Source organism: Ruegeria sp. CH6 (assembly GCF_056537005.1).
Genome location: NZ_JBQFQS010000011.1, coordinates 55324 through 109795, shown reverse-complemented (window position 1 = coordinate 109795; position 54472 = coordinate 55324). Strand labels below are relative to the sequence as shown.

At 55.9% G+C, this 54472-nt stretch carries 61 protein-coding genes (2 of these 61 running past the window's edge); 27 read left to right on the top strand and 34 right to left on the bottom strand.

Annotated elements, in window-relative coordinates:
- On the bottom strand, positions 1-333 hold the 5' portion of the coding sequence (locus ACR0CW_RS18410) for a helix-turn-helix domain-containing protein (RefSeq protein ID WP_480788892.1). Its footprint begins 237 nt before the window's first position; 333 of the gene's 570 nt are visible here — the first part of the coding sequence; the start codon lies at positions 331-333; its stop codon lies off the left edge, out of view.
- Positions 334-389: 56 nt separating this feature from the next.
- Between ACR0CW_RS18410 and ACR0CW_RS18405 the strand changes: the two genes are divergently transcribed.
- Positions 390-512, top strand: coding sequence for a hypothetical protein (locus ACR0CW_RS18405; protein ID WP_480788891.1), 123 nt, complete (start codon positions 390-392; stop codon positions 510-512).
- A 6-nt stretch (positions 513-518) separates the two neighbouring features.
- On the top strand, positions 519-731 hold the full coding sequence (locus ACR0CW_RS18400; protein WP_480788914.1) for a DUF1294 domain-containing protein: 213 nt from the start codon (positions 519-521) through the stop codon (positions 729-731).
- Between the two features lie 21 nt (positions 732-752).
- Here the strand turns inward: ACR0CW_RS18400 and ACR0CW_RS18395 are convergent, their stop codons facing one another.
- The 3 genes from ACR0CW_RS18395 to ACR0CW_RS18385 form a co-directional block, all read right to left on the bottom strand.
- Entirely contained in the window at positions 753-1031 is a 279-nt protein-coding gene (locus tag ACR0CW_RS18395; protein WP_170336804.1) for a DUF3303 family protein, read from the bottom strand.
- A 108-nt stretch (positions 1032-1139) separates the two neighbouring features.
- Positions 1140-1589 (bottom strand): GAF domain-containing protein, encoded by a 450-nt coding sequence (locus ACR0CW_RS18390; protein WP_170336806.1) that lies wholly within the window; start codon positions 1587-1589, stop codon positions 1140-1142.
- Between the two features lie 89 nt (positions 1590-1678).
- Entirely contained in the window at positions 1679-2851 is a 1173-nt protein-coding gene (locus tag ACR0CW_RS18385; RefSeq protein ID WP_480788890.1) for a thiolase family protein, read from the bottom strand.
- Positions 2852-2949: 98 nt separating this feature from the next.
- On the opposite strand from ACR0CW_RS18385, the gene ACR0CW_RS18380 reads away from it, so the two are divergent.
- The 3 genes from ACR0CW_RS18380 to ACR0CW_RS18370 all read left to right on the top strand — a co-directional run bounded on the left by ACR0CW_RS18380 (position 2950) and on the right by ACR0CW_RS18370 (position 5539).
- On the top strand, positions 2950-3291 hold the full coding sequence (locus ACR0CW_RS18380) for an STAS domain-containing protein (RefSeq protein WP_155145788.1): 342 nt from the start codon (positions 2950-2952) through the stop codon (positions 3289-3291).
- Between the two features lie 19 nt (positions 3292-3310).
- Complete coding sequence (locus ACR0CW_RS18375) at positions 3311-3748, top strand: ATP-binding protein (protein WP_480788889.1); 438 nt, start codon at positions 3311-3313, stop codon at positions 3746-3748.
- A gap of 213 nt (positions 3749-3961) precedes the next feature.
- Positions 3962-5539, top strand: coding sequence for a gamma-glutamyltransferase family protein (locus ACR0CW_RS18370; protein WP_480788888.1), 1578 nt, complete (start codon positions 3962-3964; stop codon positions 5537-5539).
- Positions 5540-5574: 35 nt separating this feature from the next.
- On the opposite strand, the gene hspQ is transcribed toward ACR0CW_RS18370, so the two are convergent.
- Positions 5575-5901 carry a heat shock protein HspQ gene (gene hspQ, locus ACR0CW_RS18365; RefSeq protein ID WP_155145794.1) on the bottom strand — a complete coding sequence of 109 codons (327 nt, stop codon included), beginning with the start codon at positions 5899-5901 and terminating at the stop codon, positions 5575-5577.
- A gap of 80 nt (positions 5902-5981) precedes the next feature.
- Here hspQ and ACR0CW_RS18360 point away from each other — a divergent pair, with 80 nt between their 5' ends.
- Positions 5982-6863: an AEC family transporter gene (locus ACR0CW_RS18360; protein WP_480788887.1), complete on the top strand. Its 882-nt coding sequence runs from the start codon at positions 5982-5984 to the stop codon at positions 6861-6863.
- A gap of 60 nt (positions 6864-6923) precedes the next feature.
- Entirely contained in the window at positions 6924-7505 is a 582-nt protein-coding gene (locus ACR0CW_RS18355; RefSeq protein WP_155145795.1) for a transglycosylase SLT domain-containing protein, read from the top strand.
- Positions 7506-7521: 16 nt separating this feature from the next.
- On the opposite strand, the gene ACR0CW_RS18350 is transcribed toward ACR0CW_RS18355, so the two are convergent.
- The 4 genes from ACR0CW_RS18350 to ACR0CW_RS18335 all read right to left on the bottom strand — a co-directional run bounded on the left by ACR0CW_RS18350 (position 7522) and on the right by ACR0CW_RS18335 (position 13738).
- Positions 7522-8118, bottom strand: coding sequence for a LolA family protein (locus tag ACR0CW_RS18350; RefSeq protein WP_480788886.1), 597 nt, complete (start codon positions 8116-8118; stop codon positions 7522-7524).
- A 40-nt stretch (positions 8119-8158) separates the two neighbouring features.
- Positions 8159-11104 carry a DNA translocase FtsK 4TM domain-containing protein gene (locus ACR0CW_RS18345; RefSeq protein WP_480788885.1) on the bottom strand — a complete coding sequence of 982 codons (2946 nt, stop codon included), beginning with the start codon at positions 11102-11104 and terminating at the stop codon, positions 8159-8161.
- Between the two features lie 14 nt (positions 11105-11118).
- Positions 11119-12300: an aminotransferase class I/II-fold pyridoxal phosphate-dependent enzyme gene (locus tag ACR0CW_RS18340; protein WP_480788884.1), complete on the bottom strand. Its 1182-nt coding sequence runs from the start codon at positions 12298-12300 to the stop codon at positions 11119-11121.
- A gap of 109 nt (positions 12301-12409) precedes the next feature.
- Entirely contained in the window at positions 12410-13738 is a 1329-nt protein-coding gene (locus tag ACR0CW_RS18335) for an amidase (RefSeq protein ID WP_480788883.1), read from the bottom strand.
- 52 nt (positions 13739-13790) lie between these two features.
- On the opposite strand from ACR0CW_RS18335, the gene ACR0CW_RS18330 reads away from it, so the two are divergent.
- A complete protein-coding gene (locus ACR0CW_RS18330; RefSeq protein WP_480788882.1) occupies positions 13791-15053 on the top strand; it encodes an FAD-dependent monooxygenase in 1263 nt (420 codons plus the stop codon).
- Here ACR0CW_RS18330 and ACR0CW_RS18325 read toward each other — a convergent pair.
- The 6 genes from ACR0CW_RS18325 to ACR0CW_RS18300 all read right to left on the bottom strand — a co-directional run bounded on the left by ACR0CW_RS18325 (position 15050) and on the right by ACR0CW_RS18300 (position 19099).
- Entirely contained in the window at positions 15050-15235 is a 186-nt protein-coding gene (locus ACR0CW_RS18325; RefSeq protein WP_155145805.1) for a Trm112 family protein, read from the bottom strand. The two genes, ACR0CW_RS18330 and ACR0CW_RS18325, sit on opposite strands and share 4 nt — an antisense overlap.
- On the bottom strand, positions 15232-15873 hold the full coding sequence (locus tag ACR0CW_RS18320; RefSeq protein ID WP_155145807.1) for an LON peptidase substrate-binding domain-containing protein: 642 nt from the start codon (positions 15871-15873) through the stop codon (positions 15232-15234). Before ACR0CW_RS18320 ends, ACR0CW_RS18325 begins: the two co-directional genes overlap by 4 nt.
- Positions 15874-15900: 27 nt before the next feature.
- Positions 15901-16818: a thioredoxin gene (gene trxA, locus ACR0CW_RS18315; protein ID WP_155145809.1), complete on the bottom strand. Its 918-nt coding sequence runs from the start codon at positions 16816-16818 to the stop codon at positions 15901-15903.
- A gap of 88 nt (positions 16819-16906) precedes the next feature.
- Complete coding sequence (locus ACR0CW_RS18310; protein ID WP_155145811.1) at positions 16907-17695, bottom strand: exodeoxyribonuclease III; 789 nt, start codon at positions 17693-17695, stop codon at positions 16907-16909.
- A gap of 145 nt (positions 17696-17840) precedes the next feature.
- The gene (locus ACR0CW_RS18305) at positions 17841-18137 is read right to left on the bottom strand and encodes a hypothetical protein (protein ID WP_480788881.1); all 297 of its coding nucleotides are present in this window, start codon (positions 18135-18137) and stop codon (positions 17841-17843) included.
- A gap of 275 nt (positions 18138-18412) precedes the next feature.
- Positions 18413-19099, bottom strand: coding sequence for a response regulator transcription factor (locus ACR0CW_RS18300; RefSeq protein WP_120634046.1), 687 nt, complete (start codon positions 19097-19099; stop codon positions 18413-18415).
- A 162-nt stretch (positions 19100-19261) separates the two neighbouring features.
- On the opposite strand from ACR0CW_RS18300, the gene ribA reads away from it, so the two are divergent.
- Together ribA and ACR0CW_RS18290 are read left to right on the top strand one after the other, a co-directional pair.
- Positions 19262-20356, top strand: coding sequence for a GTP cyclohydrolase II (ribA, locus tag ACR0CW_RS18295; protein WP_480788880.1), 1095 nt, complete (start codon positions 19262-19264; stop codon positions 20354-20356).
- Entirely contained in the window at positions 20353-20853 is a 501-nt protein-coding gene (locus ACR0CW_RS18290; RefSeq protein ID WP_480788879.1) for a L,D-transpeptidase family protein, read from the top strand. Before ribA ends, ACR0CW_RS18290 begins: the two co-directional genes overlap by 4 nt.
- Here ACR0CW_RS18290 and ACR0CW_RS18285 read toward each other — a convergent pair.
- The gene (locus ACR0CW_RS18285; protein WP_480788878.1) at positions 20837-21496 is read right to left on the bottom strand and encodes a YggS family pyridoxal phosphate-dependent enzyme; all 660 of its coding nucleotides are present in this window, start codon (positions 21494-21496) and stop codon (positions 20837-20839) included. The genes ACR0CW_RS18290 and ACR0CW_RS18285 overlap by 17 nt on opposite strands.
- Before the next feature lie 103 nt (positions 21497-21599).
- Positions 21600-22619: a porin gene (locus tag ACR0CW_RS18280; protein WP_155145821.1), complete on the bottom strand. Its 1020-nt coding sequence runs from the start codon at positions 22617-22619 to the stop codon at positions 21600-21602.
- A gap of 314 nt (positions 22620-22933) precedes the next feature.
- Between ACR0CW_RS18280 and ACR0CW_RS18275 the strand changes: the two genes are divergently transcribed.
- The 5 genes from ACR0CW_RS18275 (at position 22934) to ACR0CW_RS18255 (ending at position 28225) form a co-directional block, all read left to right on the top strand.
- The gene (locus ACR0CW_RS18275; protein ID WP_155145823.1) at positions 22934-23422 is read left to right on the top strand and encodes a DUF3576 domain-containing protein; all 489 of its coding nucleotides are present in this window, start codon (positions 22934-22936) and stop codon (positions 23420-23422) included.
- Positions 23423-23493: 71 nt separating this feature from the next.
- Positions 23494-26049 (top strand): leucine--tRNA ligase, encoded by a 2556-nt coding sequence (gene leuS / locus ACR0CW_RS18270; protein ID WP_480788877.1) that lies wholly within the window; start codon positions 23494-23496, stop codon positions 26047-26049.
- The gene (gene lptE, locus ACR0CW_RS18265) at positions 26036-26527 is read left to right on the top strand and encodes an LPS assembly lipoprotein LptE (RefSeq protein ID WP_170336839.1); all 492 of its coding nucleotides are present in this window, start codon (positions 26036-26038) and stop codon (positions 26525-26527) included. The genes leuS and lptE overlap by 14 nt, the downstream gene beginning before the upstream one ends.
- On the top strand, positions 26524-27552 hold the full coding sequence (gene holA / locus ACR0CW_RS18260; protein ID WP_480788876.1) for a DNA polymerase III subunit delta: 1029 nt from the start codon (positions 26524-26526) through the stop codon (positions 27550-27552). The genes lptE and holA overlap by 4 nt, the downstream gene beginning before the upstream one ends.
- 76 nt (positions 27553-27628) lie before the next feature.
- A complete protein-coding gene (locus ACR0CW_RS18255) occupies positions 27629-28225 on the top strand; it encodes a glutathione S-transferase family protein (RefSeq protein ID WP_480788875.1) in 597 nt (198 codons plus the stop codon).
- Here ACR0CW_RS18255 and ACR0CW_RS18250 read toward each other — a convergent pair.
- Positions 28222-29412, bottom strand: a complete 1191-nt coding sequence (locus tag ACR0CW_RS18250) for a TIGR03862 family flavoprotein (protein WP_480788874.1) — start codon at positions 29410-29412, stop codon at positions 28222-28224. The genes ACR0CW_RS18255 and ACR0CW_RS18250 overlap by 4 nt on opposite strands.
- 48 nt (positions 29413-29460) lie before the next feature.
- Between ACR0CW_RS18250 and ACR0CW_RS18245 the strand changes: the two genes are divergently transcribed.
- The gene (locus ACR0CW_RS18245) at positions 29461-29757 is read left to right on the top strand and encodes an HNH endonuclease (protein WP_170336846.1); all 297 of its coding nucleotides are present in this window, start codon (positions 29461-29463) and stop codon (positions 29755-29757) included.
- Here the strand turns inward: ACR0CW_RS18245 and ACR0CW_RS18240 are convergent, their stop codons facing one another.
- Genes ACR0CW_RS18240 through ACR0CW_RS18230 form a run of 3 tightly spaced genes read right to left on the bottom strand, consistent with a single transcriptional unit; the run spans position 29758 to position 31846 of the window.
- Positions 29758-30495 (bottom strand): VOC family protein, encoded by a 738-nt coding sequence (locus ACR0CW_RS18240; protein WP_480788873.1) that lies wholly within the window; start codon positions 30493-30495, stop codon positions 29758-29760.
- Positions 30492-31100, bottom strand: coding sequence for an enoyl-CoA hydratase/isomerase family protein (locus tag ACR0CW_RS18235; protein WP_480788872.1), 609 nt, complete (start codon positions 31098-31100; stop codon positions 30492-30494). Before ACR0CW_RS18235 ends, ACR0CW_RS18240 begins: the two co-directional genes overlap by 4 nt.
- Positions 31097-31846 carry an SDR family oxidoreductase gene (locus ACR0CW_RS18230; RefSeq protein WP_170336852.1) on the bottom strand — a complete coding sequence of 250 codons (750 nt, stop codon included), beginning with the start codon at positions 31844-31846 and terminating at the stop codon, positions 31097-31099. Before ACR0CW_RS18230 ends, ACR0CW_RS18235 begins: the two co-directional genes overlap by 4 nt.
- Before the next feature lie 134 nt (positions 31847-31980).
- Here ACR0CW_RS18230 and ACR0CW_RS18225 point away from each other — a divergent pair, with 134 nt between their 5' ends.
- From ACR0CW_RS18225 to lpxK, 5 genes are all read left to right on the top strand, one after another.
- Complete coding sequence (locus ACR0CW_RS18225; RefSeq protein WP_480788871.1) at positions 31981-33504, top strand: DUF2125 domain-containing protein; 1524 nt, start codon at positions 31981-31983, stop codon at positions 33502-33504.
- A 231-nt stretch (positions 33505-33735) separates the two neighbouring features.
- Positions 33736-35082 carry a TldD/PmbA family protein gene (locus tag ACR0CW_RS18220; RefSeq protein ID WP_480788870.1) on the top strand — a complete coding sequence of 449 codons (1347 nt, stop codon included), beginning with the start codon at positions 33736-33738 and terminating at the stop codon, positions 35080-35082.
- The gene (locus ACR0CW_RS18215) at positions 35069-35869 is read left to right on the top strand and encodes a 3'(2'),5'-bisphosphate nucleotidase CysQ (RefSeq protein ID WP_480788869.1); all 801 of its coding nucleotides are present in this window, start codon (positions 35069-35071) and stop codon (positions 35867-35869) included. Before ACR0CW_RS18220 ends, ACR0CW_RS18215 begins: the two co-directional genes overlap by 14 nt.
- Complete coding sequence (locus tag ACR0CW_RS18210) at positions 35866-37101, top strand: 3-deoxy-D-manno-octulosonic acid transferase (RefSeq protein ID WP_480788868.1); 1236 nt, start codon at positions 35866-35868, stop codon at positions 37099-37101. The genes ACR0CW_RS18215 and ACR0CW_RS18210 overlap by 4 nt, the downstream gene beginning before the upstream one ends.
- Positions 37088-38086, top strand: a complete 999-nt coding sequence (gene lpxK / locus ACR0CW_RS18205; RefSeq protein WP_480788867.1) for a tetraacyldisaccharide 4'-kinase — start codon at positions 37088-37090, stop codon at positions 38084-38086. The genes ACR0CW_RS18210 and lpxK overlap by 14 nt, the downstream gene beginning before the upstream one ends.
- Here the strand turns inward: lpxK and ACR0CW_RS18200 are convergent, their stop codons facing one another.
- The 3 genes from ACR0CW_RS18200 to ACR0CW_RS18190 are packed head-to-tail and all read right to left on the bottom strand — an operon-like array spanning position 38087 to position 40384.
- On the bottom strand, positions 38087-39199 hold the full coding sequence (locus tag ACR0CW_RS18200) for a CaiB/BaiF CoA transferase family protein (RefSeq protein WP_480788866.1): 1113 nt from the start codon (positions 39197-39199) through the stop codon (positions 38087-38089).
- A complete protein-coding gene (locus ACR0CW_RS18195; protein WP_155145849.1) occupies positions 39199-39864 on the bottom strand; it encodes a DsbA family protein in 666 nt (221 codons plus the stop codon). The genes ACR0CW_RS18200 and ACR0CW_RS18195 overlap by 1 nt, the downstream gene beginning before the upstream one ends.
- A 13-nt stretch (positions 39865-39877) precedes the next feature.
- Positions 39878-40384, bottom strand: coding sequence for a DUF721 domain-containing protein (locus tag ACR0CW_RS18190; RefSeq protein ID WP_170336866.1), 507 nt, complete (start codon positions 40382-40384; stop codon positions 39878-39880).
- Positions 40385-40465: 81 nt separating this feature from the next.
- Here ACR0CW_RS18190 and mutY point away from each other — a divergent pair, with 81 nt between their 5' ends.
- Together mutY and ACR0CW_RS18180 are read left to right on the top strand one after the other, a co-directional pair.
- Positions 40466-41521 (top strand): A/G-specific adenine glycosylase, encoded by a 1056-nt coding sequence (gene mutY, locus ACR0CW_RS18185; protein WP_480788865.1) that lies wholly within the window; start codon positions 40466-40468, stop codon positions 41519-41521.
- Positions 41522-41580: 59 nt separating this feature from the next.
- Positions 41581-42717, top strand: a complete 1137-nt coding sequence (locus tag ACR0CW_RS18180; protein ID WP_480788864.1) for an alkane 1-monooxygenase — start codon at positions 41581-41583, stop codon at positions 42715-42717.
- Between the two features lie 56 nt (positions 42718-42773).
- Here ACR0CW_RS18180 and ACR0CW_RS18175 read toward each other — a convergent pair whose 3' ends face one another.
- From ACR0CW_RS18175 to ACR0CW_RS18160, 4 genes are all read right to left on the bottom strand, one after another.
- Positions 42774-44156, bottom strand: coding sequence for an adenylate/guanylate cyclase domain-containing protein (locus ACR0CW_RS18175; protein ID WP_480788863.1), 1383 nt, complete (start codon positions 44154-44156; stop codon positions 42774-42776).
- A 149-nt stretch (positions 44157-44305) separates the two neighbouring features.
- Complete coding sequence (locus tag ACR0CW_RS18170) at positions 44306-45409, bottom strand: site-specific DNA-methyltransferase (RefSeq protein ID WP_170336873.1); 1104 nt, start codon at positions 45407-45409, stop codon at positions 44306-44308.
- 106 nt (positions 45410-45515) lie between these two features.
- Complete coding sequence (locus ACR0CW_RS18165) at positions 45516-46133, bottom strand: ribonuclease HII (protein ID WP_170336875.1); 618 nt, start codon at positions 46131-46133, stop codon at positions 45516-45518.
- 110 nt (positions 46134-46243) lie between these two features.
- A complete protein-coding gene (locus ACR0CW_RS18160) occupies positions 46244-46711 on the bottom strand; it encodes a hypothetical protein (RefSeq protein ID WP_480788862.1) in 468 nt (155 codons plus the stop codon).
- A 176-nt stretch (positions 46712-46887) separates the two neighbouring features.
- Here ACR0CW_RS18160 and ACR0CW_RS18155 point away from each other — a divergent pair, with 176 nt between their 5' ends.
- The 3 genes from ACR0CW_RS18155 (at position 46888) to ACR0CW_RS18145 (ending at position 49538) form a co-directional block, all read left to right on the top strand.
- Positions 46888-47175: a hypothetical protein gene (locus ACR0CW_RS18155; RefSeq protein ID WP_155145865.1), complete on the top strand. Its 288-nt coding sequence runs from the start codon at positions 46888-46890 to the stop codon at positions 47173-47175.
- On the top strand, positions 47147-47848 hold the full coding sequence (locus ACR0CW_RS18150) for a winged helix-turn-helix domain-containing protein (protein ID WP_155145867.1): 702 nt from the start codon (positions 47147-47149) through the stop codon (positions 47846-47848). The genes ACR0CW_RS18155 and ACR0CW_RS18150 overlap by 29 nt, the downstream gene beginning before the upstream one ends.
- Positions 47849-47966: 118 nt before the next feature.
- Positions 47967-49538, top strand: a complete 1572-nt coding sequence (locus ACR0CW_RS18145) for a DUF427 domain-containing protein (protein ID WP_480788861.1) — start codon at positions 47967-47969, stop codon at positions 49536-49538.
- A gap of 49 nt (positions 49539-49587) precedes the next feature.
- Here ACR0CW_RS18145 and ACR0CW_RS18140 read toward each other — a convergent pair whose 3' ends face one another.
- The 6 genes from ACR0CW_RS18140 to ACR0CW_RS18115 form a co-directional block, all read right to left on the bottom strand.
- Entirely contained in the window at positions 49588-50379 is a 792-nt protein-coding gene (locus tag ACR0CW_RS18140; RefSeq protein ID WP_480788860.1) for a DUF1217 domain-containing protein, read from the bottom strand.
- On the bottom strand, positions 50376-50777 hold the full coding sequence (gene flbT, locus ACR0CW_RS18135; RefSeq protein WP_155145873.1) for a flagellar biosynthesis repressor FlbT: 402 nt from the start codon (positions 50775-50777) through the stop codon (positions 50376-50378). Before flbT ends, ACR0CW_RS18140 begins: the two co-directional genes overlap by 4 nt.
- Positions 50774-51151: a flagellar biosynthesis regulator FlaF gene (gene flaF / locus ACR0CW_RS18130; protein WP_170336883.1), complete on the bottom strand. Its 378-nt coding sequence runs from the start codon at positions 51149-51151 to the stop codon at positions 50774-50776. The genes flbT and flaF overlap by 4 nt, the downstream gene beginning before the upstream one ends.
- Before the next feature lie 77 nt (positions 51152-51228).
- A complete protein-coding gene (locus tag ACR0CW_RS18125) occupies positions 51229-52440 on the bottom strand; it encodes a flagellin N-terminal helical domain-containing protein (RefSeq protein ID WP_155145877.1) in 1212 nt (403 codons plus the stop codon).
- 208 nt (positions 52441-52648) lie between these two features.
- Entirely contained in the window at positions 52649-53008 is a 360-nt protein-coding gene (locus tag ACR0CW_RS18120) for a flagellar biosynthesis protein FlgN (RefSeq protein WP_480788859.1), read from the bottom strand.
- Positions 52992-53273 (bottom strand): rod-binding protein, encoded by a 282-nt coding sequence (locus ACR0CW_RS18115; RefSeq protein WP_480788858.1) that lies wholly within the window; start codon positions 53271-53273, stop codon positions 52992-52994. The genes ACR0CW_RS18120 and ACR0CW_RS18115 overlap by 17 nt, the downstream gene beginning before the upstream one ends.
- A gap of 111 nt (positions 53274-53384) precedes the next feature.
- Here ACR0CW_RS18115 and fliK point away from each other — a divergent pair, with 111 nt between their 5' ends.
- Positions 53385-54472: the 5' portion of a flagellar hook-length control protein FliK gene (fliK, locus tag ACR0CW_RS18110; RefSeq protein ID WP_480788857.1), read on the top strand. 157 nt of this gene lie beyond the right edge of the window; only the first 1088 of its 1245 coding nucleotides appear in the window; its start codon is at positions 53385-53387; its stop codon lies beyond the right edge, outside the window.

Below are 54472 nucleotides of genomic sequence, written 5' to 3'. Positions count from 1 at the left end.
ATCGTCGGTCAGATCGGGTGAAAGCAGCTCTTCGATCAGCCCTTCTTCGCCCGAACCCATCGGACGGCGTGATCCCGCGCGAACAATATGACCCTGTTCGTCAGCAGGTGCAGCCGAATGTGCGAACAACATCGACATCGGTACACCCAGACATTGAGCAATCTGCCGCAGATCAGAGATCGAGGGCTCTGACATGTCGCGTTCAACCTGACTGAACCAACCGACTGATCGATCAAGCTTGGCAGCTATCTCGGCAAGTGTCAGTCCGCGCGCCTTTCTCAAGGCACGGATATCGGCACCAAGTGTCGCGCTATGAGGGGCTTGGTCGTTCAAGAACCGCTCCGAATCTCGTGAAATTTTCTCCTCGTTTTTCACGATGCCTCGAATCGGTGAAAAAACCAAGCGTTTTTTCATTTGCTGCGATCATAGGCATTGGCTATGCCCGGCGCATGTGGATCGCGATCATGTATCTTTGGGCCATCAACGGGCTGACACTATTGGCATTTGGCTAGGACAAGCTGCGTGCTCGTCGCAAGAAGCGACGGATACCGGAACGCAGGCTGTTGTGGCTGGCCGCTTTGGGCGGTAGCCCCGGCGCTCTGGTCGGGCGCTGGATTTTTCAGCACAAGACCCGCAAGCGCAGCTTTTCTGTCTGGTTATTCGCGATCACGGCTATTCAGTTGGCGACTTACTATCTGATAGCGTCAGGCGCTTTATCGTTACAATCGTGATCAAAGGCGAGCAGCCATGCCTTACAAGGCACGCTGCAAATCATCCGCTGTAAGTACTGGCTGAATTTCAATTGATGCGTTGAGCGCTGCAAACAGCGGTTCGTTGAGCTTAGGCATCCGGGCCTGATCTGTTTCTTCAAAGATGATGATACCCATGCGCTTACCATCTTCGAGCGCGAAGTAAGACGCCTCGGCCTTGACCTCTTCGATCAGCCCGGCAATCGCCTTACCCAATGTACCGTCGCGCTCGGCCTCGTTTCCTTTTTCAACCGGAATTGTGAATTTCATCATCAAACGCATTGTGTTCTCCAATACTTGAAACTGCAGCGCTTGTATCAGAAACCGCTCAATCGCTCACGCGGTTTCCACGCGCAGCGTTTTCTCAGGCCTTTGAATTATCGCCTAAGACTAGGCAAATACAGTCGACAAAATCGCACCAATCGCGTCTGCGTCAGCTTGGGTAAAGGCATCAGGCAGATCACTGTCGATATCAAAGACCGCTATGATTTCACCCGCGGCATTCCGAACCGGCAGCACCAATTCTGAACGTGTCGATGACGCGCAGGCAATGTGCCCCGGGAATGCATCCACATCCGGCACCAGCTGCGTTTCACCTGTGCGAGCAGCCGCACCGCAAACACCGCGCTCGAATGGAATGACAAGACAGCCGTGCCCGCCTTGATAAGGTCCAATCTTCAATAGACCCGGCTCAGTCACGCGGTAGAAACCTGTCCAGTCAAACCGATCATCGGAATGGTGCACTTCGCAGGTAACTGTCGCCATGAGTGCGACCTCATCGGTTTCACCTTCAGTCAGTGCAGCGATTGTCTTTGCAAGCGTGTCGTAATCGGCAGTCATGGCAATGCTCTTGATAGATTTGGGAAAGGACTTCCCTTTCCCAAACCCGGTTTCATTCGATCCGGAAGTATTTGGAAATGGCCGAGGCGTCAAACACGTTCGATCGCGATGGCCGTACCTTCACCACCCCCGATGCAAATGGCAGCCACACCTCGTTTGAGTCCGCGTTTCTCAAGCGCGTTCAGCAGTGTCACCATGATGCGAGCACCGGACGCACCGATTGGATGGCCCAGTGCACACGCACCACCGTTTACGTTTACCTTATCGCGCGGAAGATCCATTTCATGCATGAACGCCATCGGAACAACGGCGAAGGCTTCGTTGACTTCCCAGAGATCAACCTCATCAGCACTCCAACCGATCCGATCAAGAAGTTTCCGGGCTGCAGGAACGGGGGCCGTTGTGAAAAGACCCGGGGCTTGTGCATGGCTGGCATGCCCGACGATCCTTGCACGCACCGTCAGCCCCTTTGCCTCGGCCGCGTCTGCGGAAGCCAATACCAGTGCAGCTGCACCATCTGAGATTGACGAGGAATTGGCAGCCGTCACGGTGCCATCCTTACGGAAGGCTGGCTTCAGCGTCGGAATTTTCTCAGGGCGGGCAGATTTGGGCTGTTCATCTGCATCGTGAGAAGTTTCACCTTTACGAGTTTTGACGAGAACCGAGGCAATTTCACCATCGAAAGCTTCACTCTCCTGCGCAGCCAGTGCATTCGACAACGACCGAAGCGCATACTCATCCTGCGCCTCGCGTGTGAATTGATAGGCCTCAGCGCAGTCTTCCGCGAACGTCCCCATCAAACGGCCTTTGTCATAGGCATCTTCCAGACCATCCAGAAACATATGGTCTACGACCTGGCCATGGCCGATCCGGGCACCGCCGCGCATTTTGGGCAGAAGATACGGGGCGTTGGTCATGCTCTCCATTCCGCCAGCAACCATCGTGTCCGCATGGCCTAGCGAAATCTGGTCAAAGGCCATCATCGCCGCCTTCATGCCCGATCCGCACATCTTGTTCAGCGTGGTGGCCGGCACCTCTTCGCCAAGTCCTGCTGCGAACCCGGCCTGCCGAGCCGGAGCCTGCCCCTGTCCCGCCGGAAGAACGCAGCCCATCAGCACTTCGTCTACTGTCGATGTACCCGCACCTTCGAGAGCTGCGCGGATAGCGGCCCCACCCAGATCAGCAGCGGCAACCCCATCAAACATACCCTGGAACCCACCCATCGGCGTCCGGGTAGCACCGGCGATCACGACCTCTTTCATCTCAACTCCTCCTCTTTTGATGAGTTGAATACCGAATGGTAAGAAATGCCGTCTAGCGTATTTCTACGAGGTTTTTTCAGTTTTGGAGAGTGGCGCCAATGGCTCTGACCAGCAGCACGACCGGCACGACGCAGGTTATTACAGTTCGCGCGGATCGGATTGATGCCGCCATGGCCATCCAATTCAAAGAGGACATGCGATGCCAGACCGAAGGCGGGCCCACTCGTGTCATACTGGACCTGAGCTCCGTCGAATTCATCGATTCCAGCGGTCTGGGAGCGATAGTCGCCTCGATGAAGCAACTCGGCAACGGTCGCACTCTGGATCTGGCCGGACTTCATCCGGTTGTTGAAAAGGTATTTCGATTAACGCGCATGGACACCGTTTTCAGATTGTACCCAACCATGGACAGCGCCCTTTCGACGGCGGTGGAACAATAGTCGGCGGGAGTTGACGAGTGTGAACCGCAAGTGTGACAAGAAATGCCTTGAGCTGAGCTTTCCGGCAGTCGAAGCGGAGGCAAGCATTGGGATTGCGACGCTTAGCGCGCGATTGACCCAAAATGGCTTGCCTGAACACAAAACCGATGACGTCAAGATTGCCCTTGCAGAGGCCATCAATAACGTTGTCGAGCATGCCTATTCGGGAATAGCCTCGGCAAATGTGCAGGTGAATTGCCGCCTTTGCAAAGAACGTTTGGAAATCGTGATCTCGGATAGCGGTGCTCCGTTGCCCGGCCTGCGCATTCCTGACGGCAAACCCGCACAGTTGGGATCTAGTATTCAGAACCTGCCAGAAGGCGGATTTGGTTGGTTCCTGATCCACCAGCTTACAAGCGAAATTCGCTACGAACGGCATGACGGGAACAACCATTTATGCTTGCGATTTGACTTATAAGAACGGCATTGAATGGCCACAATAACGCCGTTTTCGCACCATTGTCGCGCCGCAAACAAATGTGAAAAACAGAACGTAGCTCAGATAGCTTCCCTCGGCGCCTTGTGTCACAGCCCCCACCCAGTGAACGGCGCCGAGGAACTTCTCCTTGAAATGACTGGACAAACTTTAAGCGCGTTCTAGTGTCGGCGTGTTCAAAGGGAGAGCGGTATCATGCGTGATTTGCACATGCCGGGCCGATCCGAGGTTCTGGCGACTGAGGGGATGTGTGCAACATCTCATCCACTGGCGGCTAAGGTAGCTCTGGATATTCTGGCCCAGGGTGGCAATGCGATGGATGCCGCAATTGCAGGCGCGGTGTTGCTGGGTATTTGCGAACCACAGATGACCGGACTCGGCGGTGATTGCTTTGTGCTCTATAAACGCCCCGGTGAAAATAGCATCCGCGCTCTGAACGGATCAGGCCGAGCCGCGTCCGCCGCGACAGCGCAATCGCTGCGTGCTCAAGGTCTGTCTGCTGTGCCGCTGAACAGCCCTGATGCAGTCACCATACCCGGCGCGGTGGATGCATTTTGTCATTTGGCAGAAACAGAAGGACGTCTGGGTCTCGATACCATTCTGCAACCAGCTATTCAGTACGCTGAGATTGGCGTGCCCGTCGCCCCGCGCGTGGCGTTTGACTGGGCAACCGGCGCCTCAACCTTGCAAGGTGCGGCGCGAGACCACTATCTGATCAACGGCACAGCGCCCAAAATCGGGCAAGTTTTCCGCTCACCCGGGCAGGCAGAAGTCTTACGGCGAATTGCCACAGAAGGTCGGGATGCATTTTATTCAGGGGAAGTTGCTGATGACATGATCGCCACCCTGACAGCCAAAGGTGGCGTACACACGGCCAAGGATTTCGCAGATACAAAATGCAGTGAAACCCAGCCGGTCAGTGGCGAGTATGGCGGCACAGAACTCGTCGAGCACCCACCAAACGGTCAAGGCGCAACTGCAATCCTTCTACTGAATATCCTGAAGCATTTCGATTTGGCCGGGATGGATCCATGGGGCGCAGAGCGCGTTCATATCGAGGCCGAAGCAACCAAGCTTGCCTATGATGCAAGGGACCGATTCATCGCGGATCCGAACTACACCACCCGAATGGAGCATTTTCTGGCGCCAGAAACCGCCGCAGAACTGGCTGCATTGATCAATCCACAAAAAGCGATGGCAGCCGCAGCGCCATTGACCGAGGCGGTTCACAAAGACACGGTTTACATCACGGTCGTGGACCGGGACCGTATGGCCGTATCACTCATCTATTCCATCTTTCACAGCTTCGGGTCGGGAATTGCTTCTGACAAGTTCGGGATTTTGCTGCAAAATCGGGGGGCCGGTTTCACACTCGAGGCGGGGCACCCTAACGAACTTGGTGGCGGTAAACGTCCAATGCACACCATCATTCCCGGCATGTTGCGTCAGAACGGCAAGGTTACGATGCCATTTGGTGTAATGGGCGGCGCGTATCAGCCAACTGGCCATGCGCGCTTCTTGTCAAACCTCACCGATTTTGGCCTTGAACTGCAACAAGCAGTGGATGCGCCACGCGCCTTTGTCGAAGATGGCGCTTTGAAACTGGAACGAGGCTATTCAGATCAAGTTTCGAGACAATTATCCGACTTTGGCCACAATGTTGTGATCAGGGAAACGCCATTGGGCGGAGCTCAGGCCATACGAATCCGTGAAGACGGAGTTCTGGAAGGTGCAAGTGACCCACGAAAAGATGGTTGCGCCCTAGGCTATTGATGAAAACCCAAAGGCGTCAATCTCAACCGGTCAAATCAGTTCAACTGGAAGTGCAGCGGGTACGACCCGTCTTCGAATGGTCCAAACATATCTGGGATATCCGGATGGTCCACCGGCTCACCGGATTGGTCCTCAACCAGATTTTGTTCAGAAACATAAGCCACATAGAAGGATTGATCGTTCTCAGCCAACAGGTGGTAGAACGGTTGATCCTTGATCGGACGGCTGTCTTCCGGGATCGCCTGATACCATTCTTCGGTATTTGCAAATTCCGGATCCACGTCAAAAATCACCCCTCGGAAGGGATGTTTTTTGTGTCGAACCACCTGACCCAGGCGGTACTTGGCATGTGTCTTCAGCATTGTTTCAGCCCCCAAACACGTTACTACATCTTTCCGGGCCGGATTGCCAATCATTGATCTGAAATTCAGGGAAACAGTCTGTGAACCTCATACTGACAGTGTTCGAAATCGTGGCCCCAGTATTCCTGTTGTCAGGGATTGGATTCACGTGGGTTAAGCTGGGATTCGAGTATCGGCTTCAGTTCGTTACACGTTTTGCGATGACATTGGCGGTGCCAAGCCTGATCTTCGTCGCCCTGATGCAGACCGAAATCCCGGGTGGGGATCTATCCCGGTTCACGCTCGCAACGATTGCAGCCAATCTTATTCTGGCTGTCGTTTTCTGGGTACTGGTTCGCGTGCTGAGACTGGAGCAACGCACATATCTTTCCCCGCTTATATTTGGGAATACCGGCAATCTGGGCCTACCATTGTGCATCTTTGCATTTGGTCAGGCCGGACTTGGGTATGCGGTGATTTTCCTGGCCGTTACGGCTTTGTTTTCATTCACTTACGGCATCTACCTGGTCGCGGGAAAAGGTGCATTTGGCAAAGTTGTACGTGAACCCATGGTCTGGGCGACATTGCTGGGTGCCCTGTTTCTGTGGCGCGGATGGGAAACACCTTTATTCCTGACAAATACGCTGGATTTGCTGGGACAAATGGCGGTTCCGATGATGCTGATTACTGTTGGGGTCGCGATCGCACGCCTGACAACCCACAGCCTGAGCCAAGCAGTCTGGTTATCGATGCTCAAGCTGGCAGTGTGCTTTGCCTTGGGGTGGGGAATCGCCGTTGCCTTTGAACTCGAAGCGATCGCGTTCGGTGTACTTGTCGTACAGATGTGTACACCGGTTGCGGTGACCTCATATCTGTTGGCTGAGCGGTTCAATGCCAACTCGGATGCGGTTGCCGGAATGGTTATGGTCTCGACACTGCTTTCAGTGGCCGCATTACCTGTCGTTCTGGCTATGGTTTTGTAACGATTGTGATTTCCTAAGCGGTCAATTTGCGCTAGAATGCCGAAAAAAGGCACGAGGCACATGAGCAGAATTCTTTTCGTACTCTTCGGGGTGCTTCTTTTGGCATCCTGCGGGGGCGGGTCTCAACGACCCCCCAGCAATCTGAATGACGCCTGCAGCATTGCGCGCGAGCGTCCGGACTTCATCAAGGCCTTCAAAAGCACCGAACGCAAATGGGGTGTTCCCGTGCATGTTCAGATGGCCACGATCTATCAGGAAAGCCGTTATCGGCATGATGCACGCACCCCACATAAATATGTACTGGGCGTGATCCCCATGGGACGTCAAAGCAGTGCCTATGGGTTCAGTCAGGCACTGGACGGAACATGGGATGAGTATCAGCGCGAAACCGGGAAACGCCGCGCGAAGCGGGATCGGATTCGTGACGCATCTGACTTTGTCGGCTGGTACATGAACAAAAGCTATGAGCGGAACGGTATCCACCCCAGCGATACGCGCAATCAGTATCTGGCCTATCACGAAGGGCACACCGGCTTCTCACGCGGTACCTACAACAACAAGTCGTGGCTGCTGCGGGTAGCCAACGATGTTGACGCCCGCGCGCAGCTTTATCAGGCCCAGTTGGCCAGCTGCAGATACTAGTTAGTACCCTTGCGGGTCAGCGATCAGCTGACCCGCTTCTTTTTCTGTTAGAAAACAGGCTCTGATCTACAGACCCTGTTTCGTTCAACGGGCCTAGCAATACGGTAGTCTGACTGCCTGCATTGTCATGAATAACCCATTTGCGCAGTTCGATCGGCTCACCAGTGAACATCAGTTCAATGCGACCCGATTCAGGGTTTTTAGGATCCTGTGCTGTCACAACGGTCGCTGTGCCATCAAAATCATGCCCCACGACCATATTGGCCTGATTCAGGTTCACGTTCCGGGCCAACACCAACGATAGCGGTGTACGCTTTAGCGGATACTGCTCGGGTGGCTGATTGGACTTAGGATCAAAAATCATCACCGTACCAGCGCGCGCAAGTACCACAGCACTGTTGGGCGGATCGTATTCGAACCGCATCTTTCCCGGTCTTTGCAGCCACAGCTTACCTGTGCTGAGCGATCCGTCGTCGCTCACCTGTGTGAACGTCGTCTGAACCGTCTTCATATTGTTCAGGTAGTTGGAAATCTGAGAGAGAGGCAGCTTATCAGCAGCCCAGGCCGCCGGAGCAGCCAGTGTAAATGCAAGGGCAAAGGCAATCTGTTTCATAAGCTACCAGATAAGTGCTTTGCCCTTGTTATTAAATATCCTACTGCTCCGGAACGAGGATTTCGCGCTTACCGACGTGATTTGCCGCCGAAACAACGCCTTCGTCCTCCATTTGCTCAACAAGTCGCGCAGCTTTGTTATAGCCAATGGCGAGTTTCCGCTGAATGTACGAGGTCGAGCATTTGCGATCCTTGATCACAATCGCCACCGCTTGATCATACAGTGCATCCTCACCGTTGGTATTGCCACCTGTGTTGAGCCCCAGAACCGCATCGATGTTATCGGCCTTGTCCTCGGCAGGACCATCAACAACACCACCAATATAATCAGGCGGACCAAACTGCTTGAGGTGGTTCACAACCTCTTCGACTTCTTCATCCGAAACAAACGGACCATGGCAGCGCGTTATCTTAGCACCACCGGCCATATAGAGCATATCACCCTGCCCCAGCAGTTGTTCGGCACCCATTTCACCCAGGATGGTACGGCTGTCGACCTTCGAGGTCACCTGGAACGATATCCGGGTGGGGAAGTTCGCTTTGATCGTACCGGTGATCACATCCACCGACGGGCGCTGCGTGGCCATGATCAGGTGAATGCCCGAGGCACGCGCCATCTGTGCCAGACGCTGGATACAGGCTTCGATTTCTTTACCTGCAACCATCATCAGGTCCGCCATCTCGTCGACGATGACCACGATATAGGGCATGGCCTTGGGCTCGAACTCTTCGGTCTCGAACATCGGTTCGCCGGTTTCATCGTCGAAGCCGGTCTGAACTGTGCGGCTGAACATCTCACCCTTGGCCAGCGCATCCTTCACACGGCCATTGTAGCCCGCGATGTTACGCACACCCATCTTGGACATCTTGCGATAGCGGTCTTCCATCTCGCCCACGACCCATTTCAAGGCAACAACCGCCTTTTTGGGGTCGGTAACGACCGGCGACAGCAGATGCGGAATGCCGTCATAGACCGAAAGTTCCAGCATTTTGGGGTCGATCATGATCAGGCGGCATTCATCCGGCGACAGCTTGTACAGCAGTGACAGGATCATGGTGTTGATCGCAACCGACTTACCCGAACCCGTCGTACCCGCAATCAGCAGGTGAGGCATCTTGGCGAGATTGGCCACGACCGAGTCACCACCGATGTCCTTGCCCAGCGCAAGCGGCAATGCCTGATTGCCATCGCCAAAGTCACGGCTTGCAAGAATCTCGCGCAGAACAACCATTTCGCGGTTTTCGTTCGGAAGTTCGATACCGATGACCGAGCGGCCTGGCACCGTTGAAACACGTGCCGAAAGGGCTGACATCGAGCGGGCAATATCGTCCGCCAAACCGATCACACGGCTGGCTTTCAGGCCCGGCGCAGGTTCCAGCTCGTACATGGTGACCACAGGGCCAGGACGGACGCTGACGATCTCGCCCTTTACGCCGTAGTCATCCAGAACATTTTCCAGCATCCGAGCGTTTTCTTCCAACGCTTCATCACTCAGATGGTGGCGTTGAATGCCGGTCGGATTGGTCAACAAGCCCAGTGGCGGCAGTTCGAAATCCGAGTGACGCTCTTCAAAGGACAAGGTAGGCTGCGCCTCGGCCTGCGCACGGCGGGATGGCAGAACATTCCGGCGAACTGGTTGAGCTACAACCGGCTTGCGTGGCTCGGCGACGGGAATTTTCATCGCTGGTGCCGCGGGGGCTACAGGCTCAACTGCTTCCTCGAACACTGCCTCGTCGTCGTAGCCCGGATCCGACAGATCATCCTGAACATAACCAGCTTCGGACGCGTAGTCCGGTTCGGGCGCGTATTCATTGATCTGAGGCTGTTCCCACTGCGGTGCTTCCATCGCCGTCATCGGTGGCTCTGGCGGCAATCCATCAGATGTCAGCGGCGGCTCGGCAGGCAATTCGCCCGATTGCATCGAATTCAGGATCAACGGGTCTGGCCCTCTGCCCCGGCCTTTGGTCAGCGGCAGATTGGGATCGGGTTCAGGTGTCAGCTCTCCTGTTGCAACTTTGCGGTTGCGCACGGCTGCCGAGATTTTTGAGCGAATACGGTCCTCGCCCGGCATTTCATCATAGCCCTGGACCGGTTCGGGATCGACCAGTTCCGGCTCTGGCATAGGTTCGGGGCGACGGATCAGAGCAGGCATCCGCGCCAACAGCCCCGTTTTGGCCACTGGTTCGGGTTGCTCAATCTCCGGTTCCTCAAAGATGGGGTCGGCGTAGGCCAGCTCATCATCAAACGTGGCCAGTGCGGGTTCAGCACGCGCTGCCTTGCGTTCTTCCCATTGCGCCCGACGTTCACGGGCCGCCTGGGCAGTCGCAGTGGCTCCACGGCCCAGAAGTTTCATCATCATGTCATATGACATCACGAGACCCAGCAGGAAGGCGCGGAACCCGCGCTGAACATCAACTTTGCTAAAGCCGAGTACGAATACCCCAAGCGCCAACATGCCTACAGCCATGGCCAGAGACATCAGCTTGACCAGAAAGTGTGAGGAGATTGGCAAAAGCGTCAGCAAAGCACCCATTACGGTGTCGCCGAATAGACCGCCAAGGCCATAGCTGTGTGTTGCACGCCACTCCGCACCCGGCACCAGTGTCGCAGCATATACTGATACAACCGCAATCCAGATTGGTGCAAAAATCAAACGGGCGACAGCGCGCTCTTCACTGAAATGACCCGTGAAACGGACACCCCAACCGATAAGCACCAGCGCAATACCCAGACTGCCCCAGCCCACGATCATGAACAAAGGCGCGGCAATCGATGCCCCAATCCGCCCCATCCAGTTCTGTACCGGTGCATCTGTTGACACCATCCAGTTCGGATCATCGGGCGTGTAGGACCAGATCATCGCCGCAGATGCCAAACCCAACAGGATCAGGGCAATTCCGATCAGTTCCTTACTGCGCCGCTCAAGTGCGGCCTGAGTCGTGCTGTCCAACAATGGGTCGCGATTGCGCGCGTTCAAAGATGCCATTTTGCCCTCGTACCTCACGAATAGATGCAGTCGCGGAGTGTAATCAGCCCGCGCTGCAACTCTGTTTTTGGGGCCACCATTGCGACCCTGATAAATTCTTCGCCCGGGTTCTGCCCCGGATCACCTTGTGAAAGATATGCGCCCGGCAGAACCCGAACGCCGGTCTCCTGCCACAGTTTCAATGCGGTTGCTTCGCCGCTCTCAACCGGCAGCCACAGGAAAAAGCCAGCTTCGGGGGGCATATAGCCCTGTACCCCTGCAAACACCTCGTCTGCGATGGCGTATTTCTCCTGATAGAGCGCGCGATTTTCCTGAACATGAACCTCATCTGCCCAGACCTTGGCCGCTGCAGCTTGCAGAGGCGCTGGCAGAGGTGCACCGGAATAGGCGCGCAACTGTTTCACCCGTTTGATGGTTTCCGGCCCACCAGCAATAAGGCCCGAGCGCAGACCAGCCAGATTAGACCGTTTCGAAAGCGAATTGAACAATGTGATCCGCTCAGGATCCGCGCCAAGCTCCTGCGCAACTGTCAGCACGCCTGTAGGAGCCTCTTCCCGATAAATCTCCGAATAGCACTCATCGGCGAAAATGCGGAAATCATACTTCTCGGCAAGCTGGATCAGCTCGGCCCAATACTCGCGTGATGCAACCGCGCCCTGCGGATTGGCCGGCGAGCAGATATAGGCAATAGCGGTGCGGTTCAGCACATCCTCGGGCAATCCAGCGTAATCCGGCAGATGCCCCGTAGCGGCGGTGGCAGGCACAAAGTAGGGCTCGGCGCCAACCGAAATCGAAGCCACCATGTAGACCTGATAGAAAGGGTTCGGGCAAAGAATGATCGGCCTTTGACCATTTTTCTGCTCGGGGCACAGTGCCATTGCAGCGTTATAAAGGCCCTCACGCGTGCCATTCAGCGCCATGACGTTGGCGGCGGCATCTAAGGAAACGCCATACCTGCGCCCAACCCAATCGGTGATGGCTGCGCGCAGTTCTAGCGACCCTTCATTCGGCGGATAGCCCCGAAAATCAGCGGCATTTTCCATGATGACGTCGGTGACCCAACCGGGAAAATCGTGTTTGGGCTCACCAATCGTCATATGCACGACTTCACCGCCCGGCTGATGGTGATCCAACAGGGCGCGCAGACGCGGGAATGCATAAGCCGGTAGGTTCGAAAACCGCTCGGGGAAATTCATAACTACTGCCTCAATACCGGGATCATTTTCGCCCCGTTTTTTTGACAGATTACAGGGCACGCCCTGCTTCGTCCAGACAAAGAGGTTCCGAATCAGGGGATTGTGGCATTCAGGCCAACGCAGTTTCGGCCGCTGATCCCAGGCGCAGCAAGACTTCTTCAGACCCCGGATAACCCAGCATCATCAACCCGCACCCCGGGGTTCCGGTAGGTAAAGTCAACGCCGCCAGGCCCATCAGATTTCCGATACGCGTGTTGCGTAGGGCCAGAAGATTCTCGGTCACGTAATACTCATGATCGCTCATCAACCGATCCAGGTTTGGTGGCAGTATTGGCGCAGTCGGCGCAAGAACCGCATCGAATCCGGAAGTCGCCTCATCCCACGCAGCCCGACAGGCCTTCAGCCTGGACCACGCCGCAACATAGTCCGGACCGGAATATTCTTTCCCCATGCGGAACCGCTCCAGTATCTCCGGGTACATCGCATCTGGATTGGCCTCGATCACATCACGCCACAGCCCATAGGCTTCGGTCGTGTACAAAACACCTGACAAGGCCATCGCTTCGTTCAATTCAGGCACTTCGAGCGGGACGATTTCGGCTCCTGCATCCCGCAAACACTGCAGGGCGTACTCATAGGCCTCGCGCGGGGAGTCGCGCAGATCGTCTTTGGCTACGTTCTGCAAATCCGCAAAACGGCGGCCCTTCAATGTTGAGCCGCGCAAATCGGCCACTGGTTTGCCTTCCAGAAGCGCCAGCATATGCGCTGCATCCTCGACCGAGCGCGCCAGCGGCCCCACGGTATCGAACCTCAGGCAAAGCGGCACTGTACCCTCAAGGCTGACACGTCCGGCGGTTGTTTTCAGACCCACTAGGTTGTTCCATGCAGATGGAATACGGACCGACCCACCTGTATCTGAGCCAATACCACACGCCGCCAGACCCCACGCAACCGATGCTGCCGCACCCGAAGATGACCCACCCGGCACCGCATCTTCATCATCCACACAAGGCGGTGTGTCGGTGATCGGGTTCAGCCCCAAACCGGAAAAGGCGAGCTCGCTCATATGGGTTTTGCCAAGGCAGACCGTCCCCATTGCCGTGGCATTGCGCACTACAACGGCATCATGGTCAGGTACCCGCCCCTTCAGAAGAGCCGAACCTGCCTCTGTCCCAATGCCGGCGGTGTCGAAGAGGTCTTTCCAACTGATCGGAACCCCGTCCAGCAGGGAACGGCGAAGCCCTAATCCCGCCCGCTCCTGCGCGGCCTTTGCCTCTGCACGGGCACGATCGTGGGTTACGCGGGCATAAATTCGATCCCGATGCGGGTGCGCGTCAATCGCCGCAAGATAGGTCTCCGTCAGCTCAGCCGGATCAATCTGACCCATGCCAATGCCCCGGCCCAGATCACACGCTGTCATGGTCAGCCAATCCTGCATCACACCCCTCCCGAATTCTGTGCTTTCGGGGACGGTAGCGACAGGACCGCACATGGACAATCCCGAAAGGGCGCGCATATTGCACATCATGATAAAGGCTTCGGATATCCTGATCGTTGGCGGTGGCCTGAACGGCCCTGCCTTGGCACTGGCACTCGCGCAGACCGGGCATTCAGTGACCGTGATTGATGCTTTGGCCCAGAAGGTGCGCAAGAACGCTGCCTTTGACGGGCGGGCCTATGCGCTTGCACTCGCATCAAAGCGATTGCTGGACGCCATCGGAGTTTGGGAGCGCGTCGCAGACCACGCTCAGCCGATGTTAGAAATCAAGGTAACTGACGGCCATGCCGGTGCTGGTCCTGCGCCCTTCTTCATGCATTTCGACCATGCTGAAATAGAAGAAGGCCCTATGGGTTACATGGTAGAAGATCGCCATCTGCGCCGCGCCTTTCTGGATGCAATGGCCGAAAACGAACGAATTACGGAAATCAGTGGCAAAACCGTTGTGTCTCAGGACGCGGATGTGTCCGGGGCAACGGTTACGCTGAATGACGGGACAACACTCACGGGCGAACTGCTTGTCGGATGTGACGGGCGTCGCAGCGGAACAGCGCAACGAGCAGGCATCAAGCGAACCGGTTGGGATTATGGACAAACCGCGCTCGTATGCGCCATCGAACACGGCCTGCCGCATCACGGCGTCGCACACCAGTTTTTCATGCCGCCGGGACCGCTGGCGATCCTGCCTTTGACTGGAAATCGCAGCTCAATTGTCTGGAGCGAGCATACAGAGACAGCTCACCAGATCAACGCCATGTCCGAGTCAGACTATCTTCAGGTTCTGAGGCCCCGTTTCGGGGACTTTCTGGGCGAAATCCGACTGCAGGGCGATCGCTTCACCTATCCGCTGAACCTGACGATCGCAAATTCATTCATCTCGGATCGTCTCGCTCTGGTTGGGGATGCAGCCCACGGCATGCACCCGATTGCTGGTCAGGGGTTGAACGCGGGCCTGCGCGATGTTGGCGCTCTGGCCGAGGTCCTCACACTGGCCGGTCGCCGCGGTGAAGACATCGGTTCGACACTGGTTCTGGAACGGTATCAGGAGTGGCGCCGTTTCGACACCGCAGCACTTGCGATGGCGACGGACGTGTTCAACAAGCTGTTTTCGAACGACAACCCTATCCTGCGGATGGGGCGTGATATTGGTATGGGAATTGTCGGCTCATTGCCAGGCCTGCGCAGGGGCTTTGTGCGCGAAGCAGCAGGGTTGACCGGTGACCTGCCCAAACTGCTGCAGGGTCGCGCGATCTAGTCGAGCTCGCGCGCCTCATCCACCAGCATGACCGGAATGCCATTGCGGATCGGAAACGCAAGACCAGCAGCCTTGGACACAAGTTCCTGCCGGTCAGCATCATAATGCAGTGTCGTATGGGTCTGCGGACAGATCAGTGCCTCAAGCATGTGCCGGTCAAAGGCAAATTCAGAATCGGTCATTGCAGTGTTTCCTCATTTGATCCGCCTCGCAGCGAAAATTCGATCAGTGTCACAAGTGTCTCACGCCGGGTACGCAGGCAAGGTGCCTCAAGCAGGGCCTGTTTATCCTCGGGGTCGAAATCCAATAGCATCGAAAGCGAATTGACCAACAATTCGTCGTCAGCATCCTTCAACGTGTCCCAATCGGTCGACAACTGGCGCGAAGAAAAGAAGCGCTCCAAAAGCTCAAGGAAACGCGCACGGTTAAAACTGTCATCCAATTCAGCCTTACCCAGATCGCGATCAAAGCCATCCCATGAGACCTGACAGCGGCGATATGGGGTAAAACTGTCCAGCTCGGACTTGATCCGAAACCGAGAAATCCCGGTCAGCGTGATCAGATATCGGCCGTCTTCGGTTTCGGAAAATTGCGTCACACGGCCAGCACAGCCGATCTGATGCAGCTTGTTCTCATTGCTAAGGCAAGGGTTTGGCTGAACCATACCGATCAGCCGTTCCTGCGTTTTCAACGCATCGTCCAGCATCTGCAGATAACGCGGCTCGAAGATGTGCAACGGCAAGCGTGAACGGGGCAGCAACAGCGCCCCGGGCAATGGAAAAACGGATACCATATCCGGCAGGTCGGCGGGATGCATCATGTACCCGAGTGTAGTCCTGAACGGGAATTAGGCAAATATCATCGAGCTGAGCTTGCGTCGCCCATTCAGAACAATGGGATCATTGGGCTTGAGCGCATCGAAAACGGTGAACAACTGCGTCTTGGCCGCGCCGTCGTTCCATTCACGGTCCCGGCGGAACAGCTCGAGCAATTGTGCCACTGCTTCTTCGACATCCCCATTGGCGTGCAAAGCCTGTGCCAGATCGAAACGGGCCTGATGATTGTCGGGCTCAGCCTCGACCGCCGCAGTCAATTCAGCCACCGGTCCCGCATCAGCGGCTTGCTTGGCCAGTTCTAGCTGGGCATGTGCCGCCTCAAGCTCCGGTGAACCTGAAATCTCAGCCGGTGCGCCGTTCAGGATGGCTTCGGCCTGCTCCAGATCACCAAGGGCGATATGGGCACGCACCAGCCCGCCATAAGCGCCCGCATGGTTTGGATCTTCGCCCAGAATTGCAGCAAAGGTCTGCGCGGCATCGACCGCTGCGCCGTCGTTCAGCATGTCTTCGGCGGCCTGCACCGCATCATCCAACTGACCACCGGGGCTTTCGCCACCAGCAGCTTCGATCACGCGATCAACAAATGCTTTGATCTCGGACCCGGGCACAGCCCCCTGAAAACCATCAACCGGCTGACCTTTGAAAAATGCATAAACGGTCGGAATGGACTGAATACGCATCTGCGAGGCGATCATCTGCGCCTCGTCCACGTTGATCTTGACCATTTTCACCGCACCCTTGGCGGCGGTTACGGCCTCTTCCAACAATGGACCCAGCGTTTTGCAAGGGCCACACCAGGGCGCCCAGAAATCAACGATTACCGGGGTCTCCTGCGAGGCTTCGACCACGTCGGCCATAAAGGTCGCCTCTGACCCGTCCTTGATCAGATCGGTGGCTTCGGGGCTGGCTGCGCCGTTCAGAAGGTCCATAGCATTCACTCTCCGGTTCGTCCTTGCGCCCTATATGCAACCACGTCGCGCGGAAACCAAGGGCCGAGTTGGCGAATTACGTTTTTGATCAGACGTCGAAAGTTGCAAAGACGGGTGCATGATCACTGGGTTTTTCCCAGCCACGCGCGTCACGTAAGACACGACTTGAATGGCCCGCGTTCGAAATGTCGGGCGTTGCCCATACGTGGTCCAGGCGCCGTCCCTTGTCTGCAGCATCCCAGTCTCGCGCGCGATACGACCACCAGCTATAAAGCTGTCCTTCGGGGATATCCTGACGCGTAATGTCGACCCAACCACCTGCATCCTGCGTTTCGGCCAGCGTTTCGACCTCGATTGGCGTATGCGAGACCACTTTCAACAGCTGCTTGTGAGACCAAACGTCATCTTCACGCGGAGCAATATTCAGATCGCCAACCAGGATGGATTTCTCGGGCTTCTCAGCATGGAACCAATCGCGCATATCCGTGAGGTAGTCGAGTTTTTGACCGAATTTCTCATTCTTTTCGCGATCCGGAATGTCACCGCCTGCCGGAACGTAGAAATTGTGGATCGTCACACCGTTTTCCAAACGCCCCGCGATATGGCGTGCGTGGCCCAGACCGGCAAAATCCTTGTCACCCACTTCCTCGATCGGCAAACGCGACAGGATGGCGACACCGTTATATCCCTTTTGCCCGCGCGCAATCATGTGGGTGTAACCCAGTTCGGCGAACCCCTCGGTCGGGATCTTTTCGACCGGAGATTTGCACTCCTGCAGACACAGCACATCCGGAGCTTCTTCCTGCAACAGTTTCAGCACGATAGGCTCGCGCAGACGCACGGAGTTGATGTTCCAGGTGGCAAGGGTAAAGGGCATCGGCGGTTTCCTTTGTCGCGTTTGGCGAGAGGTTAGCGTGGTGTGAGGTGGGGTGCTATGAGAAAAGGAAGCTAAGCGGACGAAACGGACTTTGGGCTGGGGCTTTGAAAGTCCGTTCAGCGGTTCCCAGCCAGTGCTGCTCCGTTCACAGCGCAGTTCTTCGAAGCACTTCCAAGACTACTCCAATAACGAACACCGTAGAAAATCCCACAGGAATGGCGATCCAATGGGCAAAGCCTATTCTTGCGAGTTTGATGTGTTGGTCGCGTAGGGGATCATCGTGTTTACGTCGATAAGCGGAGCGAAGGTTGTGCATATTCAGGTTGAGTTTTTGGCCGCTGGCTCGCAAAGCCGTGTATTCGTGGCGTTTGACGAAGCGCGAAAATGAAAACATCACCGCAGGTATAACCAAGACTGCTGCAGCATTTATTAGGAGATCCAAGCTGTCTATCCTCTGAAGAGAGGCCGTCGAACGCAAGCTATCGCACCTCGAGATTTTGCATTCTCTGCGAAAGCCGCCGTTTGTGCAAGTTGCAGCATCCGTGACTCTGGGCTCTATGCCGACCTTTGCGTCCAATCAAATCACAAAAAAAGCCGGGCCAAAGGCCCGGCAGTCCAACAGGGAGGTACATGTCATTACCCGGACATGTGCGGGATGGAAGTAACCTTAATATGGGTCAGATAGTATCACTTTGATCCAACTCAATCCACATCCAGTTAAGAAACCAGCCTATAGCCACCAGATTCTGTGACCAAAAGGCGTGCATTTGACGGATCAGGCTCAATCTTCTGACGAAGTCGGTAGATGTGAGTTTCAAGCGTGTGAGTTGTCACACCGGCGTTATAGCCCCAGACCTCGTGCAGCAGTACGTCACGTGCGACAACGCCATCTGTCGAGCGATACAGGAACTTAAGGATGTTGGTTTCTTTCTCAGTCAGGCGAATCTTGCGATCATCTTCGGTGATCAGCATTTTCATCGCGGGTTTGAACGTATACGGCCCCAATACGAACACTGCATCCTCAGATTGTTCGTGCTGGCGCAGCTGCGCACGAATACGGGCCAGCAGCACCGGGAACTTAAATGGCTTCGAGACATAGTCGTTGGCACCGGCATCCAGACCCAAAATCGTATCTGCATCGCTGTCGTGACCAGTCAGCATCAGAATTGGGCTTTTCACGCCCTGTTTGCGCATCAGGCGGCACAGTTCACGCCCATCGGTGTCCGGCAGGCCCACATCCAGAATCACCAGGTCGTAAATCGCCTCGCGGGCGCGCTCCATGGCGGATTGACCGTCATGAGCTTCGAACACATCGAAATCCTCGGTCATCACAAGTTGCTCGCTGAGCGCCTCGCGTAGGTCTTCATCATCATCCACCAGCAGGATTTTCTTGAGCTGAGCCATGTTCGGGTCCTCCTAAGCCTGTTGCATCACTTGCGCGTGGAATATGCAATCAACAAGATTTACTGCAATCGTCTCACGGCCTCGTGTCCGACGCGGCGGAAATGTTTCACATTTGCTGCAGAAAGGGCTAGGAGAATGCCTGATCGCTATAGGGTATCATAGATGAGTCTCATCCCTGACATTACCGAACTGCTCGCACGTGCACGTGCGGATCTGCGAATGGGCGTGCCTGTGGTCCTGACCGATGACAGCGGTTTCAGCGTGCTTGCACTGGCTTCCGAGACCCTGAGTGCTCAGCGCCTTGCCGATTTAAGAGGATTGGGGGGTGAGCCTGTTGTCGCCATCACCGGGCGTCGGGCGGAAACACTCAAGGCGCGGGCCTATGATGGTGATCTGGCACGTGTGATCATTCCGTCGGATGTGGACATCGCCTGGGTTCAGGCCGTCGCCGACCCATCCGACGATCTCAATGCCCCGATGAAAGGTCCACTGATGACAGAGCGGCAGGGCAACGCCAACCTGCATCGCATAGCCATTGCGCTGACGAAATCCGCGCGCCTGCTGCCTGCTGCCGTGGTAATCCCTGTCGAAGATGGTCGGGCATTCGCTGCAACAAACGGGCTGACCTGCATTGATCATACGTCTGCCGCGCCACACCTAGCAGATCGCAGTGCGCTACATGAGGTTGTAGCAGCGCGTTTGCCTATGGAAGTATCCGAGGCTGGCCGATTGCATGTATTCCGGCCCGAAGATGGGGGCGAGGAGCATTATGCTGTGGAAATCGGGCGACCTGATCGCGGAAAACCCGTCTTAGCTCGCCTGCATTCGGCCTGTTTCACCGGCGACCTCATGGGCAGCCTGAAATGTGACTGCGGGCCGCAGCTGCGCGGTGCGTTGGCGCAAATGGGCGCCGAAGGCTCTGGTGTACTTCTGTATCTGAATCAGGAAGGTCGAGGTATTGGCCTGGCCAACAAAATGCGAGCCTATTTCCTGCAGGATCAGGGATTCGATACCGTCGAAGCCAATCACCGGCTGGGCTTCGAAGATGATGAACGCGATTTCCGACTGGGTTCGGACATTCTGAAATCACTCGGGTTCAATTCGGTACGGCTGTTGACCAACAACCCTGCCAAAATCTCCATGATGGAACGCACAGGCATTGCAGTCACCGAACGTGTACCACTCAGAGTGGGTGAAACTGCCCACAACCGGGGATATCTGGCTACAAAAGCGGCGAAATCGGGTCATCTGCTTTGACACCCGGCGATCTGGTTCTGACCCCAATGGGGGTACGGTTTTCAGGAAGACTCTTTCCCTGTTCAATCGGCAAAGGTGGGCTGAGCGATCAAAAGCGCGAGGGTGATGGCGCGACCCCGATCGGCGTTCATAGAATCGCTGGCATGCTCTATCGACCTGACCGGATCACGCCCCCTGCCCCGTGGGCACGCCCCATAGGGCCACATGACCTCTGGTCGGATGATGTTTCAGACAGCAGCTACAATCATCTCGTTACAGCCCCATATCCGTTCAGCCACGAACGTCTAAGACGATCCGATCCTTTGTATGATCTTGTGCTGATCACGGATTGGAACTGGCCCAATGCAGTTCCCGGAAAAGGATCTGCGATTTTCATCCACCAATGGAGGCGGCCAGGCTATTCGACAGAAGGCTGCGTGGCATTTCGACGTGACCACCTGCGCTGGATCGCGGAACGGATATCGCCCGGTACCCGCCTGATTATTCCGCCGGCTTAACCCGCTCACCAAAGATGGCAGATCCCACCCGCACATGTGTGGCACCCAGCGCGATAGCAGATTCGAAGTCTCCACTCATCCCCATCGACAACCCTTCAAGCCCGTTTCGCTGAGCGATTTTGGCGAGCAATGCGAAATGCAAAGAAGGCTCTTCCTCGACAGGGGGGATGCACATCAATCCGCGCACAGGCAGATCAAGTTCTCGGCAATCGGCAATGAATGCGTCAGCATCAGCAGGCAGAACACCCGCCTTTTGCTCCTCTTCACCTGTGTTGACCTGAATGAACAGGTCCGGACAGGAACCCATTTCCTGCGCGAGCCGGGCGAGAGTCTTTGCCAGTTTCGGTCGGTCCAGCGAATGGATCGCGTTACACAGCTCCATCGCCTGCCGGGCTTTGTTCGTCTGCAATGGGCCGATCAGATGTAAATCTATGTCCGAATAACGCTCTTTGAATTCCGGCCACTTCCCGGCTGCCTCCTGAACACGGTTTTCGCCAAAGCAACGGTGCCCCTGATCAAGGACGGCCTCGACGCGCTCATTCGGTTGCACCTTAGAGACAGCTATCAGCTTCACCGATCCCGCCGGACGACCAGCTGCGGTTTCAGCTTTGGCGATACGGGCGGTGATTTCTTGCAGCGGCATTGCGCGGTCCTCAATTTTGTTTTGCGCAGAGAAACACCAAGTCAGCGCAAAAGAAAAGGGCAGGTCCTAAGACCTGCCCTCAAACCTTGCGGTTCAGATCAACTTAGAAGTTGAACTGTGCACCGAAGTCAGCTTGGGTCACGCTTGTGCCCTGACCGCGCTTCGAGCGACCAACACCACCGCGCAGGGTTACACCGCCGCCCAGATCGTAGATGGCGCCGATGCCGTACTGCTGGTTATCGTCGTCAGCAGAACCGTCACCGTAGACGAACTGCAGAGTGGTTGCGGAACCAACAGTGTAGGCACCCGAAACACCGTATGCAGTACCGTTGCGAGCAGCGTTGACCACGTCATCGTCCGCTACAAACAGGCTACCAGTGAAGTTGCCGAATTCTGCACCCAGAGTGAATACAGTCAGCGACTCTTTTGTGCTGGAGCTGTTCACGCTTGCTTTGGTCTGACCGTAGGCCAGAGCAGCTGTGATGTTGTTGAACGCATAGGTTGCGCTGATATCCCAGCGGTCGCCGTCCTGCGGAACACCGTTAACTGCGAAAGTCGCTTGGTCGTACGATGCGCCGAACGAGAAGTCGCCAACTGCATACTGGAAGAATACAGCGTTCGAGCCCGAACCGGTCGACGAGTAAGCCAGGAAGTTGTAGTCAACGCCCGAGTACTGACCTGCGAACAGTTCCAGACCGATTTCAGTACCGTAGTAGTTTGCCAGGTTGTCAAACGAACCCGCTACGTTACCCGCGTCAACACGCAGACCGCCGTAGATGACCGAGAAACGTGCGCCGTTCAGGCCAGCCGAGTTGGCTTCACCGGTGTTGGCGTTTTCGTCAGCCTGCAGACGAACACGAGCCGAGAACTCAACGCCACCGTCGGTTTCTGCGGTGCCGTCGATGTTCAGACGGAAACGCGAGACCAGGATGGTGTTGTCGGTTGCAACAGTCGCCGTGCCAACGGTCGGCGGAGTTGTGGTGGTGTCGATGTTCGGTACAGTACCGGTACGGTCTTCTTTGTACGCGATACCAAAACGGCCGTAGCCGCTGAACTTAACTTCCGCTGCTGCAACGCTTGCGGTCGCGATCAGCGCGGTCGTTGCGAAGAGAACTTTTTTCATCTTGTTTCCCTCGGTTTCAATAATTTCTACTCGACATATGCCTGCTGCACATGTCTCAGCACGGACATCGTTTCGCTCTTTTCGCCCCCAAAGCGCAAGCTTGCTATAAATGCACCGACGTCATTGAGCCCTGATTGGTGCAAGGATGCCACAGTGCATTTGTGCGAAAAGCTGTGCGGACCCCCCGACGGCACATGAACGTGCCCGCAGTGCCCCTAATTAATAAGTGCCAAGTTGGGGGTTGTTGCAGGAGTTTTCCTTCTCTAGGAGTATCTCTCAGCAATAAACAACAAGTGAAACAGGACCTGCCGACGATGCGCCTGCTGACGATTCCGGGTTTGATCATACTGACTGCCACCGTTTCGGCCTGCGGTCGTAATAACGACGGGCCTCCGGCTTACAACCCGAAGACACTTGGGGGCGGAAATGCAGCCGAGGCGGAACTTGATGATCCGAATCGCTCGACAATCTGGGATTTGTTTGGCCCGAATAACGCCGAACAGACCACCCAGGTGAATCGGTACTTGTGGGCGGCATCGCTTGATGTGCTGAATTTCCTGCCCGTTCAGGAGGTTGATCCGTTTACCGGTGTCATCGTCACTGGATACGGCACACCTCCGGGTGGAGGCCGATCCTATCGCGCGACTGTGCATATCAGCGATCCGGCCCTTGCAGCACGCTCTTTGTCGGTCGCGCTGCAGACCAGCGGAGGCGCTCCGGTAAGCGCCGCAACAACGCGGGCGGTCGAAGACGCCATCCTGTCGCGGGCGCGCCAGCTACGTATTGCGGACAACAAGCTCTAGTAACCCGCATCAAATCGCAATATTACCACGCCGGGTTCATGCCCGGCGTTTTCATTACGAAGGACCGTACGATGTCTCGCTACTCGGCCAACGAAATCGAAGCAAAATGGCAGGAAGCCTGGGACAAGGCTGGAATCTTCACCGCCAACCACAAGGCGGACAAGCCGAAGTATTACGTGCTTGAGATGTTCCCCTACCCGTCGGGCCGAATCCATATGGGGCACGTACGCAACTATACGATGGGCGATGTGATCGCGCGTCACAAGCTGGCAACCGGACACAACGTGCTGCACCCGATGGGCTGGGATGCGTTCGGGATGCCCGCGGAAAATGCCGCTATGGCCATTGGCGGCCACCCCAAAGACTGGACCTATAGCAATATTGCCGACATGCGCGGGCAAATGAAACCGCTGGGTCTGTCGATTGACTGGTCCCGCGAATTCGCCACCTGTGACCCGGAATATTACGGCCAGCAGCAGGCATTGTTCCTTGATATGCTCGATGCAGGGCTGGTTTACCGCAAGAACGCCGTGGTGAACTGGGATCCGGTCGATATGACTGTTCTGGCCAATGAACAGGTGGAAAACGGCCGCGGATGGCGCTCGGGAGCCTTGGTAGAGCGACGCGAGCTGACCCAATGGTTCTTCAAGATTTCCGACTATTCCGAAGAGCTGCTCGACGCGCTGGATACACTGGACAACTGGCCCGCCAAAGTACGCCTGATGCAGGAAAACTGGATCGGCAAGTCACGCGGCCTTCAGTTCGGGTTCGAACGTACCGATGGCGAAGAGCCGATCACCGTATATACGACTCGCCCCGATACGCTGCTGGGCGCGTCCTTTGTCGGCATCTCACCAGACCACCCGATTGCCAAGCAGCTTGAGGCCGAAAACCCCGAAGTCGCTGAATTTGTTGTCGAATGCCGCAAGGGTGGCACCACGGAAGAGGCGATCGAGACCGCTGAGAAACTGGGCTATGATACCGGTATCCGCGTAAAACACCCGCTGGACCCGAATTGGGAACTGCCGGTCTGGATCGCCAACTTCATCCTGATGGATTACGGCACTGGTGCAATCTTTGCCTGCCCGGCGCATGACCAGCGCGATCTGGATTTCTGCCGCAAATACGGCCTGCCGGTGGTCGACACGTTCTTTGCGCTGGACGATGACACTCCGGTCGACAAGATCGCCTTTGTGCCGCCGAAAACCGAAAAAGTCCGTTGGGTGAACCATTTCGCAGGCTTGACTGAGGCCACAGGCGACGAGGCCATCAACGCCACCGTGGATTTTGCCGAAAAAGCGGGCTGGGGCGAAGGTGTTACCAAATTCCGCCTGCGGGACTGGGGTCTGAGCCGCCAGCGCTATTGGGGCTGCCCGATTCCCGTTGTTCACTGTGAAAAATGCGGCACCGTGCCCGAAAAGAAAGAGAATCTGCCGATCGAGCTGCCATATGACGATGGCAACGGTAAGCCGATAGACTTCTCGATCCCCGGCAACCCACTGGACCGCCACCCCAACTGGCGTGATACCCCGTGTCCGTCCTGCGGAGCGCCGGCCAAGCGCGAAACCGACACGATGGACACTTTCGTCGATTCGTCTTGGTATTTTGCCCGTTTCACTGCTCCGCGCGCTGAAACGCCAACCGATCTGACTGAGGCCGAGTACTGGATGAATGTCGACCAGTATATCGGCGGGATCGAGCATGCGATTCTGCACCTGCTCTATTCGCGTTTCTTTGCCCGGGCGATGAACATCACCGGACACCTGCCGAAGAAGGCCATTGAGCCGTTCAATGCCCTGTTCACGCAAGGCATGGTGACACATGAGATTTATCAGACCCGCGATGCCAACGGTCGTCCGGTCTATCACCTGCCCGAGGACGTGACCGACGGCAAATTGGCTGACGGCACCGAGGTCGAGATTATCCCCTCTGCCAAAATGTCGAAGTCCAAGAAAAACGTGGTCGACCCAGTCAGCATCATCTCGGCCTTCGGCGCGGACACCGCACGATGGTTCGTTCTGTCCGATTCGCCGCCGGAGCGTGACGTGGAGTGGACCGCTGCGGGTGCGGAAGCAGCCTTTAAACACCTGAACCGGGTGTGGAATCTCTGCGACAAGATCGGCGCAATGGACCCTGATGCGAAAGGCGAAGGGGATGAGGCACTGCTGCGCGAGATGCACAAGACCATCCACGATGTGACACTGGGTGTGGAAAGCTTTGGCTTTAACGCAGCTATCGCGAAACTCTATGCATTCACCAATACGCTTGCGAAATCCAAAGCAGGTGCCGCCGCTCAAAAGCAGGCGATCAAGACACTGGCGCAGCTGATGTCGCCAATGACCCCGCATCTGGCCGAGGATATCTGGGCACATCAGGGCGGCGAAGGGCTGGTGGCTGTCGCTCCTTGGCCGGTCGCTGACGAGGCAATGCTGGTTGATGACACCGTCACCCTGCCGATCCAGATCAACGGCAAGCGTCGCGCAGAAATCAGCGTGGCCAAGGATCTGGCCAAGGATGAGGTTGAAAAAATTGCGCTCAGCACCGAAGCTGTGCAGAAGGCGCTGGATGGTAATGCGCCCAAGAAAGTGATCGTTGTACCGGGCCGGATCGTCAATGTCGTCGTTTGATCGCAGAACCTTGTTGCTGATGCCGCTGGCAATCGCCGCGTGTGGTTTTCAGCCCGTGTATGCCCCAGGTGGGGCGGGATCGAACCTTTACGGAAAGGTCGCCGTTTCTGCCCCCAATACGGTCGACAGCTATTTGCTGGTCCAGAATCTCGAACAACGGCTCGGGCGTAGTGCGACATCGGGCAGTGATTACAATCTGGATGTGCAGGTTTCGGCCGTTGTCCGGGGGGCCGCCATCACCCCAACCAACGAAACCACGCGCTACACGATCGATGGTCGGGCGGATTACTCGCTGAAATCCGCAGAAACCGGTCAGATCGTTGCCTCGGGCACGGTGACCGATTTCGTCGCCTACTCTGCTGCAGGTTCAACCGTGTCTACACTGGCGGATGAACGCGATGCAAAGGATCGGTTGATGACGATTCTCGCGGATCAGATTGTCACGCAGCTTTACGCCAATCCCGGTCTCGCCACATGAAGTTAAGCCCGCGTGAGGCAGAAAGTTATTTCGCTAAGCCTGACGCGGACAAGGTTGGGTTGTTGATCTACGGTTCGGACGCCATGCGCGTCGCACTCAAGCGTCAACAAGTCTTGGCATCTCTGCTCGGCCCGAATGCCGAAGAAGAGATGCGCCTGACCCGAATGCCCGGTGCAGATTTGCGCGGTGATCCGGCACTTTTGTTGGATGCGGTCAAAGCAGTTGGCTTTTTCCCTGGTCCTCGGGCCGTTTTCGTTGAAGACACAACAGATGCTGCCGCACCGGCGATCATCTCGGCGCTTGAAGACTGGGCACCCGGTGATGCGCAGATCATCATCACGGCCGGGCAGCTCAAACCAAGTTCCAAAATCCGCAAGGCGTTTGAGGCGAATCCTGCAGCCTATGCGGTTGGTATCTATGACGATCCGCCATCGCGGGCCGAGGTTGAGCGGGTACTCAACCAAGCCGGATTGCAGAACATCCCACGTGACTCCATGTCTGCTCTCAGCGAGTTGGCGACAGGGTTAAGTCCGGGAGATTTCACCCAAACCATTGAAAAGCTGTCGCTTTACAAGCGTGGTGACGAATCGGAATTGACGGTCGAAGATATTGAGGCTTGCGCACCCCGCTCAACCGAGGCGGCTTTGGACGATGTACTCAACGTGGTAGCCGAAGGTCGCGCGGGAGAGATCGGACCGCTGATCCGACGCCTGCAGGCGCAGGGGACCAATGGTGTAACCCTGTGCATCGGCGCAACCCGGCATTTTCGTACACTGTATGCCTGTGCCTCTGATCCGGGTGGGGCCGCACAAGGCATCGGCAAACTGCGCCCGCCCGTTTATGGCAAACGGCGTGACCGCATTCTGCGGCAGGCGCAAGGTTGGGGTGCACCCAAGCTACAAACCGCACTTACGGTTCTGACCGATACGGACCTGTCTCTGCGGTCAGCCGGACAAACTGCGCCCGCTATGGCCTTGGTCGAACGCGCGATGATCCGGATCGCCATGCTGGCCCGTTCACGCTGAGATGACCTCCCGTTTGACTTGACGCCCGCCAATTGAACTTCAGATTGGACGCAGACATGTCAGCCGGGAGATTCTCATGTACAAAGTCTATGGTCGCATCCAAAGCCGCGCATCGCGGGTAATCTGGTTGCTGGAGGAGCTGGGACAGGACTACGAGTTCATTAATGTCGGACCGCATGATCCTCAGGTGCTGGCTTTGAACCCGTCGGGTAAAATCCCGGTTCTTGTGGACGGGAACACTGTAATTTCGGACAGCTCGGCGATCATGACCTATCTGGCCGACAAGCATGGTGCATTTACCTTCCCGGCCGGCACCGAAGAGCGCGCTGCGCAGGATTCTCTGTTTCACGCGCTTCTGGATGAATTTGACGCAGTTCTGTGGGTCGCGGCGCGCCACGGGTTCGCTTTGCCCGAAGAAAAACGTGTGCCGCAGATCTCGGATTCAGCGAAATGGGAATTCGACCGAAATTTCCAGCGTATGGGTGATCGGTTCAAAGGTCCCTTCCTGCAAGGTGAGACCATGACCATTGCCGACATCCTGTGCATCCATTGCATGAGCTGGGCAAAGTCCGCCGGTTTCCCGCTAAATTCGGACGTGTTGAAAGCCTACGGCAAAGAGGTACGCAATCGCCCTGCCTATCTCAAGCTGGGAGAGCTGGCTCAAGCCGCCTAAGCGTTAACGGTCTGCTGCAACCATTCCGCAGCAGACCTGCCAGCCCACCGACCAGTCGCGAGACATGCGGTCAACAGATACCCCCCGGTCGGGGCCTCCCAATCCAGCATCTCACCGGCACAGAACACGCCCGGCAAATCGCGTAGCATTAACCCGTCATCCATGGCTGATCGCTTCACGCCACCAGCTGTTGATATAGCCTCGTCCAATGGCCGCAATCCCGCATGGCGGATTGGAAGCTTTTTCAGCATCCTGATCGGGTCTTCCTGCATTTGTGGATCGCCTTTTGACATCTCATGAAAAAGGGCGATCTTTTGCGGCGAAAGGCGCAACCCATTCTTAAGCCATTGGGAAAGAGTAGTTTTTGATTTTTTCCTGGCAAATCTGGCCTTCAATTCGTCCCGAGTCAAATCGGGCAACAGATCAACACAAAGCGGCACCCCGTCCCGCAATGCAGGGGTCAGAGGGTAGAGGCCACCACCTTCCAAACCGTTTGCTGATATCGTCGCCTCACCCCGGCTTTCCAATTCTCCGGCGGTCCAGCGCACCGCCTTGAGAGCAGCACCAAAATGGGCCTGCATATATGAGCTCCATTCTACTGAGAGTGCCGAATTAGCGGGCGCAAACGGAGCAATCGAAACACTTTTGTCAGCCAGAACCGGTGCCCATGCACCATCCGAACCCAGACGGGACCAACTGGCACCGCCCAGCGCCAGAATCGTCGCATCCGCCTGTACTTCAGTGCGGTTGTCAGGGGTCTCAAACACCAGCGTAGAACCCTCCCAGCCAGTCCAACGCCATCGGGTTCTGATCTGAACACCTTTTTCCCCCAGACGCGCCAACCAAGCCCGAAGCAGAGGTGAAGCCTTCATGACCTTCGGAAATACTCGTCCAGTGGAACCGGTAAACAACTCCTGCCCCAAACCCTGGGCCCAGCCCTGAACGGAATGTGCATCGAATTCGGCAATGATCGGGCCCAGCCAGTTCTGCGCCTGATCGTAAGACTGGATCAATTGCTCGAACGGCTCATCCTTAGTCAGGTTCAGACCGGACTTACCTGCCATCAGAAACTTGCGCGCGACCGAGGGCTTGGCTTCGGCTACGAGAACCGAATGACCAGCATCAGCAAGCTGCTCAGCGGCCATCAGCCCGGCTGGACCTGCCCCGATCACCACGGTCTGCGCCATCATCACCCTCTTGCGTTGCTCTGTTTTCAGCGCGAATTTGCTGTCATCATGACGAACAGCGATCCAATCTGCCCACTTTGCGACCGCCCCATTCCGGACGGGACCGGCAGCCTGCATCATCTGATCCCAAAACTCAAAGGGGGCAAGGGTGGACCAACGGTTTTGCTACATCAGATTTGTCATAAAGAGGTTCACGCCACTCTGACCGAGGCCGAGCTTGCGCGCAGTTTCAATACTGTCGATGCCCTGCGCACCCACCCTCGCCTTGAGAAATTTCTCAATTGGGTTCGCAAACGTCCGCCCGGATTTCGTTCCAAAGTTCCGGGCAAGCGACGCGGGCGATGATCAGCCGGGCAAGACCGGATCGCCCTGCACATCCTGCAACGGCTGGTTGAGGCCCTGAACCTCAATCCCACGATATTCTGGCACAGAGGCAAATCGAGCCTCAGGAAGGTGTTGGAGTTCAAGCGTTGTATAGGGACGCTTCCAAAGCCACTCTCGGTTTTCAACGGCCCAGAGATCCGGGTTTGGCGGCCTCTCATCGGTGAAAGCATAGAAATGCAGATCGAAACCGTAGGGGGCAACTTCCTGAATCGAAAGCAATTGCATTCCCTGTTTGCGCCAGAAAGCCTCTTCGGAGGCTATATCACCTGTCCGCAGCGTGATCTGACCGATGCAGGCTTCAGAAAACGGTGAAGCCGGATCGCCAGCTTTCACCGGACGATTGCCTTCGAAATCATGCTGCAGCAATTCGATGACAAAGCCTTCGGGATCGCTCAGATGGCACATATAGCCGATATCCAGAAACTGGTTCGACTCACTTACGGGCACACCCATCCGGCGTAGATGCAAGACTGCTAAATCCACGTTCGGAAGCGTGATGCCAATCTTCCAATACCGATGCCCCCTGTCATGGCTGTACCCGTTGCCTCCAGGCATCAACAAAAGATCTGCATCCTGCCCGGGATAACCAACGCGAAGGTTTGGCCCCTCGTGTGATACCGACATCCCCAGAACATCCCGATAGAAATCGGCCAATCGACCCGGGTCGACAACACGCAGGCGTAATGCGGAAAGCCTCATCCACATAGCTCCGCGATGCCTGCCGCAATCCTGGGCTCAGCGGCAACGCTGTCGGCCACGAGGTCACGTGCGGTTTGCATCAGCAGGTCGGGTTCGACGATGCGATCAACCAGTCCGAAGGCGTAAGCCTCGTCTGCTGAAATTTTCTGCCCTGCCATCAGAATCATTTTCGTTCTCGATGGACCGATCAATGCAGCCATCCGTTTAGGATCAGAGGGTTGCGGCAGGAAACCCAGTTTCATCACAGGATAGAAAAACCTGGCAGAAGGGACGGCAATTCGAATATCGCAGGCCAGTACCATCCCATTCGCACCGCCAGCCAATGTACCATTCAGAGCGGCAACAGTCAGGCACGGCAGAGCTGCAATAGCACCCGACAAACGCTCCCACACATCCGAGGTCGCAAGCCCAGCACGTGCCTCGTCAAGATCCGCGCCGGCGCTGAACACTTTGCCAGCACCGGTCAGAATCAGGGCCTTGGCTTCGGTCGCTGACTCAGCGATTTCGGCCAGTTCTGTCAGCATGGCCTCGGTCAGGGCGTTCGCTTTGTCAGGGTTATTGATGGTGACCGTCCACAGATCACCGTCCTGAGTGAGTTCGATCACGACAGCCCGATCCTTTTGCGAATGTCTTCAACTCTCAGCGAGATTTCCGCGCCAAGAAACTCATCGGCATCTTCAGAACACATCCACAGCAGCGCGCGGGCAGGCCAATCCGCCGGGATGTGATCATCCCAATCCAACTGGCTGACAGGGTTGATGCCACTAGCCTTGATCACACGCTGCATTTCTGTGGCAACCGTTCCGGGCGACAGCCCCATTGCACGGATCCCGTGATGTGCTTCTTCCAGATGCAGACATTCGGTCAGCATCTTTGCACCGGCCTTCGAGGCACAATAGTGGCTCCATGCCTCAACCGGGTTTGATGCCGCACCCGAAGATACTGTCAACACAGTACCTCCGCCTGCCGCTCTCATGATGGGTAAAGCAGCACGCATTCCGTAGAAGACACCCTTGAGGTTGATATCAATCGCCTGACTCCATGCATCTGTATCAGCGTTGGATAAATGGAATATCGGCTCGATGACCCCTGCATTGCCGATCAGGATGTCCAGACCACCGAACCGGTCAACACAATCAGCAACCGCCTGCTCGACCTGTGCAAAGTTGCTGACGTCGCAGGCCAGCGCGATTGCATTATCGCCCAGCGCGGCCGCGAGCGCCTCGATCTGGTCGCGGCTGCGAGCCACCAAAGCGACATTGGCACCGGCTGCGGCAAAAACGCGCCCCGCCTCTGCGCCGATACCCCTGCTCGCGCCGGTAATGAGTACTGTTTTGCCCTGCAACTGCATCGTCTGCTCCCCATGCTTTGAGATTGAGTAACGTCGTACCGTGCAAAGGGGGAATTGGTCCACCCCTTGCCCCCTTGACGACCGACGCCTCAAGCACGACGATGCGCCCAAAATTGATGAAGAAGGGTTCCCTTATGTCTGTTTTCCTTCGCCGCAGCTGCGGCGCGGCCTTGGCTTATGCTGTTATTACCCAAGGCGCATTTGCTGAAGTTACTGCAAAAGATGTCTGGTCGGACTGGCAGTCCTACATGAGCAGCATGGGTTACACCGTGAGCGGAGACGAGAGCGTCTCGGGCGATGTAACCACCATTTCCAATCTCACCATGACCATGGATATCCCGGAAAATGACGGGAAATTCGACATGGTCGTGCCTGAAATGAAGCTGACCGAAAACGGCGACGGCACTGTGAGCATCAACTTCCCGGATAGCTTCCCCATGACCATCTCCGGAGATGCTGAAGGTGAGGCGTTCTCGGTTGATGTTCTGTATACCCATAGCCAGCTTGAGATGCTTGTCTCGGGATCGCCCGAAGATATGACCTATGACTATTCGGCCGACAGCCTTGGAATCTCGCTGGACAAAATCGAGGTTGATGGGGAAGCCATGCCCGAGGACGCGCTTGTCGTGAAAGTCTCGATGAATGACTTTACCGGCAAATCACGGATGCTGATCGGTGAAAACCGCGATGTTGATCAGAGCTTTACCGCAGCGGACCTGACTTATGATCTGATGTTCGATGAACCGGACTCAGATGAAAAGGCTCGTATCAACGGCAAGCTAGAGAAACTGACATTTGAGGGTGAGAACATCATCCCCGCTGGTTTCAACTTTGCAGACATCCAGAGCGCTTACGAAGCAGGCTTCTCGTTCTCGGGCGTCTTTGACTATGCTGCCGGGATGACAAACATCGCCGGAACCAGCGAAGGCGAAGACTTCTCAATGGCCAGCAGCTCGGAAGGGGGTCGCTTTGCGGCCAGCATCGACGCCGAGCGCCTTGCTTATGACGTTGAGCAGAACAGTTCGAAACTGGAAGTAACAACCGCTGAACTGCCTTTCCCGATCGAAATCGCTATGGCGAAAGCAGGCTTCAAGTTCGAATTCCCTATTAAGGCTTCGGAAGAGATTCAGCCTTTCGGCTTTGCCATGAACCTGACCGATTTCACCATGTCAGATGTGCTGTGGAGCATGTTCGATCCTGCAGGCGAATTGCCGCGTGATCCGGCGACAATCTCGCTCGACACGTCCGGCACGGCTAAGGTCATGGTGAACATCTTGGATCCTGAAGTCGCAGAATCGCTCGAATCTTCGGATGAGATGCCAGGTGAACTGCACTCGCTGAAGGTTAACGAGCTGCTGGTTTCGCTGGTTGGCGCCAAACTGACGGGCGATGGTGATTTCACCTTCGACAATTCCAACACCGAGAGCATTGACGATCTTCCGGTTCCGGCTGGCATTGCAAATCTGCAATTGGTTGGTGCAAACGCTCTGATCGACAAACTGATCGGCATGGGTCTGATGTCTGACAACGACGCGATGGGCGCGCGTATGATGATGGGAATGATGGCCGTACCGGGCGAAGAACCCGATACGCTGAACTCGACCATCGAATTCACAGAAGACGGTCAGATTCTGGCTAACGGTCAGCGCATCAAGTAAGCGCCGCAGAATAGAAAAGACCGCACTGCGGTCTTTTCCTCCCTCGGGAACTCAGGGTTACAGTGATCGCTCCAATTTCGCTAAGAATTGACGGCAACCGAACCCTATGAATACCTTCATTATCTCAGGTATATCGCTCGTTTCGCTGGGTTTTGATGCACCCAACCAGGTGTCTGGTCTTGCGGGACGCGCCGTCCAAGGCTAGGTCCAATGAAGTCAGACGGAGGCCTCATGACCAGAACGCCCGAAGAAATAAGCCACCAATTGCTGGATGCCGCGCGCAAAGCAGGCGCTGAATCTGCGGACGCTATCGTAATCGACGGCTCGTCAGTTTCGGTCGAGGTCAGATCAGGTGTGTTGGAACACGCGGAACGGGCTGAAAGCACAGATCTGGGGCTGCGGGTCTTCATTGGCAAACGTCAGGCGATCGTATCCAGTTCGGACAGCCGTCCGGAAACATTGGCCGCGATGGCCGAGCGCGCAGTGGCCATGGCGCGCGAAGCACCCGAAGATCCTTTTACGGGGCTCGCAGATGCTGATCAGCTGTCCAAAGGCTGGGACATGGATGCGCTGGAATTGTTCGACCCCAAGCCAGAACCCTCTGCTGACGCACTTATGAGCGACGCCATCAGTGCGGAGGCCGCAGCTTTGGCCGTTCAAGGCGTTTCGCAGGTATCGGACGCGGCAGCGGCCTATGGAACTCATGTTGTGCATCTGGCTGCGACCAACGGTTTTTCAGGCGGCTACGCACGCACCAGCCGCTCGACATCCTGTGTCGCCATCTCGGGTGAAGGCACCGGGATGGAGCGTGATTATGATGGCGACAGCCGAAGCTTTCAGGCTGATCTGCGTGATCCGGAAGAAATCGGGCGTACCGCGGGCGAACGCGCAGTTCAGCTTGTCGGCGCCCAAAAGCCTGCAACCGGCAGCTTTCCGGTTTTGTTCGACGAACGCATCTCATCTTCTTTGATCGGCCACCTTTTGGCGGCCAGCAACGGTGCCGCAATCGCGCGCGGTGCATCGTGGTTAAAGGAATGTTTGGGTGAGCAGGTTTTACCTGCGCATCTGTCACTGATCGAAGACCCGCATCGCCCTCGCATTGCGGGTTCTAGACCCTTTGACGCCGAGGGATTGTCCACTCAACGCCGCGCCATCATTGAGAACGGTGTTCTGACCGGATGGACCCTTGACCTGTCCAGTGCACGTAAGCTGGATATGAAATCTACAGGCAACGCCGCACGTGGCGTGTCGGGGCCCCCTTCACCCAGCAACTGGAACCTCAGCCTAACGCCGGGCAACAAGAGCCGCGCCGATCTATTGCAGGATATGGGAACGGGGCTTTTGGTAACCTCGATGATCGGTTCAACGATCAACCCCAATACCGGCGATTATTCCCGTGGTGCATCGGGTTTCTGGGTGGAAAACGGCGAGATCACGCACCCTGTTAACGAATGTACCATCGCGGGCAATCTGCGGGACATGCTCATGCGGATCATCCCGGCCAACGATGCGCGCCCATACCTTTCGCGCGTCGTTCCATCGTTGCTGATCGAAGGAATGACACTTGCCGGCAACTGACCTGTCCCTGCTGATAGACGCCGCACTTGAGGCCGGAAAAATCGCCACCCGTTACTCGGGCAGCGAGGCGCAGCGCTGGGACAAGCCGGATGGAGCGGGTCCGGTGACCGAAGCGGACCTCGCAGTCAATGCGATGCTGGAGCAGCGCCTGCCATCAGCCAGGCCCGGATATGGGTGGCTGAGCGAAGAAACCGAAGACAACGCTGACCGCCTCTCGCGCGATCGAGTCTTTATCATCGATCCGATCGACGGCACCCGCAGCTTTGCCGAAGGGTCCCGCACGTGGGCACATTCTCTGGCCGTTGCTGAAAATGGCGTGGTCACGGCCGCAGTGATTTATCTGCCTCTGCGTGATATGCTGTTCGCCGCCGCCCACGATCAGGGGGCAACTCTGAACGGTGAACCGGTTCGGGTTTCGCAGACGAATGACGTCCAGAAAGCCGATATTCTGGCCGCAAAACCAAATCTCGATACCCGCCACTGGCGGTCCGGGCAGGTGCCGGAGTTCAAACGCTCCTACCGACCCTCTCTCGCTTATCGTATGGCGTTGGTTGCGCAAGGCCGGTTCGATGCGATGCTAACCCTGCGCCCTAGCTGGGAGTGGGATATCGCCGCAGGCGATCTGATCCTGCGTGAGGCAGGTGGAGTATGCTCGGACCGTATGTGCAGCCCCCTGCGCTTCAACAACGCACACCCACGACTGAACGGTGTCGTCGGCGCAGGTTCAGATTTGCACCCACTCCTATGTGCTCAACTCGATCCTGCGGGCACCGGCATTGACGCATGAGTAAACCACGTTCTCTCAGCCTGGCGGCCTATCGCGTTCTGTCATGGGGTGTCCCGAGCAGTAACGGACGGCCACCCGAGCCTCGTCCCGATGGAGAGCTATTGTGGATTCATATAGGCTCCCACGACCGGCTACGGGCAGTTGAGGACTTTTGTCAGCGTTTGCTTCCGGTTCGTCCCGGTTTGTCTTTGCTGCTGACCACACCGCATGATGCAGATCTCAGGGATTGGGGGGATCACAGCGGTATTCTGGTTAATCTGCCTGCAGAACAAACAGGTGCCGCGCGCGGATTCCTCGACCACTGGCGGCCTGACATGGGGGTCTGGATTGGTGGTGGCCTGATGCCCAATCTGATCACCCGCGCCGAAGAACGCGGCATCCCGATGATACTGCTGGAGGCTGAAGTAGACGTCAAAGTCGGCCGAGGTGGCAAATGGCTGCCCGACATCACACGCTATACTTTCGACTGTTTTCGAAAGATTCTCGCCACTTCCGAGGCAACAGCGCGACAGGTTCGAAAACTTGGCATCCCTTCGTCGAAGGTCTCAGTGGCTCCGCCCCTACACATCAGTCCCGCACCGCGACCCTGGCCTGAGGATGAATTGATCGAAACAAACCATGCGCTTGCCGGCAGACCGGTTTGGCTGGCCGCGTGGGTGCAGGACAAAGAATTCATTTCTGTGCTCAGCGCGCACCGGCAAGCCTTGCGGATGTTGCCACGCCTTGCACTGGTGCTTCATGTCGCCGACATGTCCGAAGCCGAACCCCTTCATCGTCGTTTGGAAGCAATGGACCTCAGATGCGCAAATTGGGACGATGGGGACATGATCGAAGATACCACACAGGTGATTTTGACATCCGACCCTGAAGATCTGGGCCTGTGGCACCGGGTTTCAGCTGTGACATTCATGGGCAGCTCTCTGGAGAGAGGTGCAGGAGGCCGCGATCCTCTGGTCGCAACCGCACTTGGATCAGCTGTGGTTCACGGTCCTTACGTGAACAAGTTCCAAAGCCTCTATGATCAACTAAGACAGGCGAATGCTGCACGCGCTGTCAGGTCTGCCACAGAACTCGGCGATGCGGTTGTTGAATTGCTGGCTCCGGATCGTGCGGCCGACATGGCACTTGCCGGATGGCAAATGGTGACCGAGGGTGCCCCTCAGGCGGATCTGCTTATCGATATGGTACAGGAGACGCTGGATCAGCGGAGAGCGGAAAATGCGGGCGCCTGAATTCTGGAATACCTCGCCGGACCAGTTGGATTTACGCGCCCGGCTGTTAGCGCCGCTTGGGAAAATCTACGCAAATGCCACAGCTCGCCGGGTTGCCTCGGATAGCGGAATCAACCCCGGTATTCCGGTAGTCTGTATTGGCAATCTCAACGCAGGCGGAACCGGAAAAACACCAACGGTCATCTGGGTGGTCGAAAAACTGCGCGATGCCTGGCACAAACCACATGTCGTTACCCGCGGGCACGGAGGTTCCCTCGAGGGTCCTGTCCGCGTTGATCCAGGCAAACACACTGCCGCACAGGTTGGCGACGAACCACTCTTGCTGGCAGCTTTTGCCGAAGTGTGGGTTTCCAAGGATCGCGCCGCCGGGGCCCAGGCCGCTGCCGATGACGGAGCGACAGTTATCGTGCTGGACGATGGGTTTCAGAACCCGTCTGTCGCCAAAGATTTCTCAATCATTGTGGTCGATGCCTCTCGTGGATTCGGCAATGGGTTGTGTTTACCAGCAGGGCCATTGAGGGAACCGGTCGATATCGGGTTGCAACGCGCAGATTTGGTTTTGTCTCTGGGTGACAATGCAGCTCAGGAACAGTTTGTTGATCGTTGGGGCGATGTGATCACGATCCCGCACGCCACCGGTGAAGTCAGACCGCTTCAGACCGGAATGGATTGGAGCGACACGCCGGTTCTGGCATTTGCCGGGATCGGCCATCCGGAAAAGTTCTTTGCAACCCTTCGCCAACAAGGCGCAAGGCTCTTGCGTGCCGAGGCTCTGGACGACCATCAACCCCTAACCCCTGCCTTGATGACCCGACTGGAAAACGAGGCAAAAGCCTTGGGCGCTCAGATGGTGACCACGGAAAAAGATGCTGTCCGCCTGCCACCTTCCTTTCGAAGCAAGGTGATTACGCTGCCGGTACGTCTTCAGATCACCGAGACCGAAATGGTCAAGGACATGCTATTGCAAACAGCGCCTTCGCCATGATCAATCGTCTTCGCCCAGTTTAGGGGCCGGTCGGGTCAGGGCCAGTTCCGCTTCTGAGAAGACAAAGGGTGACCGCACACCGGGCACACCATCCAGATCGATCTTCATCCCGCGTGCGACAACCTGTGGGTCCGCCATCACTTCGTCCAACGTGTTGATTGGACCAGCTGGAATTCCGTGGGCTTCGCAAGCAGCCAGCAGGTCAGCCTTGTCTCGCATAACAGTTGCACCGTTGAGACGAGCGATCATGACCCGTCGATTGGCGAGACGATCCTTGTTGCGCAAAAACTCGGTCGCCTCGGCCATATCGTCCAGCCCTAGCACGCGGCACAGGCGCTGATACTGGCGATCATTTCCGGTGGCGATGATGATGTGACCATCGGCACAGTCAAATACCTGATAAGGTGCCAGATTTACGTGGGCATTACCCATTCGCTGCGGTACATGACCGGTTGTCAGATAGTTCAGAGCCTGATTTGCGGTGACAGCGACCGCCACATCCAGCAGCGCCATATCCACGTGCTGACCACGTCCGGTCTTTTGCCGTTGATGGAGTGCGGCCAAAACGCCCGTTACTGAATATATACCTGTAAACACATCAGTGATCGCGACACCCGCCTTTTGCGGCTGTCCGTCAGGCTCGCCCGTCACGGACATAAGCCCTGACATACCCTGAATGATAAAGTCATATCCCGCCCGGTGGGCATAAGGCCCGGTCTGACCAAAGCCGGTGATAGAGCAATAAATCAGACGCGGGTTCAGTTCTTTGAGACTGTCATAGTCCAGGCCGTATTTTTTAAGACCGCCGACTTTGAAATTCTCGATCAGGATGTCGGCATCCGCGACCAGCGCCAGAACCTTTTTGCGACCTTCCTCGGTCGTAAAATCCGCGGTGACAGATGCCTTTCCGCGATTGGCCGAATGGTAATACGAGGCTGAAACATCATCATCTCGGGTTACAAAAGGAGGACCCCAGGCGCGGGTATCGTCACCTGCCGGGGATTCCACCTTGATGACCTCGGCCCCAAGATCAGCAAAAGTCTGGCCAGCCCAAGGGCCAGCCAGAATTCGTGCCAGTTCTACGACCTTGAGACCGGCCAGCGGTGCAGTCATCAGCTGCCCAGTTCTTCTTCGATCAGCTTCTTGAAATCGTCGTAGGACTGGTTCTCAACTTTCTTGCCGTTCACAATGAAGGAAGGCGTAGCGTTAATCCCGTCACGTTCTGCGTTTTCCTGATACCAAGCCACCAACGTTTGCGCACGGGTACCATCCTGCAAACAGGCCTCAAGCTGGTCATTGTCGATGCCAGCCCGACGACCGATCTTACGCAGTTCGTCAACGATTTCAGCTGGCCCACCAGCGCGGGTCCATTCCGACTGACCTTCATAGATCAGATCAGTAATACCAAAGAACTTCTCGGGTCCTGCACACCGCGCGACCATCGACGCCCACAGGCCGTAACGGTCAAAATAGACTTCTCGGTATGTGAATTTGACCTTACCGGTATCAATGAAGTCTTTCTTGAGTTGCTTGTAAGCCCCGGCGTGGAAATTCGCACAATGCGGGCAGGTATAGGATGCATACTCGATGATCTCGACAGGCGCGTCTTCGGCACCCTGAACCATTTCAACGATGGTTGACGTGTCCAGATCAGCATCCTGCGCTTGGGCAGCGCCAACCAGCAGGTTCGAAGGTGCGGTGTTGGACGACTGCGTCAGCCAGTAGCCGCCTGCGGCCACGGCGACGGCCGCACAGATTACGGTTGCAATACGGCTCATTCTCAGCCCTTTCTCAGCGTTTCTGCTTGGATAAAACGTTGCGGCCCAGTCGTTCAAGGGCCGCGCGTAAATCACCATCGTGAATATCGCGTGACACTTTGTCTGCCTCGGCGGCAATTTCTGGTGCAATTGTGGGTTTTGCCTGTTTCGGCTTGTGATCGAAACTGGCCTGCCCCTCGGCAAATCCTGTCGGAGCGGTCTGCGTAATTCTGACACGGCTGATAGCGTTATAGCCATAAACCGCATTCACCTTGTCGCGCAGCTGTTCCTTTTGCATTTCCAACATCGGAGCCTGCGGACCGGTGGTCAGCACGGTCAGTGTCGCGCCAAACCCGCCTTTGCCATATCCCACATTCACGGGTCGCGCGATCGAGGCGGTATCCTGTCCGACAATTTCGGCCCAATGAGTCAGCAATCTTGATACGGCAAAGCCCCGGCTTTCACCGGCACGCCGTATCTTGTCGTTCAGCAAAGTCGCGGTACGTTTGAAACCGCGGGTCGAGGAACGTCTGCGCTGCATCTGGTTTCCAACTCCTGCGCCGCTATTGTAATGGGCATGCAGCCGGGCGCCAGCGAAACCCGACAGGGAGTTAGATAAAACTTGCGTGACACCAATGAACTTGATGTGAGCTCTGCCCTGTTGGAGTGGTACGACTGCCATGCCCGCGAAATGCCATGGCGAATTGGCCCAGCAGATCGAGCGATGGGTGTCCTGCCCGATCCTTATCGGGTGTGGCTATCCGAAGTCATGCTGCAGCAAACAACAGTGACTGCTGTGCGGGACTATTTCATTCGTTTCACAACCCGTTGGCCGACTGTTGAATCTCTGGCAGCCGCCCCGGATGAACAGGTGATGGGCGAGTGGGCCGGGCTGGGCTACTACGCCCGCGCCCGAAACCTGTTGAAGTGTGCGCGTGTCGTCGCCAAGGAATACGACGGGAAGTTCCCAAATACCTATGACGCGTTGCTAAAACTGCCCGGCATCGGCCCTTATACCGCTGCCGCAATCTCTGCCATTGCCTTTGACCAACCTGAAACAGTTCTGGATGGGAATGTTGAACGCGTGATGGCGCGTCTCTACGACATCCACGACCCGTTGCCCGGATCAAAGCCATTTCTAAAGGAAAAAGCCGCAGCTTTGACGCCCGAAATTCGGCCCGGTGATTACGCGCAGGCGGTCATGGATCTGGGTGCCACGATCTGCACACCAAAGTCCGCTGCTTGCGGCATTTGCCCGGTGCGTGACCCATGTCAGGCACGGCTTGCAGGGACATATTCAGAGTTGCCGCGCAAATCTCCAAAGAAACCCAAACCCACCCGATTGGGGCATGTCTATATCGCCCGCCGGGACGATGGTGCCATGTTGATGGAGCGGCGTCCCGACAAAGGTCTTTTGGGAGGTATGCTTGGCTGGCCCGGGTCCGAATGGTCGGAAAACCCTCACGAAACCCCTCCCTATCCGGCAGATTGGAGAGAATTACCCGGCGAGGTACGTCACACATTCACCCATTTCCACCTGATACTTCGCATCTGGTCTGCCGATCTGCCTCCAAATGTGGCCCCTGACACATTGGTCATTCTCGACAAGCACGAATTCCGACCCAGCGATCTGCCTACTGTAATGAGAAAGGCCTATAATCTCTGGCGCGGCCAATAGACCGCTGTGCAAATGTACAGACGCCGACTAATCTGCACGTGGAATTCGGAGCACCAAACATGATCGCATCTGACACCATGTCTCGTTGGCAATCTGCATTGCCCTTCTGGATTTCATATCTTCTGATTCCGCTCCTCTGGTTCTCAGCTTTGGTCGGAGGATGGTGGATTCTGCTGGTTCCGTTGTCGACTTGGTGGGCGTTTGCAGTTCTGGATCGGCTGACAGGCCTCAACCTTGAGAATGCGGATCCTGATACTTCGGAGGACCAGTTAAGCTGGTACATCCTGCTGACCAAGTATTGGGTGCCGGTGCAATTCATCACGCTTTATGGACTGATCTGGTACACGACGCACACCGACCATCTTTCGACAATCGAGAAGATTGGCCTGTTTTTCGGAATGGGCGTAATTTCAGGAACGATCGGGATCAACTACAGCCATGAGCTGATGCATCAGAAGGGCAAGCTTGAGCGCTGGCTCGGGGATATTTTGCTTGCGATGGTTCTGTACTCTCATTTCCGGTCAGAGCATCTGCTGGTTCACCATCGATATGTCGGTACGCCGCGTGATCCCGTAACGGCACGCTACAATGAAGGCTTCCACCGTTTCTATCCGCGTGTGCTGCGGCAGAGCCTGGTTTCGGCCTTCAATGCTGAGCGCAATAAACTAGCGCGCAAGGATTTGCCCTGGTCCGATTCCACAAACCCGTTTTGGCGGTACTGGGCGCTACAGGGTGTGATGCTGTTGCTGGCTGTTTTGATCGGCGGCTGGGCTGGACTGGCCTTGTTTCTGGTACAGGCGGGAACTGCCATCTGGCAATTGGAGCTGGTCAACTATGTTGAACACTACGGCCTGACCCGCAAGTATCTGGGTGACGGGAAATACGAACATGTCCGCCCGCGTCATTCATGGAATGCAGCGCAAAAAGCGTCGAACTGGCTGCTCATCAATCTGCAGCGTCACTCTGATCATCACTTCAAACCAAGTCGCCGCTTCCCGCTGTTGCAGCATCATGCCGAAGAGGCCGCCCCACAACTGCCTTACGGGTATCCTGTTATGACCGTGGCAGCGATGATCCCCCCGCTCTGGCGGCGGGTCATGAATCCACGCGTTCGCGCCTGGAGACGTCAGTACTATCCCGAAGTGACCAACTGGAAACCTTACAACAAAGCCCAGAATCCGATGCCGCGCACGTAACCCGTACGTCTCAACCGCATCAATACTGCGGCATCAACCGACAGGCTTGTCTGAAATTACATCATCCAGACATTCATGTTGTTTTCGACGCCCCGAACAGATTTGTTATCGTGTCGGGAAAACCCCGCCATCAACTCCGACCCTGTTGGGCTTTCTCGGGCGACCTGTGTGCTTAAGTCGTCGCTCATCACCACGCGCGCGCCGAATTCACGGGTCATCGCCTCCAGCTTCGCCGCCACGTTCACCGCGTTCCCGATCACGGCAAACTCCAGCCGATTGGCGCCAATGTCACCCAGAACGACCGAGCCATAGTGCAGACCGATCCCCACGTGGATTTCCGGCTCGCCCGCACGGCGACGTTCAAGGTTCCAGCGATCAATCACCTCTACCATCGAGCGGGCACAGGCCAGCGCATTGCTGGCATCCAGGGGCGTCGGTACCGGCGTGCCAAAAGTGGCCATCAATCCGTCGCCGAGATATTTGTCGAGCGTCCCGTGATGGCGGAACACCTCGGTCTCCATCCGCGCATGAAAGCCGCGCAAGACTTCGATCACATCATACGGATCACGACCTGAGGCGAATTTCGTGAAACCCACAATATCAATAAACAGAACTGCTACATTCTCTTTGCGCACCTGCTTAAGCGGCTCGTCATTCTGGCTGAGTTCATCGACCACGTTGGGCGAGAAGTAACGCGACAGGTTTGCTCTCTCGCGTTCAAGTCCGGCATTGGTTATCAGCAATCGGTTCAACCGCCGCATCGATACCCCAAGTGTCACGGCAACCATCAGAAAGACAATCACCTGCTGAATGCGCTGGGGTGCCATGAAGCTGTTGGGATCCAGCATCTCTGCCACATCCGGAAACCCAGCCAGGGCTTCGTTGACGCGTTCCGTGATGCCGGGAATTGGCGTAGCCACCCACCACGCGATGATCCAGCCAGCAGTCCACATCATTGCGGTCCAAGATCCGATCGCGATAACCGTACGCCAGGAATAAGCCAACGTTCCCGCCGCCAGAATGATGAAAAAGTACTGGAAATTGTCGAACCTGTACTGCATCGCCAGCGGTCGCACATCATCGCTGAACGGGTTGGGAATGATCATCCCCAGTGTCATGATCAGCAGATCCACGAATATCAGCAGCAATTCCGTTCGCGACTGTCCCACGCGACCAGCCCTGCGGATCAGCCAGCCATTTGCGCAAATGAGCAGCAGAATGAAATGATAGTACAGCACATCCCACTGAGGGTTCAGAAAGATAAGCAATACTCCGGTAAGCGCCATCGCGATCCAGCGTGCCCGAACCGCAAGTTCCAGCCCTTCTCGCTTGTGCCGCTCCAACGCGGCTTCGGTGTATTTGTTGTCCAGATCGAAGTTGTCCGGCTGCGTGACAAAGAAACGTTCGAAACGGGATTGGTTTGCGGTGGTATCGGACATACCCAATGCTCCCTCGTTGTACTGCCGGATATGGGGATCGGTGCCCCATCCAAACACCCCATAGATGAAAACAAAAGACCCCGCCGGATACGGCGGGGCAAGGCTTAGTGCCTTGTGTCAGGCCACAGGCACCGGCGGTATGGGTGAAATTAGTTGTGCAGTTCGGCCCGGATCTGCTGACGCAGCACGTCAATCGGAACCGTTTTGCCGTCACGTTTAAAGCACCAGTAGGTCCATCCGTTGCAGGACGGTGCGTTTTCCAGATGCGCGCCGACCTGATGGATCGAGCCTTTGACATTGTCGCCGACCAGCGTTCCGTCTGCACGAACCTTGGCCTTGTGGCGCTGGTTCATGGAATAAAGCTCTTCACCGGGGCGCAGCATCCCGCGTTCGACCAATTGGCCAAAAGGTACGCGTGGTTCGGCGCGTTTGCTGGCGCTGACTTCCAGCGCTTCGCGGTCGAACTTGCGAACCTTCGAGATGCGCTTCTCAGCCACCTTGCGATAGCTTTCCTCGCGTTCGATCCCGATAAATTCGCGCCCCAGCATCTTGGCGACAGCACCGGTCGTGCCTGTGCCAAAGAACGGGTCAAGGATCACATCGCCCGGATTGGTCGAGCCAATCAAAACACGGTGCAAAAGCGATTCCGGCTTTTGCGTCGGGTGCGCTTTGTCGCCGTTTTCATCCTTGAGACGCTCGTGCCCGGTGCAGATCGGCAAAACCCAGTCGCTGCGCATCTGCACGCCTTCGTTCAGCGCTTTCAGAGCTTCGTAGTTGAACGTGTACTTGGCACCTTCCCGCTTGGACGCCCAGATCATTGTCTCATGCGCGTTGGTGAACCGTTTGCCACGGAAATTCGGCATCGGGTTCGATTTGCGCCAGACGACATCGTTCAGAATCCAGTACCCAGCATCCTGCAGAGCCGAACCAACGCGGAAAATGTTGTGGTAAGACCCAATCACCCAAATCGCGCCGTTCGGCTTGAGCAGACGATGCGCGGCCTTTAGCCATTCGCGAGTGAACTGGTCATAGACACCAAAGCTCGAGAACTGATCCCAGTGATCATCGACCGCGTCGACCTGAGAATTATCGGGACGGTGCAACTGACCTTTAAGCTGCAGGTTATAGGGCGGATCCGCGAAAATCAGGTCAACAGATTCCGCAGGCAGACTGTTCATCACTTCGATGCAGTCCCCGGATAGAATCGTGTTTAAAGGGAGCGCGGTTGCGCCCTTTGTCTTGGTCGTTGTCATATCTCTGCCTCAAGTTCCACGGCGCTTTTGCGCTCATTTGGTTGAGACAAGGATGAGTCAAAGTCGATTCGCCGTCAATTTCTTTTTTGAATCAGCAGCTTACGATTTACTCTTGATACAAGATATTGTGTACCGGTTTGAACGAACGCCTATGATGTGGGGTCACGCCGAGATTTTGCAGTGCTTCTCTGTGTTGTTTTGACGGATAGCCTGCGTTCTTCTCCCATCCATAGCCGGGATGCTGTTGCGCCAAATCCACCATCAGTTGATCGCGCCAGTTTTTAGCTATTATCGAAGCCGCCGCAATCGACACCGAATGCGCATCGCCTTTGACAACCGCCTGCGCCGGGATCGCCAGCCCCCTCGGGATCATGTTTCCGTCGATCAGCAAATAGTCCGGCGGCGGGTTCAGAGCCGCAACTGCGCGTTCCATCGCCAGATGCGAGGCACGCAAGATGTTGTGTTCGTCAATCTCGGCAACCGAGGCTTCGGCGATGGCGAACTCGGCGCGGTCACGCACAGCCGCATCCATTGCAACACGCCGCTTGGCCGTCAGCTTCTTTGAATCATTCAACCCCTCGGGAATATCCTTGGGGTTCAGAATAACCGCCGCTGCAACCACCGGTCCGGCCAGGGGCCCGCGGCCAACCTCATCCACGCCGGCAATTCGCAGGTACCCCTGCGCCACTGCCGCCTGTTCAATTGAATAATCCGGTTTTGTCATACCCATCGAAAACCGCGTTTCGCGCCCCGTCGCAAGACAAAAAGAGAGGGCGGCCTGCACCACCCTCTCCTGCGCGCTGCTTCTATGGCACCGCTCCTGCTCGAAAGTAATTACTTGTAAACGACGCGGTAACCTTGCTGGCGCAGGCATGCGGGTTCGTATGCCCGCTTCACCTTTTTGCCATTCCAGAAACCGATCTTGCACTCTTGAGGCAGGCTATTGGCATGTTTGTAGTGTTTCTTGAGGCATTTCGGGGCCAAAAGCGGCTGATTGTTTGAATAGGCGTTATAGGTGCGCAGGCACTGTTGCGGCAGGTCGTACCGCGCAACGTGTTGTGGCAAAGGGCGCACCGGGTAGCTGGGCTGAGCCACGTAGGGCTGAGGCGTATAAGTCTGATGGCGCGTCGTCCGTTGCTTGCGCTTTTCCTGATTATAGTAGTGGACCCCTGCCCCGATGATCGCAATCGCGGCCAGACCGCCCAGAATATCATGAGCGTCAGCAGCCCGGGCCTTTGAAGCCGAAACACCAGTGATTGTGACAGCTGTTGCAACGATCAGAGCAATGAATTTCTTGTGCATGATGCGCGTCCTTTCGGATGATGGAGCGAACCGGAGATTGGCCGCGAATTCGATGCGTCAACTCTGGTCCTGCCCCCATCAGACAAGCAATAACGGCGGCTTGTTATCGAATATCAGTGCCGCGAAACCCTTTGAGTTATTGAATATCACGCAAACACATGCGCAGGATGCGGCCTATGAAACAGATCGTCTCTTCTCTGACTATCGCGACCCTGATATCGCTTGGAGCCACCGTTGCGGCGGCGGAATGTTATGCCGATTACAAGGCCAAGCAGGATAACCCTCTGCGTCTGCACTACGGCGTCATGCAGGTTTCGGCCTGTGACAAAGGACAGGCCCAGCAGGAGGTCGCCCAACGACTGAAAGCTTCGGGTTGGACCTTGCTGAATGTTCTGACCGTATTCGGATCGGAAGGATTGGATCAGAGGAAGGCCAATGCCGGAAAATTCTATCTCCGTTTCTGAGGCCCGGCGTTCAGGGGTAAGGCTTGTCGGCGCGGGTATCGCGGCGATTGTTTTGATTCTGGTCACAGCCGCCGTGTTTCTGTTCTGGACCTTGCCGGATGCGAATGCATTCAACGCCCGGGTTGAGAGACTGTTCATAGAAAGCGATCTGACGTCGCAGGCAGAAATCCGGTTGCTGGAGATACTGGCGCAATCCGGCACTGCCTTTGCCGATACGTTGTCCAGCTATCGCATGGTGATTTTTGTTCTGTTGGTCTTTGCCACAGCAATGCTGATCAGTGCATTGGTGTTTCTTGTCATGCTTGTAATGCTGAACCGGCGCATGGCTCAGATCGAACGGACAGGGATTCAGGTGACCTCTCTGCTGATCAGCCGCGAAGAAAACACTGTTTATCTGAACAACATGGATTTCAAGCTGACACCGGCCGCGATGGAGACCCTGTCTGTACTGGCGGAATCCCGACTGGATGATGAAGTTCTGTCCGGTGCTCAGATCGAGGCGATGATTTCCGGCAGGGATGCAGCCGATTGTGATGAAGCCGCCGGCGCCACAAGGATCAAGAGACTGCGTGACGCGTTGGGCAATCAAATGGTCAGCGAGTTGCTGGTCAAGAACATCGCCAAACGCGGATACATGTTGTCTATCGAAAAGGATGTCATCCAGATGGTGTGATGCTGACCCATCGGTTAGCGACCATTATCGGTCTCATTTGGTAAATTCTGCGTCGACCCTCTTGGAAATATCAACCTCAGAGCCCATCCTATAGTGGCCCGGGCACAGGAGGTTACTGATGAACGTCCACGCCACCCCGAAGATCAAAGGCTATGGGATATCCGTTGAACGGTTGAATGGTCGGATCGCCATTTTTCGTGGTGATACCTTGCTGGCTGAAAGCCACGATGCCAAAGTCATGTATGAAACCCGTCTGCCGCCCGCGATCTACGTCCCGCGCAAAGACGTTTGCGTCGATCTGAGCGGCGAAACAGAGTTGCAGACCTTCTGTCCCTTCAAAGGAACTGCCAGCTACCACGACATCCTGTTGGCGGGTGAACAGCTTGCAAACTCAGTTTGGGCATATGAAGACGCCTTGCCCGAAAGCAAGGCTATTCAAGGTCATATCGGCTTTATGCCCGCAGCATATACAAACGTAGATCTCGGCGAAAACCAGTTGCGAGAACCCGATGATGGCAACATCAGTGGCCCGCTTATAGATTGGTTAATGCGGGGCGCTTCGGTCGTTGATACTCCGGAAGCCTTCACCAAAGCGCTTGCCGAAAAGATGCTGGATCATGGGATCGCGATTCAGCGACTCAGCATTCTGGCATGGTCCCTACATCCCCTGATCGCGGGTAAACACTACATCTGGGAAAAGGGTGAGGACGAGATTTCTACCTTCGCGCCCACGTACGAGATTTATGACCACCCCGCTTTCACCAACAGTCCCCTGCGCCATGTGTCAAACGGGCTTGGCGGGGTACGGCAGCGCCTGAACAGCGACAATCCGCATAACAGCTTTCCAATCATGGAAGATTTACGCGCCAAAGGTGCCACGGACTATGTGGCGATGCCGCTGCCCTTTTCCGATGGCCGTACGAATGTGCTGACACTTACCTGCGATCACCCCGATGGGTTCACAACCGAAAACCTGGGCCTTGTCTTCGAGTGTTCGTCCGTTATCGCGCGATACTATGAAGTATTCATGCAACGCGAAAATGCACAGGCGTTGCTTGAAACCTATGTTGGCAAGCGAACCGGCGCACGTGTGCTGGGGGGTGATATTCGCCGCGGCGACGGTGACGACATAGACGCGGCTATTATGTTCTGTGACCTGCGCAACTCAACCAGTCTTGAAGAGCAATTGGGACGCAGCGCGTACATTACACTGCTCAATGAGTTCTTCGAGACAGTTTCGGGTATAATTCACGAAAATGGCGGCGAAGTTCTGAAATTCATTGGCGACGCTGTCCTGGCTGTCTTCCCTGCCGGCGACGATGCCGCAACGGCCAGAACAAACGCCCAGCGCACCGCAATCGAGATTGTCGAACGATTGGCGGAACTTCGAACCTCGGATAATGATCATCACTGCGATTGTTCTATCGGAGTTGCTTTCGGCCGTGTCACATATGGGAATGTCGGTTCGCGCGAGCGACTGGACTTCACCGTGATCGGACAGGCCGCAAATATCGCTGCACGGTTGGGGGAATTCGGCAAATCGGTCAATCACAGAATCGTCGTGTCTGAAGATATCGAGCCCGCTTGCAAACATGCGGTTCCACTTGGTGATGTCAAACTTCACAACGTTTCCCGACCCGTCACATCTTATGCCCTTCGCACATCAGCTGATGCGGTTTTAGATGCATGAATTTATCGACGCTGTTCACATTCACAGGTCTGCTAAATCCGACTCAATTTCACACACCCAACAAAATCAGCGCAGTTTGACCTGGTGAAATCGTATTCTGAAGTTGTGCAATCTGACTGCGGGCAAGAAAGGTGTCTGTCAGTTTTCGTACTGCATCCGGATCAGAGAATTGTGATAATTCAGCAGATCCTGTCAGATCGGAAAGTTTGTCCCGAAACACGCCAAGTTGTTTGTCGATATCCAGTTGAGAGAACGCAGCTGGCAGACCCAGAGCGGTCTCCATCATTTTGCGCAACGGTGGCAGACCCATCAAATCGTACCACTTTCTGGTCTCGCTGCCGCTTTGTGATGCCAGATCTGACAACTTATGCTGAGCATAAAGCGCCATCCGCATCGTCTCATCAGTTTCACCGACCGAAATCTCAAACTGTGATATCAGATTGTTTTGGGCGACTTCTTCCATGTTTGTGATCAGACCAGTCTTGCGAACGTCCCCGGGACCCAACCCAAAGGCATCAGCAAATTCGCGGTACCGTTTGTCAGACAGTCTGTTCGCCAAAGCATCATCGGATCGCGTTCCATCCGACAGAATCTTTTGGACAAAGTAACGATTGTTGATATCGCCTTCCAAACCAAATGCACCCAATGCCACCTGCAACAGTCTCCGATCCGAGACGAGGTCCTCAGCCGACTTCACATTGCTGATGTTCTCAAGGAAGTACTTGGTTTCCCGGTCATTAGATGGCGAGGCGGAGAAAGTTTGCAGTTGAGTATCATAAGTTCGCTGCAGAAATCGCCAGCCTGCCACTCCCCCCGCAGGTACCACCGGTTGAAAAGTCATTGGTGGTACGCCATCAGTCGCTCTTCACGTGGCAGTAACGAGCGGAGTGATTTCAGACATTTGTAGTATTGTTCTGCGACCAGCGCTTCGGTCGCTTCGCCCAACACGCGACGACTGTCGGCATCCGTGAATACCTGGCTCAATTCCTCGACCCGCCGCAGCAATTGCTGGCGTGCATCGCCAGCCGCCATATCTCCGGAAAGAACCAGTTGTGCTGCATAGCAAACCCGGCGCACCGGCGTGTTCACCTCGTCCGGATGAATGGCATCGCGCAGTCGTAGAACGTTTGCCTGAGGCGTCATTATTGAAAAGCGACTGCGGCGATCTCCGTTTTCTATTACCACGCCGTTGATCAACACCCTCTCTTTGGGTGCAAGTTTCAGTACCAGCCCGCTCATCCGGTGGCCCTCATCTGACGCAGCCCGCGCAACACGGCCATGTTGATTTCTAGTAACGGTTCAACTGCTGCCTTGTTTCCCAAAACCTGACTGCTGTGTTGTTCGGTGAACTCCGCGAGATAGAAAATCCGGGCCCTCAGATCATGAGGCAACGCGTTGTCATCATCCGAAACTCCCGTCGCCAACAGAGTCCATAGACGCCGATTTTCGTGCAGCGCCTGCACGAATGCACCGAAATCTGTGGCCTTGCGTGCTGCTGCCGCCTTAAGGCGATGAGTGATTTTGGAAATCGCCTCATATTCCGTATCGCGAGGTGTTCGTGTTGGAGCGGCCGTTTGCGCGTAAGCGCGTTGTGCAAGTGTTTGAGGGGTCACTGTAGATCCTTCCAATTGGCGTTCGTTGGGCTAATCAGGAATGGGGCGCAGACTTGCGCCCCATTCTGTGTTCAGGATTAGCGGAACAGTGACAGGATCGATTGCGGCGCCTGATTAGCAATCGAAAGCGACTGCGTTGCCAATTGCTGCTGAACCTGCAGCGCCTGCAAACGTGCCGACGTCTCTTCCATATCTGCATCGACCAATGCGCCGATCCCGGATTTGAAGGAGTCAGACAGGTTCGAGATGAACTCTTTCTGAGTTTCGATCCGTCCCTGTGCCGAACCGAATGCTGCCGAAGCGTCAATCGAAGTATCGATCAAAGTCTCAACAGTGGCCAAAGCAGCTGTCGCTCCGGCGCCGGTCGACACATCAATACCCGCCATCGCACCAAGGCCACCGGATCCAGCATTCACAAACTGGGCCGAGAACGAGATGTCCGCGCCGGTGTTGTTTGCGATCGCCAACGTGCCTGCCGTGCCGGAGTCGTATTCGACGGTCAACCCGGTGATGCCCATCTCTTCGATCTTAGCCTTTAGTCCGACCGCTACGATATCACCGGTGGTGGTCGCTGCAGCATCCGCGGCAGTAACCGTGTATGAAACAACACGGTCATCGATAGCCACAACCACTTTATCACCAGCAGCAAAGGCACCGCTGGATTCGTCAGTTACCAAAGCGGTTGCCGAGGTCGCGGTGTTTGCGATCGTCGCACCAACCCGGTCATTGCCGGTGGAAGACCCGGTTGACCCGTCAAATACCTGCTTGGTGACATAACCACCGGTGGACAGGTTCTGGCCCGCAACGTTGATGGACGATGCGGTCACGTTGCCGGTGTTGTCACGGTCCAGAGAAGCCAGGATTGAGGCGGAACCAGCCGAACCGTCCACCAGGTTCAAACCGTTGAATTGTGCCGCGCCAACAACCGAAGCGATCTGATCCTTCAGCGCTGTAACGTCCGCGTTGATCTTGTCACGATCTACGTTGTCTTCCTGCGCCGCTACGATCTTGCTTTTCATCTGGGTCAGCAGATCAGTAACGGTCTCAGAAGCGTTTCGCGCAACCGCCACAGTCGATTCACCTAATGCCAGACTGTCTTTGATGGCATTGAAACCTTTTACGTCGGATTCCATCACCTTCGAGATCGCCCAAACAGCCGAATTGTCCTTGGCTGTCGCAACATCTTTACCCGTCGAGATCGCGTTCTGAGTTGTCGCCAGGTTCTTGTTGACCGACTTGAGCGTCTGCAGCGCGACCATTGCGCCATTGTTTGTCAGAATGCTGGACATTTTCTTTCATCCTTTTTCATTCGGGCATTCGTCGCCCATTTGCGCCTGCGGAAACCCGCAGGCATTTTGTCGTTCTGACCTGTGCGATGTACCATCCGGTGTTCGCGCCACCTGCTGTTTCAGGTGCGGAACCACTTTTGAGCGCGATCCACTAACGGAGTGCTAAGACCCGCTGCCCGTAAATCTTGTATTTGATTCAAACCATCGATCATGCCCGTTTTTCCAGCTTGGCATGACTGCATACGGCGAAACCGCTGCGCTGCCCGGATGCGTCATATGTGCTGAACTCTTGGCGCACCCGGCGCAGCTCTGCCATACGGGTGGCTACCGCGCGAATTCCATCCGCTGCGCTATTCAACAAAGTCTGATTCCGCTCGATCTTTTTTTGGACCCGAATCAAATCAGCACTGTTGAACACCTGCACGTCATTGAGTGCCTCGATCAGCTTTTCCTTCTCGGGAAACATATGATCTAGTCTATCCAGCTCTCCATCAACAAGAGCTGCGCGCTCAAGATCTAAAACTTCTTCAAGAGCTTTGATCAGGTCCGATTCAGGGTTTCTTTGCATCCGCTTTCTCCATCATGGCGTTGAACAGGATTTCAGAAAGACCAACCCCACCCGATCGCGCCAATTGCTGCGCCTGGTGCTGTACAAGAAACGAGGTGAACTGATCCTCACCCGCTCCTCCTCCAAAGAGCTGGCGTGATTTTCCCATCCCTGCAGACTTGAGCATCTCTGCCAGAAAGGTCGCTTCCAACTCCGTCGCCGCGGACTTTAACCTTTCCGCAACCGGTCGGACTGGCTCTGTGGGTGGGGTGTGCACGATTTCCATCATGATCTCCGAAATTTGCTTCGAACTTTCACGATCAAAGAGGAAAGCGGTTAAAATAAACGTAACCTCCTGCGGGCAAGTTTCCGGACAAACAAACGGAGCCGGAGCAAAATGCCCAACCCTCTGACATTAATGACCGCATCGGTTCAGCCGAATGCCTATCCTGATAAAAGTCAGCCGGAGCAACGTGAAACCGATGGCGGGTTGGTATTTCAGGACATCGTTGACGAGAACGCAAATCAAGACGATGTCGATGATGACGCCGCTGTCTTCTCTGAACGGGAAACTGATGGCGATATAGTCGGTGATGAAATTCGTACAGACGCCGACCCTGAGCCCGAACTTGTGGTCCACACTATAACTAGCCCTTCTACCAAAGCGGAGTCGGCAACAGAGCTGCCCGACAAGGATAGAACATCTCAGCCCGGCTTCCATGAGACTGAGATGCAGCAGTCTCGAAACCCAATTCCAGCCGAGAACATGCTGCCGGATCAGAAGTCAGCTAAACCCATCGATCCGGCCACAATCCAGACAAATCCTGAATTAGCGGTCTATTCTGTTTCAACCGCAAGACACAGCAAAGCCAGTCAGCCAATTCTGTCCCCTTCGGATCAAACACGTCTCATCACAGAGCAGGCGGTTATCACGCGAGCAGTCAGCGTGATCGACTCCAGCTCATCAATCAATGAAAACAAGATGGATCTAGTGCCGGAACACTGGAGCAAACGCGCATCTTTGAGTGATACCCCACAGCAGGCTCAAATTCGCAATTCAACTCCGCAGATGCTATCAGCTCCTGCGCATATGCAATTGCTGGCGAAAGCCAGTGAGCATCGAACTGACGAGCCCTTTGTGCTGCAAGAAGTGGGAGACATTCCTTCCTCAAAAGAAGCAGTTCAAACTCAGAATCTAAAAGACACCGGAGCAATCACGAATTCAGCACCGCCTACAGCGCGTGCCGAAATCGCGCGCGCCATCGCGGGGCAAATGGCAGCGATGGTAACGGCACGACCGGGAGCGGGCAGTATTGAAATCGCCCTAAGCCCTGAGGAACTGGGCCGTGTCTCTATTGTTCTGAACGGTCGTGAAGACGGGATGCAACTGATGATCACTGCCGAACGGCCCGAAACACTGGATCTGATGCGCAGGCATATTTCGCTGTTATCAGCTGAATTCCAAAAACTGGGATACGCTAACTT

Excerpts from the sequence above, each read along its gene's own strand:
- ACR0CW_RS18395 (WP_170336804.1), bottom strand. The coding sequence starts at position 1,031 with ATGCGTTTGATGATGAAATTCACAATTCCGGTTGAAAAAGGAAACGAG.
- ACR0CW_RS18390 (WP_170336806.1), bottom strand. The coding sequence starts at position 1,589 with ATGACTGCCGATTACGACACGCTTGCAAAGACAATCGCTGCACTGACT.
- ACR0CW_RS18385 (WP_480788890.1), bottom strand. The coding sequence starts at position 2,851 with ATGAAAGAGGTCGTGATCGCCGGTGCTACCCGGACGCCGATGGGTGGG.
- ACR0CW_RS18380 (WP_155145788.1), top strand. The coding sequence starts at position 2,950 with ATGGCTCTGACCAGCAGCACGACCGGCACGACGCAGGTTATTACAGTT.
- ACR0CW_RS18370 (WP_480788888.1), top strand. The coding sequence starts at position 3,962 with ATGCGTGATTTGCACATGCCGGGCCGATCCGAGGTTCTGGCGACTGAG.
- hspQ (WP_155145794.1), bottom strand. The coding sequence starts at position 5,901 with ATGCTGAAGACACATGCCAAGTACCGCCTGGGTCAGGTGGTTCGACAC.
- ACR0CW_RS18355 (WP_155145795.1), top strand. The coding sequence starts at position 6,924 with ATGAGCAGAATTCTTTTCGTACTCTTCGGGGTGCTTCTTTTGGCATCC.
- ACR0CW_RS18350 (WP_480788886.1), bottom strand. The coding sequence starts at position 8,118 with ATGAAACAGATTGCCTTTGCCCTTGCATTTACACTGGCTGCTCCGGCG.
- ACR0CW_RS18345 (WP_480788885.1), bottom strand. The coding sequence starts at position 11,104 with ATGGCATCTTTGAACGCGCGCAATCGCGACCCATTGTTGGACAGCACG.
- ACR0CW_RS18340 (WP_480788884.1), bottom strand. The coding sequence starts at position 12,300 with ATGAATTTCCCCGAGCGGTTTTCGAACCTACCGGCTTATGCATTCCCG.
- ACR0CW_RS18335 (WP_480788883.1), bottom strand. The coding sequence starts at position 13,738 with ATGCAGGATTGGCTGACCATGACAGCGTGTGATCTGGGCCGGGGCATT.
- ACR0CW_RS18330 (WP_480788882.1), top strand. The coding sequence starts at position 13,791 with ATGGACAATCCCGAAAGGGCGCGCATATTGCACATCATGATAAAGGCT.
- ACR0CW_RS18325 (WP_155145805.1), bottom strand. The coding sequence starts at position 15,235 with ATGACCGATTCTGAATTTGCCTTTGACCGGCACATGCTTGAGGCACTG.
- ACR0CW_RS18320 (WP_155145807.1), bottom strand. The coding sequence starts at position 15,873 with ATGATGCATCCCGCCGACCTGCCGGATATGGTATCCGTTTTTCCATTG.
- trxA (WP_155145809.1), bottom strand. The coding sequence starts at position 16,818 with ATGGACCTTCTGAACGGCGCAGCCAGCCCCGAAGCCACCGATCTGATC.
- ACR0CW_RS18310 (WP_155145811.1), bottom strand. The coding sequence starts at position 17,695 with ATGCCCTTTACCCTTGCCACCTGGAACATCAACTCCGTGCGTCTGCGC.
- ACR0CW_RS18300 (WP_120634046.1), bottom strand. The coding sequence starts at position 19,099 with ATGGCTCAGCTCAAGAAAATCCTGCTGGTGGATGATGATGAAGACCTA.
- ribA (WP_480788880.1), top strand. The coding sequence starts at position 19,262 with ATGAGTCTCATCCCTGACATTACCGAACTGCTCGCACGTGCACGTGCG.
- ACR0CW_RS18285 (WP_480788878.1), bottom strand. The coding sequence starts at position 21,496 with ATGCCGCTGCAAGAAATCACCGCCCGTATCGCCAAAGCTGAAACCGCA.
- ACR0CW_RS18280 (WP_155145821.1), bottom strand. The coding sequence starts at position 22,619 with ATGAAAAAAGTTCTCTTCGCAACGACCGCGCTGATCGCGACCGCAAGC.
- ACR0CW_RS18275 (WP_155145823.1), top strand. The coding sequence starts at position 22,934 with ATGCGCCTGCTGACGATTCCGGGTTTGATCATACTGACTGCCACCGTT.
- leuS (WP_480788877.1), top strand. The coding sequence starts at position 23,494 with ATGTCTCGCTACTCGGCCAACGAAATCGAAGCAAAATGGCAGGAAGCC.
- lptE (WP_170336839.1), top strand. The coding sequence starts at position 26,036 with ATGTCGTCGTTTGATCGCAGAACCTTGTTGCTGATGCCGCTGGCAATC.
- holA (WP_480788876.1), top strand. The coding sequence starts at position 26,524 with ATGAAGTTAAGCCCGCGTGAGGCAGAAAGTTATTTCGCTAAGCCTGAC.
- ACR0CW_RS18255 (WP_480788875.1), top strand. The coding sequence starts at position 27,629 with ATGTACAAAGTCTATGGTCGCATCCAAAGCCGCGCATCGCGGGTAATC.
- ACR0CW_RS18250 (WP_480788874.1), bottom strand. The coding sequence starts at position 29,412 with ATGGCGCAGACCGTGGTGATCGGGGCAGGTCCAGCCGGGCTGATGGCC.
- ACR0CW_RS18245 (WP_170336846.1), top strand. The coding sequence starts at position 29,461 with ATGACGAACAGCGATCCAATCTGCCCACTTTGCGACCGCCCCATTCCG.
- ACR0CW_RS18240 (WP_480788873.1), bottom strand. The coding sequence starts at position 30,495 with ATGAGGCTTTCCGCATTACGCCTGCGTGTTGTCGACCCGGGTCGATTG.
- ACR0CW_RS18230 (WP_170336852.1), bottom strand. The coding sequence starts at position 31,846 with ATGCAGTTGCAGGGCAAAACAGTACTCATTACCGGCGCGAGCAGGGGT.
- ACR0CW_RS18225 (WP_480788871.1), top strand. The coding sequence starts at position 31,981 with ATGTCTGTTTTCCTTCGCCGCAGCTGCGGCGCGGCCTTGGCTTATGCT.
- ACR0CW_RS18220 (WP_480788870.1), top strand. The coding sequence starts at position 33,736 with ATGACCAGAACGCCCGAAGAAATAAGCCACCAATTGCTGGATGCCGCG.
- ACR0CW_RS18210 (WP_480788868.1), top strand. The coding sequence starts at position 35,866 with ATGAGTAAACCACGTTCTCTCAGCCTGGCGGCCTATCGCGTTCTGTCA.
- lpxK (WP_480788867.1), top strand. The coding sequence starts at position 37,088 with ATGCGGGCGCCTGAATTCTGGAATACCTCGCCGGACCAGTTGGATTTA.
- ACR0CW_RS18200 (WP_480788866.1), bottom strand. The coding sequence starts at position 39,199 with ATGACTGCACCGCTGGCCGGTCTCAAGGTCGTAGAACTGGCACGAATT.
- ACR0CW_RS18195 (WP_155145849.1), bottom strand. The coding sequence starts at position 39,864 with ATGAGCCGTATTGCAACCGTAATCTGTGCGGCCGTCGCCGTGGCCGCA.
- ACR0CW_RS18190 (WP_170336866.1), bottom strand. The coding sequence starts at position 40,384 with ATGCAGCGCAGACGTTCCTCGACCCGCGGTTTCAAACGTACCGCGACT.
- ACR0CW_RS18180 (WP_480788864.1), top strand. The coding sequence starts at position 41,581 with ATGATCGCATCTGACACCATGTCTCGTTGGCAATCTGCATTGCCCTTC.
- ACR0CW_RS18175 (WP_480788863.1), bottom strand. The coding sequence starts at position 44,156 with ATGTCCGATACCACCGCAAACCAATCCCGTTTCGAACGTTTCTTTGTC.
- ACR0CW_RS18170 (WP_170336873.1), bottom strand. The coding sequence starts at position 45,409 with ATGACAACGACCAAGACAAAGGGCGCAACCGCGCTCCCTTTAAACACG.
- ACR0CW_RS18165 (WP_170336875.1), bottom strand. The coding sequence starts at position 46,133 with ATGACAAAACCGGATTATTCAATTGAACAGGCGGCAGTGGCGCAGGGG.
- ACR0CW_RS18160 (WP_480788862.1), bottom strand. The coding sequence starts at position 46,711 with ATGCACAAGAAATTCATTGCTCTGATCGTTGCAACAGCTGTCACAATC.
- ACR0CW_RS18155 (WP_155145865.1), top strand. The coding sequence starts at position 46,888 with ATGAAACAGATCGTCTCTTCTCTGACTATCGCGACCCTGATATCGCTT.
- ACR0CW_RS18150 (WP_155145867.1), top strand. The coding sequence starts at position 47,147 with ATGCCGGAAAATTCTATCTCCGTTTCTGAGGCCCGGCGTTCAGGGGTA.
- ACR0CW_RS18145 (WP_480788861.1), top strand. The coding sequence starts at position 47,967 with ATGAACGTCCACGCCACCCCGAAGATCAAAGGCTATGGGATATCCGTT.
- ACR0CW_RS18140 (WP_480788860.1), bottom strand. The coding sequence starts at position 50,379 with ATGACTTTTCAACCGGTGGTACCTGCGGGGGGAGTGGCAGGCTGGCGA.
- flbT (WP_155145873.1), bottom strand. The coding sequence starts at position 50,777 with ATGAGCGGGCTGGTACTGAAACTTGCACCCAAAGAGAGGGTGTTGATC.
- ACR0CW_RS18125 (WP_155145877.1), bottom strand. The coding sequence starts at position 52,440 with ATGTCCAGCATTCTGACAAACAATGGCGCAATGGTCGCGCTGCAGACG.
- ACR0CW_RS18120 (WP_480788859.1), bottom strand. The coding sequence starts at position 53,008 with ATGCAAAGAAACCCTGAATCGGACCTGATCAAAGCTCTTGAAGAAGTT.
- ACR0CW_RS18115 (WP_480788858.1), bottom strand. The coding sequence starts at position 53,273 with ATGGAAATCGTGCACACCCCACCCACAGAGCCAGTCCGACCGGTTGCG.